General features: G+C 39.0%; 61 protein-coding genes and 1 riboswitch (2 of these 62 cut by a window edge). Of the genes, 27 read left to right on the top strand and 34 right to left on the bottom strand.

Annotated elements, in window-relative coordinates; translation table 11 throughout:
* Together ACOKFG_RS13330 and ACOKFG_RS13335 are read left to right on the top strand one after the other, a co-directional pair.
* Positions 1-72, top strand: the 3' portion of a protein-coding gene (locus ACOKFG_RS13330) for a M42 family metallopeptidase (RefSeq protein ID WP_298790351.1). It extends 1017 nt beyond the left edge of the window; the window shows 72 of its 1089 coding nt (coding positions 1018-1089); its start codon lies beyond the left edge, outside the window; the stop codon is at positions 70-72.
* Positions 73-84: 12 nt separating this feature from the next.
* Positions 85-636 carry an NUDIX domain-containing protein gene (locus tag ACOKFG_RS13335; protein WP_299173937.1) on the top strand — a complete coding sequence of 184 codons (552 nt, stop codon included), beginning with the start codon at positions 85-87 and terminating at the stop codon, positions 634-636.
* Here ACOKFG_RS13335 and hisS read toward each other — a convergent pair.
* The 6 genes from hisS to rpsF all read right to left on the bottom strand — a co-directional run bounded on the left by hisS (position 625) and on the right by rpsF (position 6962).
* The gene (hisS, locus tag ACOKFG_RS13340; RefSeq protein WP_299173938.1) at positions 625-2001 is read right to left on the bottom strand and encodes a histidine--tRNA ligase; all 1377 of its coding nucleotides are present in this window, start codon (positions 1999-2001) and stop codon (positions 625-627) included. The genes ACOKFG_RS13335 and hisS overlap by 12 nt on opposite strands.
* 70 nt (positions 2002-2071) lie before the next feature.
* Entirely contained in the window at positions 2072-2542 is a 471-nt protein-coding gene (locus ACOKFG_RS13345; RefSeq protein ID WP_422861434.1) for a DUF6495 family protein, read from the bottom strand.
* Positions 2543-2622: 80 nt separating this feature from the next.
* Complete coding sequence (locus ACOKFG_RS13350) at positions 2623-5760, bottom strand: TonB-dependent receptor (RefSeq protein WP_422861435.1); 3138 nt, start codon at positions 5758-5760, stop codon at positions 2623-2625.
* A 96-nt stretch (positions 5761-5856) separates the two neighbouring features.
* Positions 5857-6309, bottom strand: coding sequence for a 50S ribosomal protein L9 (gene rplI / locus ACOKFG_RS13355; protein WP_298790361.1), 453 nt, complete (start codon positions 6307-6309; stop codon positions 5857-5859).
* A 13-nt stretch (positions 6310-6322) separates the two neighbouring features.
* A complete protein-coding gene (rpsR, locus tag ACOKFG_RS13360; protein ID WP_054557866.1) occupies positions 6323-6619 on the bottom strand; it encodes a 30S ribosomal protein S18 in 297 nt (98 codons plus the stop codon).
* A gap of 4 nt (positions 6620-6623) precedes the next feature.
* Positions 6624-6962 (bottom strand): 30S ribosomal protein S6, encoded by a 339-nt coding sequence (rpsF, locus tag ACOKFG_RS13365; RefSeq protein WP_422861436.1) that lies wholly within the window; start codon positions 6960-6962, stop codon positions 6624-6626.
* Positions 6963-7197: 235 nt separating this feature from the next.
* On the opposite strand from rpsF, the gene ACOKFG_RS13370 reads away from it, so the two are divergent.
* Positions 7198-7890, top strand: a complete 693-nt coding sequence (locus ACOKFG_RS13370) for a LytR/AlgR family response regulator transcription factor (protein WP_298790372.1) — start codon at positions 7198-7200, stop codon at positions 7888-7890.
* A 7-nt stretch (positions 7891-7897) separates the two neighbouring features.
* Here ACOKFG_RS13370 and priA read toward each other — a convergent pair whose 3' ends face one another.
* From priA to nadC, 4 genes are read right to left on the bottom strand one after another with little or no spacing between them, the layout of a single operon-like run.
* The gene (priA, locus tag ACOKFG_RS13375) at positions 7898-10351 is read right to left on the bottom strand and encodes a replication restart helicase PriA (RefSeq protein ID WP_422861437.1); all 2454 of its coding nucleotides are present in this window, start codon (positions 10349-10351) and stop codon (positions 7898-7900) included.
* 1 nt (position 10352) lies between these two features.
* Positions 10353-10805: a DUF2147 domain-containing protein gene (locus tag ACOKFG_RS13380; protein WP_422861438.1), complete on the bottom strand. Its 453-nt coding sequence runs from the start codon at positions 10803-10805 to the stop codon at positions 10353-10355.
* Positions 10780-11760, bottom strand: coding sequence for a YihY/virulence factor BrkB family protein (locus tag ACOKFG_RS13385; RefSeq protein WP_298790375.1), 981 nt, complete (start codon positions 11758-11760; stop codon positions 10780-10782). Before ACOKFG_RS13385 ends, ACOKFG_RS13380 begins: the two co-directional genes overlap by 26 nt.
* Positions 11760-12617 carry a carboxylating nicotinate-nucleotide diphosphorylase gene (gene nadC / locus ACOKFG_RS13390; RefSeq protein ID WP_422861439.1) on the bottom strand — a complete coding sequence of 286 codons (858 nt, stop codon included), beginning with the start codon at positions 12615-12617 and terminating at the stop codon, positions 11760-11762. The genes ACOKFG_RS13385 and nadC overlap by 1 nt, the downstream gene beginning before the upstream one ends.
* Positions 12618-12707: 90 nt before the next feature.
* Between nadC and rlmH the strand changes: the two genes are divergently transcribed.
* Positions 12708-13181, top strand: a complete 474-nt coding sequence (gene rlmH, locus ACOKFG_RS13395) for a 23S rRNA (pseudouridine(1915)-N(3))-methyltransferase RlmH (protein ID WP_422862192.1) — start codon at positions 12708-12710, stop codon at positions 13179-13181.
* Here the strand turns inward: rlmH and ACOKFG_RS13400 are convergent.
* The 4 genes from ACOKFG_RS13400 to ACOKFG_RS13415 all read right to left on the bottom strand — a co-directional run bounded on the left by ACOKFG_RS13400 (position 13153) and on the right by ACOKFG_RS13415 (position 17465).
* On the bottom strand, positions 13153-14076 hold the full coding sequence (locus ACOKFG_RS13400) for a type IV pili methyl-accepting chemotaxis transducer N-terminal domain-containing protein (protein ID WP_422861440.1): 924 nt from the start codon (positions 14074-14076) through the stop codon (positions 13153-13155). The two genes, rlmH and ACOKFG_RS13400, sit on opposite strands and share 29 nt — an antisense overlap.
* Before the next feature lie 128 nt (positions 14077-14204).
* Positions 14205-16097 (bottom strand): phosphoglycerate dehydrogenase, encoded by a 1893-nt coding sequence (gene serA, locus ACOKFG_RS13405; protein ID WP_422861441.1) that lies wholly within the window; start codon positions 16095-16097, stop codon positions 14205-14207.
* A 129-nt stretch (positions 16098-16226) separates the two neighbouring features.
* Positions 16227-17009 (bottom strand): alpha/beta fold hydrolase, encoded by a 783-nt coding sequence (locus ACOKFG_RS13410; RefSeq protein WP_422861442.1) that lies wholly within the window; start codon positions 17007-17009, stop codon positions 16227-16229.
* Positions 17010-17018: 9 nt separating this feature from the next.
* Positions 17019-17465, bottom strand: a complete 447-nt coding sequence (locus ACOKFG_RS13415; protein ID WP_313885119.1) for an isoprenylcysteine carboxylmethyltransferase family protein — start codon at positions 17463-17465, stop codon at positions 17019-17021.
* Positions 17466-17527: 62 nt separating this feature from the next.
* On the opposite strand from ACOKFG_RS13415, the gene ACOKFG_RS13420 reads away from it, so the two are divergent.
* The 4 genes from ACOKFG_RS13420 (at position 17528) to ACOKFG_RS13435 (ending at position 22668) form a co-directional block, all read left to right on the top strand.
* Positions 17528-18109, top strand: coding sequence for a non-canonical purine NTP diphosphatase (locus tag ACOKFG_RS13420; protein ID WP_422861443.1), 582 nt, complete (start codon positions 17528-17530; stop codon positions 18107-18109).
* A gap of 139 nt (positions 18110-18248) precedes the next feature.
* Entirely contained in the window at positions 18249-20033 is a 1785-nt protein-coding gene (locus ACOKFG_RS13425) for a DEAD/DEAH box helicase (RefSeq protein ID WP_422861444.1), read from the top strand.
* Between the two features lie 75 nt (positions 20034-20108).
* Positions 20109-20885, top strand: coding sequence for a carboxypeptidase-like regulatory domain-containing protein (locus ACOKFG_RS13430; protein WP_422861445.1), 777 nt, complete (start codon positions 20109-20111; stop codon positions 20883-20885).
* Between the two features lie 97 nt (positions 20886-20982).
* Positions 20983-22668: an alpha-amylase family glycosyl hydrolase gene (locus ACOKFG_RS13435; protein WP_422861446.1), complete on the top strand. Its 1686-nt coding sequence runs from the start codon at positions 20983-20985 to the stop codon at positions 22666-22668.
* Here ACOKFG_RS13435 and ACOKFG_RS13440 read toward each other — a convergent pair whose 3' ends face one another.
* The 3 genes from ACOKFG_RS13440 to ACOKFG_RS13450 are packed head-to-tail and all read right to left on the bottom strand — an operon-like array spanning position 22669 to position 24270.
* Positions 22669-23046 (bottom strand): VOC family protein, encoded by a 378-nt coding sequence (locus ACOKFG_RS13440; protein ID WP_422861447.1) that lies wholly within the window; start codon positions 23044-23046, stop codon positions 22669-22671.
* 2 nt (positions 23047-23048) lie between these two features.
* Positions 23049-23576, bottom strand: a complete 528-nt coding sequence (locus ACOKFG_RS13445) for an SRPBCC family protein (protein WP_298790391.1) — start codon at positions 23574-23576, stop codon at positions 23049-23051.
* Between the two features lie 40 nt (positions 23577-23616).
* On the bottom strand, positions 23617-24270 hold the full coding sequence (locus ACOKFG_RS13450; protein ID WP_422861448.1) for a TrmH family RNA methyltransferase: 654 nt from the start codon (positions 24268-24270) through the stop codon (positions 23617-23619).
* Between the two features lie 43 nt (positions 24271-24313).
* On the opposite strand from ACOKFG_RS13450, the gene ACOKFG_RS13455 reads away from it, so the two are divergent.
* The 3 genes from ACOKFG_RS13455 to purB are packed head-to-tail and all read left to right on the top strand — an operon-like array spanning position 24314 to position 26968.
* Positions 24314-25009 carry an SIR2 family NAD-dependent protein deacylase gene (locus tag ACOKFG_RS13455; protein ID WP_422861449.1) on the top strand — a complete coding sequence of 232 codons (696 nt, stop codon included), beginning with the start codon at positions 24314-24316 and terminating at the stop codon, positions 25007-25009.
* Complete coding sequence (locus ACOKFG_RS13460) at positions 25006-25578, top strand: adenylosuccinate lyase (protein ID WP_298790396.1); 573 nt, start codon at positions 25006-25008, stop codon at positions 25576-25578. The genes ACOKFG_RS13455 and ACOKFG_RS13460 overlap by 4 nt, the downstream gene beginning before the upstream one ends.
* 46 nt (positions 25579-25624) lie before the next feature.
* Entirely contained in the window at positions 25625-26968 is a 1344-nt protein-coding gene (purB, locus tag ACOKFG_RS13465) for an adenylosuccinate lyase (protein ID WP_299485752.1), read from the top strand.
* Between the two features lie 43 nt (positions 26969-27011).
* Here purB and ACOKFG_RS13470 read toward each other — a convergent pair whose 3' ends face one another.
* From ACOKFG_RS13470 to ACOKFG_RS13515, 10 genes are all read right to left on the bottom strand, one after another.
* Positions 27012-27767 carry a DJ-1/PfpI family protein gene (locus ACOKFG_RS13470; RefSeq protein ID WP_422861450.1) on the bottom strand — a complete coding sequence of 252 codons (756 nt, stop codon included), beginning with the start codon at positions 27765-27767 and terminating at the stop codon, positions 27012-27014.
* A 105-nt stretch (positions 27768-27872) separates the two neighbouring features.
* Positions 27873-28451 (bottom strand): Crp/Fnr family transcriptional regulator, encoded by a 579-nt coding sequence (locus ACOKFG_RS13475; protein ID WP_422861451.1) that lies wholly within the window; start codon positions 28449-28451, stop codon positions 27873-27875.
* Positions 28452-28669: 218 nt separating this feature from the next.
* Positions 28670-29158, bottom strand: a complete 489-nt coding sequence (locus tag ACOKFG_RS13480) for a hypothetical protein (protein WP_422861452.1) — start codon at positions 29156-29158, stop codon at positions 28670-28672.
* Positions 29159-29361: 203 nt separating this feature from the next.
* A complete protein-coding gene (locus tag ACOKFG_RS13485; protein ID WP_422861453.1) occupies positions 29362-29958 on the bottom strand; it encodes a hypothetical protein in 597 nt (198 codons plus the stop codon).
* A gap of 403 nt (positions 29959-30361) precedes the next feature.
* On the bottom strand, positions 30362-31177 hold the full coding sequence (locus tag ACOKFG_RS13490; protein ID WP_298790407.1) for a mechanosensitive ion channel domain-containing protein: 816 nt from the start codon (positions 31175-31177) through the stop codon (positions 30362-30364).
* Positions 31178-31327: 150 nt separating this feature from the next.
* Entirely contained in the window at positions 31328-31867 is a 540-nt protein-coding gene (locus ACOKFG_RS13495; protein ID WP_299173992.1) for a DUF4252 domain-containing protein, read from the bottom strand.
* A 20-nt stretch (positions 31868-31887) separates the two neighbouring features.
* Positions 31888-32430, bottom strand: coding sequence for a DUF4252 domain-containing protein (locus ACOKFG_RS13500; protein ID WP_298790411.1), 543 nt, complete (start codon positions 32428-32430; stop codon positions 31888-31890).
* Between the two features lie 75 nt (positions 32431-32505).
* On the bottom strand, positions 32506-33045 hold the full coding sequence (locus ACOKFG_RS13505; RefSeq protein WP_298790412.1) for a DUF4252 domain-containing protein: 540 nt from the start codon (positions 33043-33045) through the stop codon (positions 32506-32508).
* Positions 33046-33055: 10 nt separating this feature from the next.
* Complete coding sequence (locus ACOKFG_RS13510; RefSeq protein ID WP_298790414.1) at positions 33056-33475, bottom strand: hypothetical protein; 420 nt, start codon at positions 33473-33475, stop codon at positions 33056-33058.
* A complete protein-coding gene (locus ACOKFG_RS13515) occupies positions 33462-33971 on the bottom strand; it encodes an RNA polymerase sigma factor (RefSeq protein ID WP_298790416.1) in 510 nt (169 codons plus the stop codon). The genes ACOKFG_RS13510 and ACOKFG_RS13515 overlap by 14 nt, the downstream gene beginning before the upstream one ends.
* A gap of 211 nt (positions 33972-34182) precedes the next feature.
* Between ACOKFG_RS13515 and ACOKFG_RS13520 the strand changes: the two genes are divergently transcribed.
* Positions 34183-35649 carry a S41 family peptidase gene (locus ACOKFG_RS13520; RefSeq protein ID WP_298790418.1) on the top strand — a complete coding sequence of 489 codons (1467 nt, stop codon included), beginning with the start codon at positions 34183-34185 and terminating at the stop codon, positions 35647-35649.
* 67 nt (positions 35650-35716) lie between these two features.
* Here ACOKFG_RS13520 and ACOKFG_RS13525 read toward each other — a convergent pair whose 3' ends face one another.
* Together ACOKFG_RS13525 and ACOKFG_RS13530 are read right to left on the bottom strand one after the other, a co-directional pair.
* Entirely contained in the window at positions 35717-36658 is a 942-nt protein-coding gene (locus ACOKFG_RS13525; RefSeq protein ID WP_298790420.1) for an ABC transporter substrate-binding protein, read from the bottom strand.
* Positions 36659-36675: 17 nt separating this feature from the next.
* Entirely contained in the window at positions 36676-38538 is a 1863-nt protein-coding gene (locus ACOKFG_RS13530) for a TonB-dependent receptor plug domain-containing protein (protein WP_298790422.1), read from the bottom strand.
* Positions 38539-38608: 70 nt separating this feature from the next.
* Positions 38609-38841, bottom strand: a riboswitch (cobalamin riboswitch).
* A gap of 54 nt (positions 38842-38895) precedes the next feature.
* Between ACOKFG_RS13530 and ACOKFG_RS13535 the strand changes: the two genes are divergently transcribed.
* From ACOKFG_RS13535 to ACOKFG_RS13555, 5 genes are all read left to right on the top strand, one after another.
* Positions 38896-40053, top strand: a complete 1158-nt coding sequence (locus ACOKFG_RS13535; RefSeq protein WP_422861454.1) for an ABC transporter substrate-binding protein — start codon at positions 38896-38898, stop codon at positions 40051-40053.
* Positions 40054-41085 carry a FecCD family ABC transporter permease gene (locus ACOKFG_RS13540; protein ID WP_422861455.1) on the top strand — a complete coding sequence of 344 codons (1032 nt, stop codon included), beginning with the start codon at positions 40054-40056 and terminating at the stop codon, positions 41083-41085. It begins immediately after the preceding gene.
* Positions 41085-41864: an ABC transporter ATP-binding protein gene (locus tag ACOKFG_RS13545; RefSeq protein WP_422861456.1), complete on the top strand. Its 780-nt coding sequence runs from the start codon at positions 41085-41087 to the stop codon at positions 41862-41864. The genes ACOKFG_RS13540 and ACOKFG_RS13545 overlap by 1 nt, the downstream gene beginning before the upstream one ends.
* A gap of 61 nt (positions 41865-41925) precedes the next feature.
* Positions 41926-43269 (top strand): DNA recombination protein RmuC, encoded by a 1344-nt coding sequence (gene rmuC, locus ACOKFG_RS13550; RefSeq protein ID WP_422861457.1) that lies wholly within the window; start codon positions 41926-41928, stop codon positions 43267-43269.
* On the top strand, positions 43270-43815 hold the full coding sequence (locus ACOKFG_RS13555; RefSeq protein ID WP_298790432.1) for an acyl-CoA thioesterase: 546 nt from the start codon (positions 43270-43272) through the stop codon (positions 43813-43815).
* Here ACOKFG_RS13555 and pgl read toward each other — a convergent pair.
* Entirely contained in the window at positions 43812-44525 is a 714-nt protein-coding gene (pgl, locus tag ACOKFG_RS13560; RefSeq protein ID WP_299485773.1) for a 6-phosphogluconolactonase, read from the bottom strand. The genes ACOKFG_RS13555 and pgl overlap by 4 nt on opposite strands.
* Positions 44526-44612: 87 nt before the next feature.
* Positions 44613-46145 carry a glucose-6-phosphate dehydrogenase gene (gene zwf, locus ACOKFG_RS13565; RefSeq protein ID WP_299485775.1) on the bottom strand — a complete coding sequence of 511 codons (1533 nt, stop codon included), beginning with the start codon at positions 46143-46145 and terminating at the stop codon, positions 44613-44615.
* Between the two features lie 174 nt (positions 46146-46319).
* On the opposite strand from zwf, the gene gndA reads away from it, so the two are divergent.
* The 9 genes from gndA (at position 46320) to ACOKFG_RS13610 (ending at position 53743) form a co-directional block, all read left to right on the top strand.
* Positions 46320-47729 carry an NADP-dependent phosphogluconate dehydrogenase gene (gndA, locus tag ACOKFG_RS13570; RefSeq protein ID WP_422861458.1) on the top strand — a complete coding sequence of 470 codons (1410 nt, stop codon included), beginning with the start codon at positions 46320-46322 and terminating at the stop codon, positions 47727-47729.
* A gap of 160 nt (positions 47730-47889) precedes the next feature.
* A complete protein-coding gene (locus ACOKFG_RS13575; RefSeq protein WP_299485779.1) occupies positions 47890-48741 on the top strand; it encodes an ABC transporter ATP-binding protein in 852 nt (283 codons plus the stop codon).
* Positions 48728-49477, top strand: a complete 750-nt coding sequence (locus ACOKFG_RS13580) for an ABC transporter permease (RefSeq protein WP_422861459.1) — start codon at positions 48728-48730, stop codon at positions 49475-49477. The genes ACOKFG_RS13575 and ACOKFG_RS13580 overlap by 14 nt, the downstream gene beginning before the upstream one ends.
* Position 49478: 1 nt before the next feature.
* Positions 49479-49847, top strand: coding sequence for a GntR family transcriptional regulator (locus ACOKFG_RS13585; protein ID WP_299174032.1), 369 nt, complete (start codon positions 49479-49481; stop codon positions 49845-49847).
* Positions 49834-50391 (top strand): GIN domain-containing protein, encoded by a 558-nt coding sequence (locus ACOKFG_RS13590; RefSeq protein WP_299485783.1) that lies wholly within the window; start codon positions 49834-49836, stop codon positions 50389-50391. Before ACOKFG_RS13585 ends, ACOKFG_RS13590 begins: the two co-directional genes overlap by 14 nt.
* Positions 50392-50458: 67 nt before the next feature.
* A complete protein-coding gene (locus ACOKFG_RS13595; protein WP_298790448.1) occupies positions 50459-50908 on the top strand; it encodes a hypothetical protein in 450 nt (149 codons plus the stop codon).
* A 313-nt stretch (positions 50909-51221) separates the two neighbouring features.
* Positions 51222-51914 carry a DUF4386 domain-containing protein gene (locus tag ACOKFG_RS13600; protein ID WP_422861460.1) on the top strand — a complete coding sequence of 231 codons (693 nt, stop codon included), beginning with the start codon at positions 51222-51224 and terminating at the stop codon, positions 51912-51914.
* Between the two features lie 32 nt (positions 51915-51946).
* Entirely contained in the window at positions 51947-52780 is an 834-nt protein-coding gene (locus ACOKFG_RS13605) for a DUF2306 domain-containing protein (protein ID WP_422861461.1), read from the top strand.
* Positions 52781-52912: 132 nt separating this feature from the next.
* A complete protein-coding gene (locus ACOKFG_RS13610) occupies positions 52913-53743 on the top strand; it encodes a hypothetical protein (RefSeq protein WP_299174049.1) in 831 nt (276 codons plus the stop codon).
* A gap of 8 nt (positions 53744-53751) precedes the next feature.
* On the opposite strand, the gene carB is transcribed toward ACOKFG_RS13610, so the two are convergent.
* A complete protein-coding gene (carB, locus tag ACOKFG_RS13615; RefSeq protein WP_298790460.1) occupies positions 53752-56604 on the bottom strand; it encodes a carbamoyl-phosphate synthase large subunit in 2853 nt (950 codons plus the stop codon).
* A 102-nt stretch (positions 56605-56706) separates the two neighbouring features.
* Positions 56707-56865 (bottom strand): 50S ribosomal protein L34, encoded by a 159-nt coding sequence (rpmH, locus tag ACOKFG_RS13620; protein WP_082433296.1) that lies wholly within the window; start codon positions 56863-56865, stop codon positions 56707-56709.
* A gap of 156 nt (positions 56866-57021) precedes the next feature.
* Here rpmH and ACOKFG_RS13625 point away from each other — a divergent pair, with 156 nt between their 5' ends.
* Positions 57022-57537 (top strand): DUF2892 domain-containing protein, encoded by a 516-nt coding sequence (locus ACOKFG_RS13625; protein ID WP_298790471.1) that lies wholly within the window; start codon positions 57022-57024, stop codon positions 57535-57537.
* A 29-nt stretch (positions 57538-57566) separates the two neighbouring features.
* Here ACOKFG_RS13625 and ACOKFG_RS13630 read toward each other — a convergent pair whose 3' ends face one another.
* Positions 57567-57671: the 3' end of a glycoside hydrolase family 3 N-terminal domain-containing protein gene (locus tag ACOKFG_RS13630; RefSeq protein ID WP_422861462.1), read on the bottom strand. It continues 2319 nt past the right edge of the window; 105 of the gene's 2424 nt are visible here — the last part of the coding sequence; its start codon lies beyond the right edge, outside the window — the gene reads right to left on this strand; the stop codon is at positions 57567-57569.

Consider the following 57671-nt stretch of genomic DNA (forward strand, 5'->3'; position numbering starts at 1 on the left):
AACGTTATTCGATTGATTTACGAAACATTACTTACAATAAAAGCTGGGGAAACCTTCAGTTATTTTGATTAAGGTATAACTTTTATGGATGAGCTAGTCGACATTTTGGATGCATCCGGAAATCCAACAGGTCGTACTTGTTTAAAATCAGAAGCGCATTTCAAAGGACTATTCCATTCAACGGTTCATGTTTGGTTTTACACAGATAAAGAACAGCTTTTGTTTCAGCAGCGGTCAAAGGATAAGGATACTTTTCCATCACTATGGGATGTCTCCGTAGCCGGACATATTGGTGCTGGAGAAGAAATTACCCTAGCAGCGGTTCGAGAAGTTGAAGAAGAAATAGGCCTTTCCGTTAAACCACCCTCTCTGGAAAAAATTGGAATTTTTAAGTCCGTTCACCAGCATTCATCCATCTTAAAGGATTGCGAATTCCATCATACCTATATCTGCGAGTTAAAAACATCAATAGATGGCTTAATTCTTCAAGAAAGCGAAGTCGATAATTTGAAGTTGGTTTCTATAAAGGATTTTAAAGAAAGGGTTGCACAAAACCGAATGGACGGATTTGTTCCACATAAGAAATCCTATTATTTGGAGGTATTGGACGCTATTTCCAAAAAACTAAAGACTTGATACAAACTCTTCAGGCTTATCCAACAAATAGGTTTGCTGTGTTCCGCTAGCCATATTTTTAACCACAAACTCACCTTTTGAAAGTTCTTGGTCACCAATCATTACCACGTAGGGCACCTGGCGATTGTTGGCATATTTCATTTGCTTTTGCATTTTGGAAGCAGAAGGATATACCTCAGCTTTTATACCGTTTTCTCGAAGGTTGCCAACCAATCTGAGGGAAGCTAAGCTTTCTTCCTTCCCAAAGTTGATGCATAGCACATCTATCGATTTATCCAAGGTCTCTGGGAACAATCCAAGCTCCTCTAAAACCAGGTAGATACGGTCCAGTCCAAATGAAATACCCACACCGCTTACATTTGGCAATCCAAAAATACCTGTAAGGTCATCATAGCGACCGCCACCACCAATGGAGCCCATGCTCACTCCCTCTGGAGCACTTACTTCATAAATGGCACCAGTATAATAGTTGAGCCCCCGAGCCAAGGTCACATCTAATTGAAGTGAAGCAGATTTTAAACCCATTGCACCAACTGTCTCGACAATTTCTTGCAATTCGGTTATTCCTTGTATCCCGATTTCAGATTGGGATAAAAGGGATTTTAGTTGTTCAAGTTGATCAGCGGCTGAACCTGACATCGAAAACAAAGGTTCAGCCTTTTTTACAGCTTGTTCGGAAATGCCTTTGGCCATCATCTCTTCTTTTACCTTTTCTGCTCCAATTTTGTCAAGTTTATCGAGCGCTACAGTGAAATCAACCAATAAATGCTTTGCTCCAATCACCTCAGCAATTCCGGATAATACTTTTCTGTTATTCAGTTTTATCGTGGTTCCTTTCAATCCTAAATCGGTAAAAACGGCATCATACAATTGCACAAACTCCACTTCTTGTAACAGTGCGTTCGCCCCCACTACATCCGCATCACATTGGTAGAACTCTCTAAAACGACCTTTTTGCGGACGATCCGCCCTCCAAACAGGTTGTATTTGGTACCGCTTAAAGGGAAAGTCAATCTCATTTTGGTGCATTACCACATAACGAGCAAAAGGAACTGTGAGATCATATCTGAGTGCCTTTTCGGATATTTTTGGAGTTAAGGACGAAGATCTCTTTGAACTATAGGTCACATCATCAACCTTGGAAATAAAATCTCCTGAATTGAGAATCTTAAAAATTAAACGGTCTCCTTCCTCTCCATATTTACCCAATAAAGTGTCCGAATTTTCAAAAGACGGTGTCTCTATCGGTTGAAAACCATAAACCTCAAAATGCTTTTTTATGGTTTGTATGATATAGTTGCGTTTAGCAACTTCAGTTGGTGAAAAATCACGCGTCCCCTTGGGAATGGATGGTTTTTGTGGCATCTAATTCTATTCTGCTGCAAATATAAACTGTTTGGACAGACATCAGATATCGGACTTCTGAATACTGATACTATTCCATTATTTTATCAAACCATTGGTAGAGTTCACCTTTGGTGATGACAGCTCCTTGTTTGATCAAATCGAATTTATCCTTGTTCCTATCGTCAGAATAAGCCTTGGAAGCGGCCAAGTATTCCACAAAATCTGATTGAAAGTTTCGCTTGAACCAACCAAAGCCTTCTTCGGTACGCAAATCGATTTTTGGATTCATAACCTTAACGGAAAATAGTTTCATCTCCTTTTCGGTCAAATGGAACAAGTGCATGTGCAGTTCAGAAATGTTTTCCAAATACTCCACCTTGGAAAGTACCCCTTCCCAAACCAAATCGCTGAACACGTCAATTTCTTCTTCAGCAACTTGTGGCTTCTCTTCTTTAATGGTTGCCCATTCATCTGCTGTTATGGACTGGGTGGCCAAAAAGTTGATAAACTCCGGATGTAGCTCTTCCAACTGCTGTTGTGTCAACCTTGCGTACTTCATTGGGTCATATTCATTTAATCCGGCAAAAATAAAAAAGGCCACGCATAAGCGTGGCCTTTTTTCATATAAATTATGTACTCTTAGTTGAAAATATAGCGAACTCCAAATTGGGCTTGCCATCTAGACAACAGACTTGTATCCGAGCTAAAGGTTTCAGTCAAACTTTCATCAAAACTAAATGTTGGATTGTTGTTGTCATCAATACTAACCCCTAAAACTTGTTGGTTGGTCGGAATTTCAACAATTCCCCAATCCGAACTGATTAGGTTACCCACATTCAATACATCCAAACTTAATTGAATGGTGTTTTTATTAGCGATTTTAATGTCTTGCAACACTTTAAGGTCCCAACGACCTCTCCAAGGGGCCAAGGCTCCATATCGTTCGGCATAAGACCCTCGGTTATCACTCAAATAATCATCTTGCTGAATAAAGGCTTCAAACGCTGCAGCATCTCCTGGCTCAGCAAAATTCATTTGGCCTACCTCCGCAGCAGTTGGGATATACAATAAATCGTTGATGCTAGAACCATCTCTATTGATATCTCCTCCATAAATGTAATTGAATCGTCCTCCTTGAGCATACTCAAAGAATGTAGAAACCGTTGTTCCGGTTTTAAAGACTTTGGAAATCACACCTATAAATCGATGTGTATCCCCATATCGTGAATAAGACAGTACATCGGCGTTGGCATCATTGACAATGGCATTAGCCGCGAATGCATCACTAGTGATTTCTGCCTCGATGGAATTTACATCTTTTGAATTTAAATAGCTATAGGCCAAACTTGCATATAATCCATTATCCCAAGTTTTTTGTCCCTTGAATACAGCATTCCAGATTCTTCCTTCATCTGAATTCGAGAATACATATGCGTTGTTGATTAAATCAGAAGCTGCGTAAACAGGTCTATTATCAACACCCTGTAATGTTTGCGAAGGAGGTAATAAACCCCAGTTTTGTACATGGGGACCATTTATATCCTTAGAATAGGAAAAATCAGCAGTCAAAATCAGCCCGTTTTCCAAACGCTTATCAGCACCCAAACTTGTTCTCCATACTTGTGGCCATTGGAAGTCTGGATCTACGGCGGTAAGGAAAAATACATTTGGGTTGGCTATTTGGTTGCCTAACCATACAAATGGGAAACGGCCCGTAAAAATACCGGAACCACCTCGAATCTGTAGGTCGTTTGCTTCAGCAACATCCCAATTAAAACCAACACGGGGGGAAATCAACCAATCGTTTGTTGGCAACTGGGTATTATCAATTAATACGGTTTCTCCATTGTTAGGGTTTACATAAGGAATATCTGCAACTACGGCAGGTGCTCTCTCGATTACGTCCTGCGCTTTTGCAGCGGAATCAAAATATAGAGGGCGGTCTACACGAATACCATAGGTCAACTTAAAGTTTTCGGTTGCATTCCATTCATCCTGAGCATAAAACGCCATCTGGCCCACATTGGTTTCTGCCAATGCCCATCCACCTAGGTTTCCTTGTCCAGCAGCATTTAAAGCATTGTTAGCAGCAATGGCAGCATTAAACTGACCTTGATAAACACCTACGAGGGCAGCTTCACCAGCTGCATCCAGATTTCTAAAGTCAGCAATGGAACCTGATGGGAAGAAAACACCTTGTGCTCCATAAACCCCAAGATTAAAGGAGTTATCAAACTGGAATTTCTCAAAAGAGAATCCTATAGTAAAGGTGTGGTCACCTTTAAAGAAATTAAGATTGTTTGTCAATTGAAAAACCTTCTGATCTAGATTATTATTAATGGAAAAAGGCTCGTGCCCTGCAATTATATAGTTGGATGCTCCATTTTCATCCAACAGGGTAATCGTCGGTGCAGGAGTAGAAAGTGGACTCCTAAAATCATCAAAATGGGTGTAGCCTACTTGTAATTTGTTTGTGGCTTCATCAGAAAGCGTAGAGTTTAATTCAATTTGTACTGACCGAATCTGATTGTTGATTTCGTATCCGGCATTTTCGAACTGTAAGGTAGATAAATTAGGCCCTCTAAAGCCCAATGCCGTAGGGTGAGCTGGCAGTTCTTTGGAGGCATTTAAGAAATTGTATATAACAGCCAGTCTGTTGTTGTCATTAATGTTCCAATCTAATTTGAAGATTCCTTTGGTAGATTCTTGGTCATAATTGAAACCTTCGAACCTTCCAGGGTTGTAAAACTCTCCATTTCCGATGGAAACTTGACTTAAGATGTCCGATACCAATTGAAAATCGGAAGCGAGCACTCGTGATTCGTTGATCCCGCCTCCCCCTCTATTGGGGACGAAGCCATTGGACCCCAAATCGGTACGATCATCTTTTTCAAAGTTCGCGAAGAAGAAAAGTTTATTCTTGATTATGGGACCTCCTATACTTACCCCATATTGAGATTGGCTCAGGTCGGCTTTAAACACGTCTTCACCTTTTACTTTACCTCCGGTGAGGCTTTCATTTCTGAAAAACCCATAAACTGAAGCATAAAACTCGTTGGTACCACTTTTGGTCACCGCATTTACCGAAGCTCCGGTAAATCCAGATTGAGTAACATCATAAGGTGCTGTTGTTACTTGAATTTGATCAATTGCATCGATTGAAATCGGATTTGAATTGGTCTGCCCTCCTGGTTGAGCGGCATCCAACCCAAAGGGATTGTTGAAAATGGCTCCATCCAATGAAAAGTTATTGAATTGATCATTTCTTCCACCAAAAGATCCAGCGCTGGCTGTGGGTTCCAATCGGGTAAAATCGTTTGTAGACCTGGAAATTGTTGGAAGTCTTGTTAATTCCCTCCTCCCAACACTGGTTTCAGCTCCTGTTCTATCGCTACCGAAAGTTCCAGTCTGGTCTGATACCACGACAACCTCATCCAGAGCCTGACTATCTGAAAGTAGACCTACATTATGGTTAAATGTTTTTCCTAGCGAGAGAAAAATGTCGTTTTTGACATTATTTTTAAAACCTACGTAAGAAATAGTAACCTCGTAAGGTCCCCCTACTCTTAAATTTAGCAGGTTATACCGTCCTTCTTCATTTGTAATTGCTCCATATCTCGTGCCCGTAGGGGTATGTACCGCTACAACATTAGCTCCCAAAAGTGGGACCTGTTGGTCATCAACAACCGCTCCTCTAATATTGGATGTGGTTACTTGCGCAAAAGTAGATGTGAATACCATCAAGAAAAGTATTCCCAGGGGTAAAAGTTTCTTCATAATGAGTGAGTTAATTTTGTGAGTATCTACAAACATAAACAAAAAAAAGAGCTATGCGTGCATAGCTCTTTACAAGTTATTAACCGATTTTTCCTACTATTTGGACTCGGCAGTTACCTCAAAAGGAAACTCAACAATTACTTCTCTATGAAGTCTGATTGAAGCGTTGTATGGACCAACTCTTTTTATGGTCCCTCCTTTAATATTGATGAATTTTCTTTCGATTTGATGACCAGCTTTATCCAAAGCCGCAGCCAAATCGATGCTGCTCACAGAACCGAACAATTTGTCACCAGTACCAACTTTAGCTGGGATACGGATCTCCAATTGCTTTAACGCTTCAGCCAATTTATTGGCCTCGTCAACAATCTTTTTCTCTTTATGGGCTCTTTGCTTTAAGTTCTCGGCCAACACTTTTTTTGCAGAAGGTGTCGCCAAATCAGCCAATCCTTTAGGAATAAGGTAATTTCTTCCATAACCGTTCTTCACTGTTACGATATCGTCCTTAAATCCTAAATCCTGTATATCTTCTTTTAAAATAAGTTCCATTCTTCAGTATTTTTTATTTCAACATATCGCCAACGTACGGCATTAAGGCTAAGTGACGAGCTCGTTTAACGGCTTGGGCCACTTTTCTTTGATACTTTAATGAGGTTCCGGTAAGTCTTCTTGGAAGCAACTTACCTTGCTCGTTTACCAATTTCATCAAAAAGTCTGGGTCTTTGTAATCAATATACTTGATTCCGGATTTTTTGAACCTGCAATATTTCTTTTGCTTGTTGGTCTCAATGTTCAATGGGGTCAAATACCTGATTTCCCCATCTTTTTTTGATTTTGCTTGTTGCTCTATTGATGACATAGCCCTATGCGTTTGCTTTTAATTTAGTTCTTCTTTTCTCTGCCCAAGCAATTGCATGCTTGTCCAATTTAACGGTCAAAAAACGCATAACACGTTCATCTCTTCTAAATTCCACTTCATAAGGTTCAATAACCTCACCTGGGGTGGTAAATTCAAACAAGTGGTAAAAGCCACTTTTTTTGTGCTGAATGGGATAGGCCAATTTTTTAAGTCCCCAGTTTTCCTTGGAGACCATTTTGCCACCATTCTTAATCAAGAAATCTTCAAACTTCTTGACTGTTTCCTCTATCTGGGCCTCAGATAGAACGGGATTCAAAATGAAAACAGTTTCGTAATGGTTCATACATTATTATTTTAAAGGAGCGCAAAATTAGTGATAAATGTTAACCTCCGCAAGAAAAGACAAAAATCTTCGTTTAAAGCTATGAGTTATTAACATTAGTGAACCTTTTAAACCTACGTATCGTATATGGTAATATACACAACAAAATAGACCATGTTTACATCTTTTGTTGCAGTTAAACGTCATTTTTGTGTAATTTGCCGATGATTTAAAACCCTACAAATCACCCCTTTCTATGAAATTAAAAAGTATAATTGTAGACGACTCCTCAATGCAGCGCATGGCCGTTGCCAAGTTGGTCAACAATCACCCTCATCTTGCCTTGGTAGCAGAGTACAGTAATGCTATTGAAGCCAAAAACGGACTTAAGAACCATGAAATCGATTTGATTTTCTTGGATGTTGAAATGCCAATCATCAGTGGATTTGATCTTTTGGAGGCCCTTGACAACCCTCCACAGGTAATTTTAATCACTGGTAAACCGGATTATGCCCTTAAGGCATTCGATTACGATGTAACAGATTACCTACACAAACCCATTACTTTGGCCCGATTTGAGGCCTCTGTTAAAAGGGCAGTTGCAAAATATGAGCAAATCAATAGGGTTGATGAAGATGAGGAGCACATTTTTGTAAAGAGTAACCTTAAAAAACGTAAGGTTATATTAAACGACATTAAATGGATTGAGGCTTTAGGAGACTATATCAAATTGGTTACTGACGAAGCCAATATTGTTATTCTTTCTACAATGAAAGCTTTTGAAAAGCAACTTCCTGCAGAGAAGTTCTTGCGAATCCATAAATCTTATATTGTGAATCTTGAGAAAATCGAAAAGTTCAACAGTAAAAATGTTGAGGTCAGCGGTAGACAGATTCCATTGAGTAGAAACAAAAAGACTGAGCTGGCCGAAGCGCTAGCAAATGTATAGATAGCATTTATATGTGGTCCACATTGTAGACCAGTCTTACACTTTTATACTTGGAAATAGCATTAAAAGATTTTTCAATTCTTTTAATGCTATTTTTTGTTTGGGCCATAGATTGGTTTCTGGGAATCTTTACTACGATATTCTTCAAATAATCTCTGCGTATTCTCGCCACCGGGGGATACTCCGGCCCCAAAACTTGTTGTTTCAAAACATTTTGAAGTGAACCAGCAAACCATTGGGCTGCTTCATTCAGTTTATTGAAATCTTTATCCTTTAGGGTCAGTTTTATAATTCGAACTACCGGCGGGTACTTGAACTGCTCCCGTTCATACAATTGCTCGTTAAACATTTTATCGTATTCGTTGGTGGTGACCTGCTGTAATATTTGATGATATGGATTGTATGTCTGTATCAGCACCTTACCTCTTTTCTTAGTCCGGCCTGCCCTACCGGCAACCTGAGTCAACATTTGAAAGCTCCGCTCGTGTGCTCGATAGTCAGGAAAATTTAACAAGGAATCGGCATTCATAATACCTACCAGGCTTACATTTCTGAAATCTAATCCTTTGGTGACCATCTGTGTACCCACCAAGATATCCATCTCTTGTTGCTCAAAAGCAGTAATAATCTTTTCATAGGCATATTTTCCGCGTGTTGTATCTAAGTCCATACGGCCTACTTTGGCTTCAGGGAACAATTCCTTCAGTTCTTCCTGAATCTGTTCTGTTCCAAATCCTTTCTTATCCAAAGTAAAGCTTCCGCAAGCACCACAACTGTTTTGTAATGCCATATGATATCCGCAATAATGACACCGCAACTGATTGTTATGTTGATGATAGGTAAGACTCACATCACAATTTGGACATTGGGTAACATTTCCGCATGTGGTACATTCTACAATGGGTGAAAAACCTCTTCGATTTTGAAAAAGAATAACCTGTTCACCCTCTTCCAAAGTTTCTTCGATAGCTTTGAATAGAGTTTCAGAGAAATGCCCTTTCATTCTTTTTTTTCGGGTTGCCTCTTTAATATCCACCAAGTTGATATCAGGCAAAAGCACATTTCCATACCTACTATTGATACTGGCATAGCCATATTTTCCTTTTCTCACATTGCCCATACTTTCAATGCTAGGAGTGGCAGAACCCAAAATGCAGTTTGCTTTATGGTATGAAGCAAGTACTATGGCCGCGTCCCGAGCATGGTATCGCGGTGCTGGGTCAAATTGTTTGAATGAGCTTTCATGTTCCTCATCCACAACAATCAACCCTAAATTGGCAAAAGGTAAAAACAGGGAAGATCTCGCTCCAATTACGATTTGCGCCTTTTCCTTTTGATTCAAAACATTGTTCCAAACCTCAACCCGCTCATGAATACTGTATTTGGAATGATAGACGGAGACTTTATTCCCAAAATATTGTCGAAGTCTGCTTATAAGCTGCGAAGTAAGTGCTATTTCAGGCAGTAGATACAATGCTTGTTTTTTCTGACCTAGACATTTCTCAATTTGCTTGATGTACACTTCGGTCTTTCCTGAGGAGGTAACCCCATGCAACAAGGCAGTTTTATTGTCTGCAAATGTTGTAATGATGGATTCGAAAGCTTCTTGTTGAAGCGGATTCAATTGAATATTCTTTTCTACTTGATTTTCATTATGTTCAACACGGTCCTTACGAATGTGGTATTCTTCCAGGATTGACTTATCAATCAAAGTCTTAATAACTGCTTTTGAACTGCCACTTTCTTTCTCTAAATCGGTAATCGCAATTGGTTTTTTCGAGGAAGCCTGTATTTGAAATAGGGCCAAAACCACCTGACTTTGCTTTGGTGCACGAGATAGGTCGTTCAACAATGCTTCCAGTTTGGCCTCATTGTCAAACTCATTTGATAGTTTGACATATCTGACCATTTTAGGTTTATATTGTTCGTAGAGCTCCTCCTTCTGAAGAATTACACCTTTTTGAACCAATCTACTGACTAATGGAAGTACATTTTTCCTGTCTACAATACCGCTGATTTCGGCAATTTTCAATGCAGATTGGTGCTGTAAGGCCTCATACACCAAAAACTCATCATCTTTTAGTTCAAGGTCGTTTACCTCTTTATTTTTATTGAGTAAAATCAAGGTTTCACTTTCTAACAAAAAGGCACTCGGCAGGGCACTACGGACTACTTCTCCGAGCGTGCACATATAATATTGTGCAATCCACTCCCAATGCTTAAACTGAAAAGGATTCACCAAAGGTTTTTCGTCTAGAACTTGATATATTTCTTTGGCCTCGTATGCTTCAGGAGCATTTTGGTGGACATCATATGCGAGTGCAGTATATATTTTCGATTTACCAAAGGGTACCGCCACCCGCATACCTTTTTGAATAAATTCTGCTTCTTGTGGACTAATTCTGTAAGTAAAAAGTCTTTCAAGAGGAATAGGAAGTACAATGTCTAAAAAATAGCTCATATCATAACTCCTCTTGCACTCTATGCCAGGTTTGGGTTCTGTAAAGAAAAGCCAAGTAACCTCTAACTTTTAACTTGTTTGGGTCTTCAGGATCCAGCCAAACCTTACCTCTAAAAGTCATTGCCTGTTCGGGATCAAAAAGTCTATTTCCCTTATATTCTCCTTTATTGTTCATTTTGAAGTCATCCATAATCTTCATCCCATTCACTGGTTTATCCTTGAGGTCTCCCTTACACTTGACGCATAGGGCATTTTCCTTCCCTTTTTCGACAACTTTGAGAACTTTGGCTTGCAATAGTCCGTTTTCTTCATACACTTCAACAATGGCTTTGGTGATTCCGTTTCGGTCATCTATTGTTTTCCATTTTCCAAACACTGATTGCGACCAAGTAATTTGGGACAACAGCAAGAAAACAATGAGTAGGTATTTATTGATTTTCTCGCTTTTTTTCATGTTTCTTCTTTAAAGAGTTAAGTGTTGCATTAAGTTCAAATCCGAGCAACAGTATATTTGAATTCAACCAAATAAAAACCATTAGGATCAATAAACCTCCCAAAGCTCCGTATAATTCATTATAACGGGCAAACTTTTCGACGTATACCCCAAAAAGATACGAGGTTAAAATGAACAGTAAGGTGGTCATCAGGGCTCCTGCAGAAAAGAATCTAGCCTTTCTTCCTTCGGCAGTTCCAAAATAATAAAGAATGGCAGTCGTAAGATATGAAAGAAGGGTGAAGAATATGATTTTAGTAACCTGGATTCCAACGCTATCGCTCTTTTCCACATCATACCCCAAGGTTTTTCCAAAATACTCGCTGGTATATTCAACAATATAGAATTCAAAATACACAAAGACCACAGCTCCCAAAATCAACAGAATTGACAAAATCAGCCCGACCATTAAAGCATAGGCGTATTGTCTGAAAAAATTTCTGGTGAGTTCTACATGATACGAGTGTTCAAAACCTCCAAAAATGGCATTTACCCCATTGGCAACAAGAAATATGGAAACCATAAATGCTGATGATAAGATTCCACCACTTTTCTGATCCTTGATTTGTTGGTATATCTCAGTAAAATAATCGCCAGTAGCCGTGGGTAGAAAAGACTCCAAAAACAGCAGGAATTGGGCATCAAAATTCTCATTTCCCACACTTGCGAAGGGAATAATCCAAGGAACCAGAGTTACCAAGAATATCATTAGAGGAAATAATGCCATAAAAAGACTGAAAGCAATGGCACTTGCCCTTGTGGAAACGGCACCTTTTACAATACCGAGAACATACATTTCCAACAGGTCATAAAAGGATAGTCCTTCGAAAGCCTTTAACTTAATATTTTTAAGTAAGCGGACTAACCAATTGACCACTGGGATTTTTTCCAATTTTTCCTCTATCGCTACGGACATTATACTGCTTTTAGACTTAGATCCATGTTGTGGACAGAATGGGTCAAAGCACCTGAAGAAATGTAATCAACCCCGCATTCCGCATAGGCTCGAATTGTATTTTCATTGATTCCTCCAGACGATTCGGTAAGACATTGATTACCTATCATTTTTACAGCTTGTTTCGTGTCATCATAATCAAAGTTATCCAAAAGAATTCGGTACACATTTTCCGATTCCAATATTTCATCAACCTCCACCAAATTCCTTGCTTCAACAATAATCTTTAAATCTCGGTCTGTTTCAACCAAATATTGCTGGGTTTTTTGAATGGCTTTTGTAATTCCACCGGCAAAATCAATATGGTTGTCTTTGAGCATGATCATGTCGTAGAGTGCGAACCTATGGTTCTCCCCTCCTCCAATGGTAACAGCCCATTTCTCCAAAGCTCGAATCCCTGGGGTCGTCTTGCGCGTATCCAAAATTTTGGTGTTTGTGCCCTCAAGTAAATCCACATAGCTTTTTGTCTTTGTTGCTATAGCACTCATTCGTTGCATAGCATTCAGCACCAGTCGTTCTGCCTTTAAAATACTCTGTGAACTACCCTCAAGATAAAAGACAATATCTCCATACTTTACTTGGGAACCATCTTGTATTAGCACCTCGACCTCTAGTTTAGGATCAACATAATCAAAAACTTGCTTAGCGAAGACTATTCCAGCAATAATACCTTCATCTTTGACCAATAATTTCGCTTTTCCGGTTGCTGAACTGGGAATACAGGCCAAAGAACTATGGTCACCATCACCAACATCTTCCCGAATGGCGTTGGCAATAATCAAATCTATTTCTTTCTGGAATTGATCTTGGGTAATCATCAAATTGGGGTTTTGACGAAAATAATAAAAACATTGCTCTCGATACATGGTCATATACCTTTGTTTGATTGGAAAAAATTACTTTTGGATATGCAGATTACCATAATAGCCATTGGAAAGACAGATAGTAAGGAACTAACCCAACTTATTTCCATGTATGAAAAACGATTGGCACATTATGTAAAGTTCGAATTTGAGGTGATTCCCGACCTTAAAAACAGCAAAAATCTTTCAGAAAAACTTCAAAAAGAAAAGGAAGGGGAGCTTATCCTGAAGCAGTTACATTCTTCAGATATTCTAATAGTGATGGATGAAAAGGGGAAGCAATTAACCTCTTTGGGTTTTTCACAGTTTCTTCAAAAGAAAATGAACAGTGGAATCAAAAATCTTATTTTGGTTATTGGAGGGCCTTATGGCTTTAGTGAGGCCGTTTACAACAGAGCCAATGGACAGCTAAGTCTTTCCAAAATGACATTTTCACATCAAATGGTGCGATTATTTTTGATAGAACAATTATATAGAGGGTTTACGATTCTCAGGAATGAACCTTACCATCATCAATAGTGGTCTTTTGATTGGAAACAAGACCGTACTTTTCCAAAAAATCTTCAACTTTCTTGATAACGACATGATGTGGCTTGGGTTCATCAATGGTTTCTTCAAGAGATTTTTCCATATTGCGGGACACACTTTTTAAATTATCTAATTCTTCCGTTATAAAACCGTAAATCTCTCGCTGTCTTTCCGGGTCTTTTTCTACTTTTAAAACGTATTGGAGGTCCGTAATATTCTTCATATGTGAGCTAAACACATGGGATTGATGCCAAGCGATTTCTGTAAGCTTCTTCTTTTGGTCAAGAATTTTGCCGATAATGGGATTTACAATAAAGAATATTTCAAAGATTATAATAACAATTGAGAATATGGCCAATTCAAGCTCTATCACCATCATGGTTTTTAGGTCTTTCTCTGCCTTTTTTTGGAATTTTGTCACAATACCATCCATTATTACCAGAAAACGATCTACCCTAAACCGAACATCATTGAACGAAACAGTTTTGTACTTTTTATAGTTGTTTAACTCACTACGTAACCATAACACATAAGGTTCCAGTCGAGCAAACTCTTTCAAAATCTCCTCATCTTCCAAAGGTTCAATTTTTAGACTTTCATTTCCATGTTGCAGGAAATTGTTCATCTGATATAGTTTGGTCAGTACCAGTTTTAATTCTGCATAATCGCAATTGTGATACCTACAAGAATACAGCTCATTCAAAATACGCTGACTCAACATACGCTGTTTACCGGCCAAGTTTACAATCATGGCTGCATTTCGTTGTTTTCTTAACGAATATTGCGTCATGGACTGAATAGTAATGGTAAGTACAACAATGGAAATGACCAATAAGTAATAGGCCCTGAATCCTTTTTGAAATGGCTTGAACTTTCTAATTTTCATTATAGGCTACAAATGGTAAGAATTAGCCTACAATTTAGTTCAAAAAAATACTAAGGCGTGTAGAAATGTTGTGAAACAAAGTTTTGGAACGGTGAAATGTCAATTTGTATTCACTCGGATCTGAAGTTTTAATACAATACCCTGAACTTGATAGTGTTTTCGACATTCTTAAGGGCCTTGACCACTTCCTTGTTGTATTCCTTATCCAAATCGGTGATCACATAGCCCACCTCACTGTCGGTGGATAGGTATTGCCCGGTAATATTCATTTCATATTTTGCCAAAACCTTGTTGATTTCAGCCATAATCCCAGGAACATTTTTATGGATATGCAAGAATCTATGTGCATTATTTTGTTTTGGAAGTCGGATGTTCGGAAAGTTAACAGCATCCACCGTGTTTCCAGAGTTGATATAGTCCATTATTTTATTAGGAACAAAATCGGCTATGTCACGCTGCGCTTCTTCCGTGCTCCCACCTACATGGGGAGTTAAAATTACATTTGGAATTCCTTGCAAAGAAGTTTCAAAATTTCCGTTACTTCTTGGCTCTGAAGGGTAAACATCTACGGCAGCACCTCCTAATTTCCCGCTTTTCAGTGCATTGGTGAGCGATTCAATATCCACTACAAATCCACGGGAAAGGTTGATCATTATAGCACCGTCCCTCATTTGATTGATTTCACGCTCGCCAATAAAATTTCTATTGGCCTTATTGTCATCTACATGAAGTGTAACCACATCAGAAACTGAAAGTAAATCCTCGAGACTGGAACATTTAATGGCATTTCCTAAAGCCAATTTATCAGAAACATCGTAATAATAAACCCGCATGCCCATGGCTTCGGCCAACACAGAAAGTTGTTTTCCGATATTTCCATAGCCAACAATACCCAGGTTTTTACCTCGGACCTCTTTAGAATTAATGGCTGTTTTGTTCCATTCTCCCTTATGGATTTCTGTACTTCGAGTGAACACATTACGCATAAGCATAATAATCTGTCCTATAGCCAACTCAACTACCGAACGAGTATTGCTATAAGGTGCATTGAACACCACAACACCCTTCTTTTTGGCTGCTTCGAGATCTATTTGGGTAGTTCCAATACAAAAAGCTCCCACGACCAGTAGTTTATTGGCCGCATCCAACACTTTTTGTGTCACTTGGGTCTTGGAGCGAATTCCGAGTACATGGACGCCTTTTATTTTTTCAATGAGCTCTTCTTCTGGTAAACTGTGCTTTACCAATTCCACGGAAAAACCATCTTCAGACAAATTGTCGAACGCTGCGGGATGCACATTCTCCAACAACAGAATCTTGATTCTATTTTTTGGGTAAGATATATTTCGAGGTAAATCGTTCACAAATAAAAATTCATCTAAGTTCGGAGTCACATGATCCGCATTGTTGGTGGCTTTTTCACGGTGTACATTTTCAGTATAGGCGAAAAACTTATCGGCGATTCCAGCTTCGCGCATTACATAATCACTGTACCCATCCCCTATGACCTGCACTTCACCGTCTAAATCAAGGTTTTTAAGACATTCTATCTTCCCGTTGTGCGAAGCCAAAACATTTGCCTCATCGAATCCGACAATATTGCCGTCGCCATCAAACTTGAAGGTATTGGCATAAACCCTATCGGATGGAATGTTATATTCTTCAACTATGGGGTCAATAAACTCTTTGAAACCACATGAAATTACATAAATATCGTCAGAAAATTTCTGAAAGAACTCCTTATTGGATGCTATTGATTTTGAAATCTTTTGACGCAATTCACTTACCAAGCCATCCAAATCATTCCGATGAGCATTCAGAAGTCGTATTCTTCTTTCCAAAGATTCTGTAAATGAAATGTCTCCATCGATACCAAGATTCGTAATATCCTGGATTTCTTGAATAATCTCCTCTTTGTTGGATTTCCCTTGAAGGGTCATTTCTGCTAAAACATCCAATGCTTCGACCCTAGTCAGGGTACTGTCAAAATCAAAAACGTATTTGCGTCCCACCTCTATCATGAATTGCTTCAAAAATTAAGGCGTAAAATTAAACATAAAATTCATCCAGAGAATTCGATGCACCTAAAATGCACCTATAAATGCGGATATATCAAAAATCGCGTCCAAAATGTTTCAAAATGTTGATTTTTATTCCAAAAACTGCAGAATGGCCTCTGAAAATGGTGCCGTTTTGTACGTCTCGTTATGGTTGCCCGGTACTATTTTCAATGCACTTTTAGGAATCTCATTTTTCAGCTCTTCAGGGTTTCCATTATCTAAATCCTCATCGCCGGCAATCACCAACACCTGAGCAGTAATCTTTTTCAACTGGGACAAACTGGTGACCGGCTGATACTTTTGCAGCAAATGCAATATCCAAAGATTTGCATCTATCGAACTTGCATAATCCACAGCTCCTTTGGTCTCCTCTGTGATTTTGCCATTAAAAGCATTCATGAACATTATCCTTCTATCCCATTGCGAATCAGTGAAGTCAACCCCCATTCCTCCCAAAACTGCTTTTTTAATGCGGTTATTTTGTGACAGAAGTTTGGCGAGAACAATACTACCACGCGAATACCCCACAGCATGCAATTCCTGAATCTTCAAGTGTTTAATCAATAGGATTAGATCTTGTACTTCTGCATCATTTTGATAGGCCGCTTCAGTTTCTGGTTTATCAGATTTTCCATTTCCCCTTAAATCAGGAACAATTACCCTGTAGCCCTGGTTCAACAGCTGTTGTTTTAACAAAGATCTTTCCCACATGCTGCCATCGTTGATAAAACCATGCACCAATAAAACCGGAAAACCACTGCCCTCATCAGTAAAGGCAATCTGATTTTCATCAAAAGAAGTCATATAATCAACTTGACCCTGCACTTCGATAAAGGCCAATAACATTAACAAAAAAGAGAAATACTTCATCATGATCTAAATTTAAAACCAGCGTCTTGTGGCCTTGCAATAAACGCTATATTCTTTTCCGAAGAGGATATTCAATGCCTTTTCTTCATGTTTTATCTGAAAATGGTTCATGTAATACACAAAGCCTGCCGCCAGTAGCGTGTTAAAGGCGTTTCCCAATCTCAGTCCAAAGCCCAACAGAATAAGAAGCATTCCCAAATACATCGGATTTCGAGAATATTTGAAAATACCATTGGTCACTAATTTTTTGGTTTTTGTTAAATCAATGGGATTTGTCGTTGTTTTGGCCCTGCGAAACTGGAATATGCCCAAAAAAACTATTGCAACAGCCATTGCAAAGAGTACGGTCGACAGCTCTCTCCTCCCGAAAAAATCGAAAGCTCCAACAGGTAAAAATTTAGCAAGTAAATACATCAAACATCCAAAAACAAGCATGACCAAGGGTGGTAAAATCTTCATGTAAATACAATATGTTGAGATTCGAAATTACTACTTTTAGCGCTGTATCTAAAAAGCCCATCTTGAAAATCGTTTTTGCCACACACAACCAAAATAAATTGAATGAAGTCAGAAATCTGTTGTCTGAAAATTTCCAGATTCTCTCTCTAGAAGATATTGGTTGTGTGGAAGAAATCCCGGAAACGGGGAAGACTCTAGAAGAAAACGCCAAAATAAAAGCTGATCACGTTACCAAAAACTTTGGTTTTGATTGTTTTTCAGATGACACAGGGCTTCTGGTTGATGCTCTTGGTGGTGCCCCAGGCGTATACTCCGCCAGATACGCAGGAAATCAGAAAAATGCCAAAGATAATATGGCAAAGCTATTGAACGATCTCAAAGGCAAAAGTCAAAGAGATGCCCACTTTAAAACCGTGATTCATTTTAATTTCAATGGCCAAAGTCATGTTTTTGAGGGTGTCGTAAATGGTTCCATATTGGAAAAAGAATTCGGCACAGACGGTTTTGGTTATGACCCTATATTTAAGCCTGAAGGGTTTGACCAAACATTTGGAGAACTACCGCTTGAAGTCAAAAATTCAGTTAGTCATCGCGCAAAAGCAGTACAAAAACTTGTCGAATTTCTTAAAGGTCAAATCATTTAATTACAGATCATTAAATAAGTGTACCTTTGCGCCTTTATTAACGCCGCCGGTATGGGCATGGTGTTGCGAGGGGCTCAAAAGGGTATTATACAATCGCTCTATGCAACACAACATATTTGCGATTTAGGTATATACCAAAATGACAAAATTTGAAACCCTGGGGTTAGACAAACCCCTATTGGATGCTATATCCGATCTTGGATTTGAAACTCCATCTGAAGTACAAGAAAAATCAATCCCAATTTTATTGGAAAAGGAAACCGATTTGGTCGCCTTGGCACAAACAGGAACTGGAAAAACAGCAGCTTTCGGTTTTCCAATGATCCAGAAAATACAGTCAGAAAGCAGAACCACCCAAGGACTAATCCTTTCTCCTACTCGTGAACTTTGTTTACAAATTACCAATGAGCTAAAACTGTATTCCAAATACATCAAAGGTCTAAACACGGTCGCCATTTATGGAGGTGCAAGTATCACGGAGCAAGCCAGACAAATTAAGCGTGGTGCACAAATCGTGGTCGCAACTCCTGGAAGGATGAAGGATATGATCGGACGCGGTATGGTCGACATTTCCAAAATCGATTACTGTGTGCTAGATGAAGCTGATGAAATGCTGAACATGGGCTTTTTTGAGGATATCAAGGATATTCTTTCCAATACGCCAGATGAAAAATTTACGTGGTTATTCTCTGCAACCATGCCGAAGGAAGTAGCTTCGATTGCTAAAAAATTCATGCATAAACCTGTTGAAATAACAGTTGGAGCAAAAAATGCCGGAGCTTCAACCGTACAACATGAATATTATCAAGTAGGCGGTCGTGACCGATATCCTGCCCTAAAAAGATTGGCAGATGCAAATCCTGGGATTTTCTCCGTTGTTTTCTGCAGAACAAAACGAGATACACAGAGAGTAGCTGAAAAACTTATTGAGGACGGCTACAATGCCGGAGCATTACATGGTGATTTGAGTCAGAACCAACGTGATTTGGTAATGAATGCTTTCCGAAAAAAGCAAGTTCAGATGCTTGTGGCGACGGATGTTGCTGCACGTGGAATTGACGTGGATGATATTACACACGTTATTAATTATCAGCTACCTGATGAAATTGAAACCTATACCCACAGAAGTGGACGAACTGGTAGAGCGGGTAAATCTGGTATTTCAATGGTTATTGTTACACGTTCCGAAACACGGAAAATAAAAGCCATTGAAAAGAAGATACAACAGAATTTTATATCCAAAAAGATTCCTACCGGAATTGAGATTTGTGAAATTCAACTGTATCATTTGGCAAACAGAATCAAAGAAACCGAAGTCAATACGGAGATTGACAATTATCTACCTGCCATCAATGATGTGCTCGATGGTTTGGACAGAGAAGAACTAATCAAAAAAATTGTTTCGGTTGAATTTACCCGATTCTATAATTATTATAGTAAAACCAGGGATTTAAATTCATCTGAGGGAGATGGGGATAGAGGTGAAAGAAGTGAAAGAGGTTCAAAAGGTGGTGATGCACCATCAAATGGATCAGTTCGCTACTTTATCAATGTAGGTGAACGTGATGGTTATGACTGGATGTCTTTAAAAGATTTCCTTCGTGACACACTAAACTTGGAAAAAGAAGACATTTTTAATGTCGATACCAAGGATAGCTTTTCATTCTTCAACTCAGACGCTCAACATACCGAGTTCATTCTGCAAACCTTTACTGAATTTAAAGTAAAGGGTCGTTTTATCAATGTAGAAGTTTCCAAAGACCCTGGAGGAGCTAGAAAAGGTAAAAAACGTGATAGAAAGAGAGGACACCGCAAAGGTGGAGATGGCGGATACAGAAATGGAGGCGATAGTAAATCCTTTAGAGGTGGTAAAAAAGGTGGTTCAGGCCGCAGAGGTGGTAAAAAAAGACCCGGTTTTTATTAGTTAATTCTATATTAAATAGGGGTACATCCATGATTATTTTTGTTTGTTTAGTACTTTTATACCTACAAAGATTGCATGAGAAGAAAGTTACTTATACTATTTGCCCTAGTTTCCACCATTGGTTTTTCCCAGGACGACAATGAAACTCTTGTAGAAGGTGAACTGAAGGCAACGGTTGTCAATGCTCAAACCAGTTTTCCTTTGGAAAGTGTGCACATCATCAACCTAAACAAGGTTGTGGGTACGATTACCAACCAAGATGGAAAGTTTAGCATCAATGCAGCTGTAAACGATACCCTATATCTTTCTTATTTAGGTTTTAAATCGCAGAAAGTCCGAGTCACCAATGACATGTTTAAGTTTGAGGGCACCGAAATAGCATTGACAGAACTGGCCTATGCCTTGGAAGAAGTCATTGTAAGACCCTACCAGTTAACCGGTTACCTTGAAATTGATGTAAAAAATCTTCCGATAAACAATGCTTATCAATACAGCATATCTGGACTTTCCAAGAGTTATGAAGCAGGTAATAAAAATCCTAGCGCTGTTACAAAGGTTTTGGGCGCAATACTGAATCCAGCAGATCTATTGCGTAATCTCTTCGGTAAAAAACCAAGGCAGATGCGAAAATTGCGACAGATGAAGGAAGATGACGATATTAGAAACCTCTTGGCTTCCAAATTCGATAGAGAAACCCTTACTGAGCTATTGCAATTGGAAAAAGTGGATATTCAAGATATCCTTAACAACTGTAACTACTCTAAATCCTTTATCAATACGGCCAATGACCTTCAAATTCTTGATGCAATTTCCAGTTGTTATGAAGAATACAAAGTATTGAACAGGGGTTAAAATCGGGGCTTCCCGATTAGTATTCCAATATTTTGAAAGGGTAAATAAATTTTATATTTCCGTATTCATTTTATAGCTTTAGGCAAAATCCCAATAAATGAAAAAACTACTTGCTATAATGTCCCTATTGTCTTTTGTTTTGGGTTGTAAAGAAGTTCAAAAAAAGCCGGAAGTAGATGTTCAAGTTGCTGAAAATAAAATAGAAACCAAAGAGGTCCCTTTTGTTTGGGAAGGTGCAAACATTTATTTTCTTTTAACCGACCGCTTCAACAAGGGAACTTCAGAGTCCAATATCTATTTTGATAGAAACGAAGAAACTGCTGTCCTACGAGGGTTTGAAGGTGGGGATTTGTCAGGTATCACACAAAAACTGGAAGAAGGATACTTCACGGACCTTGGGATCAACGCTATATGGTTTACCCCAATTGTTGAACAAGTGCATGGAGCAACCGATGAAGGCACCGGAAACACCTATGGTTATCATGGATATTGGGCGAAAGATTGGACAGCCATTGATCCTAATTTTGGCACCCGGAAAGATTTGGAAAAATTGGTTAAAACCGCACATTCCAAAGGAATCCGAATTTTATTGGATGTCGTTTTAAACCATACCGGACCTGTTACGGAACAAGACCCAGTATGGCCTGAAGAATGGGTAAGAACTGGACCTAAATGTGAATTTACCACATACGAAAACACTACTGCCTGCACATTGGTAGAGAACCTTCCTGATATTTTAACTGAATCCGATGAACCGGTTGAGCTTCCGGACGCTCTTTTGGCCAAATGGAAAGAAGAAGGCAGATTAAGTCAAGAGCTGGATGAACTTCAATTATTCTTTGAAAGAACAGGGTATCCAAGGGCTCCTCGTTTTTATATCATCAAATGGCTTACCGATTACATCAATGATTTTGGTGTGGATGGTTTTCGTGTGGATACGGTAAAACACGTGAATGAAAATGCATGGACAGATTTATACGCTGAGGCTACATACGCTTTTGATACCTGGAAGAAAAAAAATCCAGAACATGTATTGGATGACAATGCTTTTTATATGGTAGGTGAAGTTTATAATTATGGGATTTCAGGAGGGCGTGAGTTCGACTTTGGAGATAAAAAGGTAGATTTTTTTGATTACGGCTTTAAAAGTCTGATCAATTTCGATTTAAAAACCGATGCCCATAAGAACTATGAGACCATATTCAAAAAATACAACAAATTACTCAACACCAAACTAAAAGGAAAGAGTGTACTGAATTACCTTACATCACATGATGATGGAAGTCCATTTGACAAAGAACGCAAAAGACCCTTTTATACCGCGAATGTATTATTGTTAACCCCTGGAGCTTCACAAGTGTATTATGGAGATGAAACTGCCAGAAGCCTAATCATTGAAGGAACAGAAGGAGATGCCACCTTACGCTCTTATATGAACTGGGAGGAGTTGGATAGTCTGCCTCAAACCCAAAAAATACATAAGCACTGGCAAAAATTAGGGCAATTTAGAAGAGACCACCCGGCCGTTGGAGCTGGACGACACAAGAGATTGGGTAAATCACCCTATGTGTTTTCAAGAACTTACATGGATGGAGATTATAAAGATAAGGTTGTAATCGGACTGGACTTACCTAAAGGTAAAAAATCCCTTTGGGTAAAGGGATTCTTTGGTGACGGCACTAAATTGTACGACACTTATTCTGAAACTGAGGTAATGGTAAATAAAGGAAAAGTCATTCTCGAAAATGACTTTGATATCGCCTTATTGGAATTGGTAGAATAATCATTCTCTCGAATGCAACGCAATCCTGTTGCCTTCGGAATCTGAAAACACACCCATATAACCAACCTCAGGGCTAATTTGAGTTTTAGGTCTTAGAATTTTACCTCCGGCACTTTCAACGCGGTCCAATTCATTTTGTACATCGGTACTCGCAAAATATATGAGTACACCGTCTGTGACACTAGGTTTGTAGCTCTCTTGTTGGATAAGAGAACCATTAGCACCCGGCTTTTCTTCTGCCCAAGGGAACCACCCCATTAAAGTACCTCCAAAATCTTGTACTTGAACTTCTATCTGAAAAACCTCATCATAAAAGGTTTTGGCCCGGTCCATATCCGTCACTGGAATCTCAAACCAGCCTACCATATTTTGTTCCATAGCTATTGCTCTAATACCGCTTTTAAGCTGGCCAATCCTTCTTCAAAATCGCCTCCAACAGCCTTATCCATGTTCATGAACAACATGAAAATACTTGTTGGAAACTTATTTTTTCCTGAGAATCCCCATGTAACTTTTGTATTTCCTGATCCCGTATCTTCGGTTACCAGATAAGCATCCGAAGTAGATTTCCAGGGCTTTAAGAATCGAAGTTCAGATTCAATACGCTCACCATCTACAATTTTAGTGAGCTCTTGTTCTCCTTCTCCAACATCTTTGTTTCCGTTCCAATAACTTGTTGCTCCGACTTCACCATCGGTTCCGGTAAATTTCTTTTCCATATTTGGGTCCTTTTTATTCCAAGGGGACCATGCATCCTGATTTTTCAAAAAACGTAGATTTTCAAAAACCTCATTCTTTGGTTTTGCTATTTCTATAGAACGGGATACGTTGTAACTTTTTGGCGCTATCATGGCCAAAATCAGAATCAATAAAACAATTCCTGCTAAAATGTAAAGTAGTGTCATCATTTGATCTAAAAATTGGTTGTCTTCTAATGTACAAAAAACTTCATTTTGAAAGGTATCTCTCGATAATACCTTCCACATTTTTGATGGATTTTTTAGTCCAATCCAGTCGTTTTTCAAGAATCTCAGCCTCAGAAAGTTGCCAGAAGATATTTGATTGTCGAAGTCGTTCCATCAATTGCTGAATAATGATTGCCGCGGAAACAGAAATATTCAAACTTTCAGAAAACCCTATCATAGGTATTTTCAAAAAGCCATCAGCCTGGGCCATAACCTCATCACTTAATCCCTCCTTTTCTGTTCCAAAAAAAAATGCAGTTTTTGATTCTAAATTGAAATCACCCAAGTATTTTGAATCATTATGGGGTGTTGTGGCAATGATTTGGTAGCCTTTAGCTTTTAGATGATTCAGGCACTCTGCGGTAGTCTGATATCGATTTACATCCACCCATTGCTCAGCTCCCATCGCAATGTTCTTGTCTAAACGTTGGCCAAACCGGTCTTCGATTACATGCGCTTCCTGAATGCCAAAAGCGTCACAACTTCGAATTACCGCGCTCGTGTTGTGTAATTGGAATACGTCTTCGATGGCAACCGTAAGAAATTTGGTCCTATTTTGAAGCACTTCCAAAAAACGCTGTTTCCGTTCTTCGGTAAGAAATCCTTCAAGATATGTGAACAATTCATGGTCAAACATACATACCAAAATAACGAAAATTGAATTTCTTATTTTAGCTTTTATGAGCAAACAAAAAGTTGTTGTACTTACAGGCGCAGGAATGAGCGCCGAAAGTGGACTGAAAACCTTTAGGGATGCCCATGGTCTTTGGGAGGGTCATGATGTTATGGAAGTGGCCTCTCCCCAAGGTTTTGCCAAAAATCCGGAGTTGGTATTGGAATTTTACAATCAGCGAAGAAGACAGTTGCTCGAAGTTTCCCCTAACGAAGGTCATAAGGCTTTAGTTCTTTTGGAGGAACATTTTGATGTAAACATCATTACCCAAAATGTGGATAACTTGCATGAACAAGCAGGAAGCTCACAGGTGGTTCATTTGCATGGTGAATTGTTTAAAGTTCGAAGTATGGCGAACGAAAATCATGTCCTGGAATGGAAAAAAGACCTGTTACTAGGAGATTTCGACGAGAATGGACATCAACTACGACCGCATATTGTTTGGTTTGGCGAGATGGTTCCTCTGTTAGAAACTGCTGCTTACATCACGCAACAAGCCGATATCGTAATTATCATAGGCACTTCAATGCAAGTATATCCCGCAGCAAGTTTAATTCATTATGCACCCCAGGAAACTCCTATTTATTTTATAGACCCCAAACCGAATATAAATCCTTCCGATTACAGCAATATCGAAGTTATTGCTAAAACGGCTTCAGAAGGTGTACCTGCTTTGGTGAATCAACTATTGAGGTTATTTTGACAGCAAAAGAATTACATATCGCCCTAAATTCAGGTCGACTTTCCAAGCCAAAAATCAATCAATTGGTTGATCAATTGAAAGAACTTCCAGAATTGACCGAACGATTACTTCAAGAAGTCTTTGACCAAGACAACACCGATTCTTTTAATGCAAGTTGGGTCTTTGACCATTTGATGCGGAAAAAACTCGAATACCTTCTACCACATTTCGAAAAATTCACTCAAGGTCTTTCCCAGTTAAAATCAGAATCCATTATTCGGCCCATGGCCCATACTTGCGAAATGTGCATGGAAGCCTATTTCAAAACCAAAGACCCTGCTTTTGTCCAAAACATTACTCCAGAACAATTGGAACGCATACTGACAGTCTGTTTTGACTGGCTTATAGGATCTCACAAGGTAGCTTCAAAAGTTTTCGCCATGACCAGTTTGTATTATCTAGGCATGTATTTCGATTGGGTTCATCCAGAACTTAAAATGGTCTTGGAACAGCAGCATCACCGAGACAGCGCCGGATACAAATCCCGCGCATCCAAAACCCTAGCAAAGTTGCGCAAGCTTGGCTTTTAAACTCCTTAACTAATAAGTATCTTTGCGCTTTCATAAAAACCGGTCAATGTCTTTAAACCAATTGAATGCCATCTCGCCCATCGATGGTAGATATAGAAACAAAACTGAAGCCTTAGGAAACTATTTTTCGGAAGAAGCTCTGATCAAGTATCGCGTTCAGGTCGAAATAGAATACTTTATCGCACTTTGTGAGGTTCCGTTACCACAATTGGCAGACTTTGACAACGCCCTATTTTCTGAGCTTCAGAAAATCTATCAGGATTTTTCGGCCGAAGATGCTACAGTCATCAAGGACATTGAGAAAACTACCAATCACGATGTAAAAGCTGTTGAGTACTTTATCAAACAAAAATTTGATGCGCTTGGTTTGGAAAAATACAAGGAGTTTATCCATTTTGGATTGACTTCTCAAGACATTAACAATACCGCCATTCCATTGTCCATCAAAGAGGCCATGAACGATGTTTATGTACCGCTTTACTTTGAGGTTTTTGAAAAACTAAAAACCCTGGCATCCGAATGGGCAGATATTCCTATGTTGGCGCGTACCCACGGCCAACCCGCATCCCCTACTCGATTGGGTAAAGAAATTGATGTTTTCGTGGAACGATTGAAAGAACAGTTCAACTTACTGAATGATATTCCGAGTGCTGCAAAATTTGGTGGAGCAACCGGAAATTACAACGCCCACAAGGTGGCTTATCCATCCATTGATTGGAAAGCCTTTGGGCAGCAATTCGTGCAGGAGAAGTTAGGACTATACCATTCTTTCCCTACCACGCAAATTGAGCATTACGACCACATGGCAGCCTTGTTCGATTGCTTGAAACGCATCAATACCATCTATATCGATTTAAACAGGGATATCTGGACCTATATATCGATGGATTATTTCAAGCAGAAAATCAAAAAAGGTGAAGTTGGGTCTTCAGCCATGCCCCATAAAGTGAATCCTATTGATTTTGAGAATTCCGAAGGGAATTTAGGCTTGGCCAATGCTATTTTCGAACATCTATCAGCGAAACTTCCCGTTTCCAGATTGCAACGAGACCTTACAGATAGTACCGTTCTTAGGAACGTAGGCGTTCCTTTTGGGCATACACAAGTAGCCTTTCTATCAACCCTTAAAGGATTGAATAAATTGGTACTGAATGCGGAAAAGTTTGAACAGGATCTTGAGAATAACTGGGCGGTTGTGGCTGAAGCAATTCAGACAATACTAAGACGCGAAGGCTATCCCAATCCTTATGAAGCCCTAAAGGGTTTGACCCGAACCAACGAAAAGATTACACAAAATTCCATTTCAGACTTTATTGATACCCTTGAGGTTGCAGAAGTCATAAAAGAGGAGCTTAAGAAAATAACTCCAGCAAATTATACTGGAGTTTAACCATTCAATCGAATAGCAGTAATCTGTCTTGTTTGATAGAGTCTTACCTTTCCCAATTTTTAAGGCGGTCAATGTATAGATAGCTTTCCACAAATTCTCTGTGTTCAACACTGGTCATTTTTTCCAACAAATTCAATGCGGAAATATAGCTTGTGAGGTTACCATTGGATGAACTAAACTTCCCATCCTCAACAAAGGTTACCAGACTATCGTTTTGAACTTTTAGATTGGGATAATCTTTCTGCAATTGTTTTCCACCCCCTATATACGTGACGATTTTATGTCCATCTGCAATACCAGATGCCCCAATGAGCTGAGCACCAGCACAATTACTAACAATGTATTTGGTCTCTTCATTTTTCTTTCTGACAAAGTCGACCATTTTTTTATTATGAATTTGTGCGTACATATCGTAACCACTGGGAACAAACAAAGCCGTTAGTTTTGGGCAATTCTCGAAGGTGAAATCGGGAACAAAATGCATTCCCTCTTCTGTAGTGATGGGGTTTAAGGTCTCTGCTATGGTGATGACATTAAAAAGCTGTTCCATGTTTTGGTTTGGCTTCCCAAAAACATCTGACGTTGCCACAACCTCGCCTTGTAAAACACCGCTGAACATTAAAAGTCCTATTGTCGGCAATTCCGGATTAAACGGTTTTAAATGTTTTGTCATCGTATCAGACGCTTTACCAATCTCGTTGACATTCTCCGCCTTAGGTTCGTTTTTTGATTTCTCTGAGTTACAACTTGCGATAAGTGTTGTAAAAAGTATTGCTGCGATTATTTTGACACCATTCATGCTTTTCTCCTATTTATTATTTTACTCCGTTGAGGTGTAATTTCACACCTTTTATTTACCAAAAACAAAGGTAGAAAGCGTCCTTATCAAAAAAATTAAGCTGGTTTAAGAAAACTGTTTTTTCTTGATTTCGCTTAAATATTCGGGAGTTAAACCAAGAAAACTTGCCAAAAGATATTGTGGCACACGCTGCACAAATTCAGGAAAACTATTTTGAAACATGCAAAACATTTCCTCTTTGGAAAGACTGTTCATGAATTTTATACGCATTAGGGCTGCCCCATATGCGGTTTCGTAAATAGTTCGAAAGTATTTTTCCATTTTGGGGTGTTTATCCAAGAGTTCCTGATGTTTGGAAAAGGAAATGGACAAAACCTTAGATTTCTCAACCGTTTCAATATAAAAATTTGATGGTATTTGTTTTTGGAATGCTAAAAAATCAGTCAACCACCAATTCTCCATTGCAAATTGTGTGGTCTTGTGGTTCCCCAAACTATCTGTAAAATACAATTGCAGGCATCCTTTTTCTACAAAAAATAGTTTGTCGCATAGTTTGTCTGCAGGAAGTAAGGTTTCTTTTTTTCTATAGGTGTGAGAATCGAAAAAAACTAGGATTTCAGATGCCTCTTCTTCGGAAAGGGTAATGTTTGTTTTTATATGAGCTATTAAAGTACTTTTTCGCATTTAGTTTGCTAGCCTGCAATTATGACCATTTATGGGATAAAAAGAAATTGTAAATAAGTGAAGTTCGGAAGATTTGGTTTAAAAACCTAAGCTAAAATGGTCGTGCATTTTTGGGATTGCACTTATCGGTCTGGTGTACGAACAGGGGCATGTCTTTTAGTACTGCCCTTTGGCGGCCATTGTTTGTACACGTTGTTGTAGGATGTAAACGGTTTATATTAACTTTTTTTCCAACTAATGAATACTAGAAAGTTACTAATTCCAATATACAGCTGTTGTAAGATCCCAATAACAAGCAATAGTTTGAGCCATGGAATGTAACCTAGTGCAGCTACAAAATGTAATATTATCAGAGCTGGACCAATTATTGTATCCAAAATATCTTTGAATCCTCTATATTCTGGTTTAATTTTATGTTTGACAGCAGTGTAAATAATTGAACCAAAGTTTGCAATATGCATTAATCCAATACCTAAGTTTGCTAGCCTCCAGATTTGAAAATTGTCCTCAGTAGCTATACTAATTATCTGTGGTAATAAAGAACCCACTAGAGCTGTCAAAGTAGTAGTAACTAAAGCTTGAAAACGTATTTTTTCATAATTATCCCAATCATCTGCACTATGTTTTAAGGCAACAACAACTCCTGTAAAACCTAGAGTTCCTAAAGATATTTGCGCAAGAGTATTTAGTAAATCAGAATATTCCATTACATAATTTAGTTTATGACCTACAACTAAAAGGATATGAATCGTTTTAATGATTTATATCTAACGATAAGTGAAGTTCGGGAAATTTAGTTTAAGATTCAAGCGCAAATTGATGGGAATCGGCCACGGATTTAAGGAAGCTGTTTCTTAGTTTAAGAATTTTAAAGGTTGATGTTTGTTATATTCGGTACATTTCCGTCATCTTACTTTCCCTCAGTCGTTCGTTTTTTTGCCTTACAAGTCATGGTCAGATTAAACTCGGTTATTGGCATATCGGAAAAGTTAGCAATGTTCCTTTTTTCAAACGCTGTATAGTCTTCATTAAATTGGTAGGTTTCCACCATTTTCTCAATCATTCCATCTTGAACCCCCAGTTCTCCTTCGTAATAGAACGTTCTTTTTAGAGGATCAAAAATAAATGTTCCAGTTCCTGTTGCAGGCCAATTGCTAAAAACACCGGTTTTTTCGAATGCGTTGGAGAATTTACTCCATTGAATAACCTCCAGCGTTTCTCTATATCTTCCTTTAAGTCTGCCTTTGTCGGTATGAAGGCTAAATTTGCAAAAAATAAATTTCTTGGTGCCCCGATAGTCTAAGTCATAATAACAAACCATTGTTCCTTTTTCCGAAAACTCTGATTCGGATCCCGGATTATGAGTATTATACCAATCAAATTCAACTTCCCATGTTCCAATAAGAAAGTCTAAATCTTGGACAACAGGATTCTTTTTAATGTTATCCTGAGATTGGATATTATTTACCATTAATACGGCGAACAGGATTAAAATAAGTTTTTTCATGTCTTTTCTATAAAAGTTAGTTATTGCTTTTTACTCACTGGAGGACCGAGCATTTTCTATACGCAACTTCCATTTACCCAGTCCAACTAGAATAAATTGTGGTTTAGAGCATCTCCATTGCCGATGCATAGGGTAATTTGATGAATACTTAAATCACCTATTGAATCTTTTATAAAAAACTATGATTGATTTATAAATTAGAAAGCTTTCGCAAGAAGGTTACGAAAGCTTAATGTTGGTGAATCCTTTTTCAAAAGTCTACTTTGTTCTTCTACTATTCTTGTAAGGCTTTTTTAAACCTGTAGTATTGTGGATTGATCGTGATGGTACTATCTGATACAATTCGAGCGCAGCCAAGTAAATTTATACCTCGACCGCGCTCGATGTGACATCTTATTCTAAATTATCCTTCTTTGTGGATTTCGACCTGGTGTGGGTATGGAATTTCAATTCCGGCGTTATCCAATGCCAGCTTACAATTTTCATAGGTTGCAAAATAGACATCCCAATAATCTTCAGGTTTGCAGAATGGACGCACTGCAAAGTTTACCGAGCTATCCGCCAACTCCATCACATTTACTGAAGGTGCTGGATCCGCCAGCACTTGTGGATTGGAGGTAAGTACATTCATTAACACATCTTTGGTCTTCTTAATATCCTCACCATAACCTACGCCAATAACGGTATCCACACGAATCTTACCCTCTGCAGTATAGTTTACAATATTTCCATTGGCCATGGCTCCATTGGGGATAATTGCCAGTTTGTTTTCTGGAGTGGTCAGCTTGGTGGTGAAAATCTCAATTTCTTTAACAACACCCAAAACACCTTGGGCTTCTATAAGGTCCCCGATGCGATAGGGCTTAAAAATCATCAATAACACACCTCCAGCAAAATTTGAAAGGGATCCTTGTAAGGCCAATCCAATAGCTAAACCAGCTGCAGCAATTACGGCGGCAAAAGTGGTAACGTCAACTCCGAGTCTTGATATTACGATGATGATCAAGAATACTTTAAGAGCCCAGGTGATCAAGTTAAGTAAAAACCTCTGTAGCGATTCGTCATACTTGCTTTTGGACATCACATTTCTTGTGGCCTTTGCGATTTTTTTAATAACCCATGAACCGATAATGTAAATGAGTATTGCGGTGAGTAATTTTGGACCAAATTCTTTGGCTAGATCTAGTCCGTAATTCATCCATTCTTGTGCTTTCTCCATAGTTGTATGCTTGTTTTGTTAGTGTTCTTTCTGTGAGTGAGACACTAAGATAAAAAGAAGGTCACATAAAATCCATGGGCGGAAAGTTTTATACACAAAAAAAGGGTAACTAAAAGTTACCCCGATTCCGTTTTTTGATTTTAATGTTGGTTATCCTTTCAAAAACTCTCCGATTTCTCCAAGTCCCTCACCCTTGTAGTCCGATTTTTGAATGGCCTGCATAAGTTGAACGATATGTGCTGGGTTCATATCCTTACCCAAAACCCGAACCAAGGCAAAGCCTTTATCCTTGCTGTCGCCATAGATAATGACCTCATCAATGGCATTCTCATCACCCAGGTACTTAATGACGCCCTTTCCGTAGGAAGAGTTGATTTTCATCAGTTCCACAAACTCGTCATCCTTTAGAATCTCCTTTACCTTTTCCTTTTCAATTTTGTATTCTGCAGCATTGTCGGCATTCTTTTTGAACGCCAAAAGATTGAACTTTCGCAAGGACTCTATAGCCTCTTGCTGTGTGTCTGTCAAATCCGCCCCATCCATTTTTAAGATGCTAGCAGGAACATCTACAACAATAAAATTGGGATTTTCCGAATTGTCCACATAATACTCTTGTAGACTTTGCTGTGATGAGCAGGAGGCCAAAAGTATGGCCCCTGCTATCGTTAACGTTTTAAATATATTTTTCATCTGTGATTTTTTGATTGCTGTTATTCTTTATCCAAGTGATCTAAACCTTTGTGAAGCTTCATCTTTTTGGTCAACGAACCTACTTTGGTCAAGTCAATGTCCCCTGTCATGGTCAACAGAACGGTTTCAAACTTGTGATGTTTGCTCCCATGTTCTTTATCATCAATTCCGGTTACGAACATTAATAACTCTTCTACCCTATCCCCATTTTTCCCATTCTTGATATAAAACTTAAGGTTGGTATCTCCGTCCTTCACTTTCATCAACTCTTCCAATCTTGATGATCTTACATACTGCTTCATGGTTGCGGCCATGTCAGCCGATGCTCCATCATCTTCAGACATAAAAACTTTGATGTTATTGATTCCTCTTGCAATTTCGGCAAACTCCCGACTATCCTCGTCATCATCATACTCCATCATTTTAGCAACCAGATTCAACATTCCCTTATTTATGGTAACCGTCCCAATTCTATCGGAGTCCTCAAACTTATCGAATATTGACTGGGAACTTCCTATGAAGGGAAGCATTCCCATCAATACCATTATAACTACTTTTTTCATTTTGATGTTTTTTGATTGATTGATTTAGTTATCAGTTGACAGAACATTTAAGCTCTGCCAACTAACAACCCTTTTTTATTGTTTTTTACCTGCCTTGTTCAACTCTTGAGGCAAGTTCATCTTATTGGTCAACGAATTGATCTTGTTCAAATCAATGTCACCAGTAAGTGAAAGCAATACCGTCTCGAATTTTCTACCATCAGCTTCTACTTCTTTCAATCCTGTAACGAACATCAACAACTCGCTAACATGGTCATCGTCCTTACCTTGCTTGATGTAAAACTTCACATTTGCGTCTTTATCCTTTACACGCATTAGCTCTTCCATTGTAGAAGATTTTAGATATCTGTTCACGGATGATTTCATATCATCGCCAATCGCTTTGTTGTCGGTGGTAAATACCTTCAAACTTTTAAGACTGCTGGCAATATCCATAAAGTCCTGTGCCTCTTGGTCATCAACCTCAACATCTATCTTCGCCAACAGGTTGAACATGCTTTTGTTCACCACAACTGAGGTCACGTCATCCAAATCTTCGAACTTATCGAATAGCGATTGTGAAAACCCTGAAAGAGGCAGTACGGCTATTAAAATGATTAAAATATTCCTTTTCATTATTTACGATTTAATTATTGTTATAAATTTTCTGTTTTGCAACTTCGAACTCCTGCAAATAGGCTACTTTTCCTGTGCCCTTCCCAAAATTCTCGGCTAAAAGTTCAAAAGCCTTTTTGGTTTCTTGATAGGCATACTCTGCCTGTCTTTTTTCTTGGTATTCATTACCAAAATAGATGCCAAAGGATAAAACTGCTACGGCCGCAACGGAAATCCACTTGTAATAGTTTTTTCTAGGTTTTAATGGTACCTGCTTGGTATACCGTTCTTCCTTGGCGTTGGAAAAGAAGTTGAACATGGGCTTATATTGCTCTAGATGTGTTGCCACACTTTCTTGGGAAAAATAAGCTTGCAATGTTTTTTCTTCGGCCACCGTAGTGGTTGCCTCAAAATACTTTTCCAATAATTTTTCTATGTTATCCAATTCCATAGCTATGTTTTTTTACTAATTCTTGTCGTACTGTTTTTCTTGCTCTTGACAGTGCTACTCTAACTGCCGTTGGTTTCATATCTAAAAGATCACATATTTCTTCGAACTCATATTGTTCTACATCTCTTAATTGTAAAACCATTTTTTGTTGTTCTGGAAGCTCCTCCATAATCCGTTCCATCCACCGAACACTATCTTCTGCTTCGAGCTGTCCTTGTAATGAAGTGCTTTCATCGCTATAATTGCTGTGCACCAATTTTAGGTTACCCGCCTGCTTGGATTTTAATCGGTCCAAACAGAAATTCTTGGTCATCGTCATCGCAAAGGCCTCAACATTTTTATATTCCTCCATGCTTTCGTTCTTTGACCAGAGTTTTAGCAAAATTTCTTGCGTGGCATCTTCTGCTTCTTCCCTCGAGACCAATAACCGCTTAGCAAGTCGGTATAGCTTGTCCTTAAAGGGCATAACCACATTTAAAAATTCAGCCTGTTTCATTTGGTTGTCTTAGTTGTTATAAGCCTAAATTTCTCCGCTTATATTATCACGACGACACATATCGAATTTTGTTACAAAAAGTTTGTATTCTCCTGATATGTATCTATTTTGTGAGTTCAATTTGTAAGAATTTAGAAAATTATACCACATAAATACTATGTTTTCCTGTTTATATGGAATGATAATTGATGGTTCTTATTAAAATTTAGCTATGAAAAAATTACTTTTCCCCCTTGCTGCCTTGTTATTTATTGCTTGTTCCAGTGATGATGACAATGGCATCCAAAATCCTAATCCAGACCCGCCTACTACCACACTAGAGGAGCTCCAAGCACAAAACTTTATGTGGGGCGCCATGAATCTATGGTATTTTTGGCAGGCTGAGGTTCCGGATTTGGCCGACGACCGATTTGCCAATGATGAAGAATACACCGCTTTTTTGGCCGCAACGGAAAACCCTTCGGACTTCTTTTTTGATGTGCTTTTGTTCAATGAAGATCGTTTTAGTTTTCTAAACGATGACTATACCGAACTGGTCAGCAATTTATCCGGAGTTTCAAAAAGCAACGGCCTCGAATTTGGGCTTGTACAATTTTCTGGAAGCAATGATTTGTTTGGATATGTTCAATATATAGTTCCTAATTCCGATGCATCTACCAAATCTATACAACGTGGAGATATTTTCACCCGGGTAGATGGACAACAATTGACTATTAGCAATTATAGAGATTTATTGTTTGGCAGTAATGATACATATACATTGGGACTGGCTGACATAGCTGGTGGCACCATTACGGATAATAGTACGGAAGTTAGTTTGACAAAGATTGAAAATCAGGTAGAAGATCCAATTCTTGTAGCCGAAACTTTGGAAGTCAACGGGACCAAGATAGCTTACTTGATGTACAACCGCTTTTTAAGAAATTTTGATGAGCAGCTTAACGCCGCTTTCGGTCAATTTGTAGCTGATGGAGCCACAGAATTAGTACTCGACATGAGATACAATCCTGGAGGTTCTGTAAATACTTCTCGCCTTTTGGCAAGTATGGTTCATAGCACTGACACGGATAAGCTTTACATCCGTCAACGTTGGAACAGTAAAATACAGGCTCAGTTGAGCACGGCGCAATTGGAAGACTATTTTGCAAATACCACCGGTACAAGTGCGGTTAATTCTTTGAACTTGAACAAGGTCTACATTCTGGCCACGAATGGTTCGGCTTCTGCCAGCGAATTGGTCATGAATGGTTTAGCTCCTTATGTCGATGTAGTGCACATTGGAGAGACCACACGTGGAAAAAATGAGTTCTCCATCACCTTGGTTGATGATCGAGACAATGGATTTATTTATGATAGTGATCGCGAGGATCAAATCAATCCCAATAACAGTTGGGGAATTCAACCTTTGGTAGGAAGAAATGAAAATGCAGATGGATTTTTTGATTATACAGATGGTTTAGCACCGGATATTGTCCTAGAGGAAGATTTGGAAAATTTAGGTATACTTGGTGATGTGAATGAGCCTTTGCTCGCAAGAGCTATTCAAGAAATTACGGGTGTTACCACCAAACAAAGCTTTGCTGTGCAAATGCCCGCTAAAATGTTCACAAGTTCTAGAATTGAGACTTCTACAAAGGATATGATGTATTTGGATAAACCCTTGCGTTTGAACCAATAAAAACAATCCTAAAACAACTATAAAAGCGGCCCAAAAGGTCGCTTTCTTTTTTTGTATTTCTTATGGTTTATCCTTTTACCACTTTGGCCATGTCGACATGTCTATATTTTTTAGATAGCTTTTCCGGAACCTGGAAAACTTCCGGGTGAAAAAGACCTGCTAGCACCTCAATTCCGTTGACTAACGTATTGGCCGAGGATTGTGTAAACATATCAAAGTCAGCTATAAAAACAGCATTATCTTGAACGGCTTTAAGACTGTTCCAACCGACCTTTTCTGTAAGTATATCTAATTCCTCCAAGGTTCGCTCTACGGTAAACCCACAGGGAGCAATCACCAAAACTTCTGGATTGTATTTCACAATTTTTTCCCATTGGGTCACAATACTATCCCCTGAAGGATTGGAAAGCATATCTACACCACCTGCATATGCAATCTGATGGGGAATCCAGTGTCCACAATTAAAAATAGGATCCAGCCATTCCATTAGCATAATACGTTTAGGTAATGCTTTGGCCACTCTTAACTTATCCACAACCGCATCAATCCGTTTATGCAATCTAGTCAAATAAGCATAGGCAACCTCTTCCCTACCCAAAGCTTTGGCAATGGTTACTGCAGATTGAAAAACATCTTCCAAAGATTCAGGACTAATGGAAATCAATTCTGGTTGTTTTTCCAAATTGGCTACTGCAGCGGCAGTGCATGCGGTGTCTATTTGGCAGATATCACACATATCCTGCGTAAAGATGATATCGGGAGCTATTTCTTCCAAAAGCTGTTCATCCACATAGTACAAATCCTTCCCCTGATGTTTACTCGCTGAAAAAAGGGCATCTATCTCAATACTAGATAAGTTTTTACCCTCCAGTACGCAGCGTACTACTGGCTTTTTCTCCCTTAAAGCTTGTTCTGGACATTCAAAAGTGATGCCATGCAAATGCTCTTCGAATCCCATATCGTAGAGCATTTGGGTCACAGCCGGTAAAAATGAACACACCCTTAGCATGGCATCAAGTTATTGAATTATAAGGTCAAACTAAACCCTGCGTTTACATTTCTTCCTTGGGTTGTGAAGCCAATTACTTCAACATATTCTTCATTCAACAGGTTATTGGCATTTAAGAAAACCTTCAACTTGTTAGGTTTCAATTCGTGTTCCACATAGAAATTCACCAATGAAAAGGTATCCAAAGCTACATCGGTAAAGGTGCTAAAATCAGTATCAAATCGTTCACCCGTATAGGCGTAGCTTATTGAAACACCAGTAGTTTCACAGACTTGATAGTTCAATGCTAAATTCATCTTATGTTTTGGGATTCGGATGGCGTTATCGCCTTTACGTTCAGTGAACGTATAATTAGCGTCAACCGTAAAATCTTGTGAAGGTTTCCATGATGCCTCAACTTCCACTCCATTGGCATCTATTTCGTTGGCTACATTTATACTGGTGAAGTTTTGATCAAAACCGATGGTGTTTTTCTCATTTCGGTCAAAGTACAGCGCACTTAAACGGACCTTATCATTCACGAAGTATTCAACACCACCTTCGATAGTTCTGTTTTCCTCAGGTTCCAAATCAGGATTAGCCCCAAAATCACCAAACAATTGAATCAAATTTGGAGTGATATAAGATGTGGCATAAGACCCCAACAACTTTATATACCCATTGTCAGTTGTCAAAGCATAAGACGGGTTAACATTATACACCAAATGATTCCCATATTCTGAATGGGTATTGAATCGAACCCCGGTATTCAAATTGAATCCGAAATCGGATACATACACCACATTGGCGTAAGGATCTAGAATGGTAAAATCAGCTTCACTGCTAAAAACAGCCTCGTCTTTAATATAGTTTACCCCTAAAATGGTGTGCCATTTACCATCAAATACATATTTATTGTAAAAATCAAGAACTAGATTCTTTCCATCGGAAATACTCTCACCAAACGTGCTCTCAGAATCGGTTTCGTAATCGGTATAGGCCGAATTTATATGAATAGAACCCTTGTTATATTTGAAGGATGACGAAATTCCTACTCTATCCTGGCGTACTTTAGCGCGATTGGGAGCTTCTGCCAACGAAGCATCAAATTCAGTGTCATATTTGGTTTGATTCCCAAAAATCGATACTTCAAAATTGTCCGAGAACTGATATCCAAGCTTTAGATTTGTGCTAAAATGTGAAAATGTATCTTCCTCATTTTCTGGTGTAACCGCTGCCGAAAGTCCACTTGAATATCTATTGGAAAAAGCTGCGTTGTACGAGAATTTGTTAAGCGTACCATTTACCGAAACTGCATTGCCGAAACTCGCCAAGTTATAATTTTGGTCATCCGCAGTTTGATTAGTCCCGATTGTTGATTGCACATTCGCCGCGATCTTCTCCCTTGAACTCTTCTTTGTTGTAATGTTGATTACAGCCGTAGCTGCATTGGTTCCGTAAAGTGTACTGGCCGCCCCTTTAATAATTTCAATGGATTCGACATCAGCTGCGGAGAGTAATCTTAAATCATATTCTTGAGAAAATGAAGATGGGTCCGAAACTCGAACCCCGTCAATGATGACCAACGCTTGTCGGCCTCTTCCTCCTCGAACAAAAACACCGAATACTGAGCCATCGCGCCCACGACTACCGGTAATTTCAATACCACTTTTCGTATTGATGATTTCAGTGATAGTCTTTCCTTGATTCCTTTCCAGTTCGTCAGTAGAAATCTTTATAACCGTTTTACCTGAATTTTCCCGTTTCAACTGAAACCGGGAGTCACTCACAACCACTTCTTGCAGTTGCTGCACTTTGACAGAGTCTTGTTGCGATTCCTGCGCAAATAGGCCCTGACCCGCTGCAAGAGCGGCACATAACAATAGATAATTTTTTTTCATTTCGTTTAAGTGAATAAACGGGAGAATAGTATGCTGTCCCATACGTAAACCTTTATCCCGAAAGTTTAACAATGTTTGTTTGAATTTGGCAGGTCTCCTGACTTGCGTCTTGCACACTACCTTCCCGTCCAAAGGACAGTGGTTTTGAAGTTGCGGCAAGCACCTCCTCGTTATCGATATTCCAAAAACATCAACGCCAATTTGGCTCAGCTTACAGTTGCGGGAACAGTTCCGGATTCGCACCGGATTCCCTTTTAATCATGCGAAAAAAGCTTCGCACAAACCAAAATTCGGAACGAAAGTAATCATTCTGTTTAATCTTTTTTTGAAAAAGTTAAATAATCTTACATTTGATGCATGTCAAAAAAAATCCTATCCACCCTTATTTTTGGGGCTTTGTTCCTCGCTTTGCTTTCGTCTTGTGCAGAAAAAAAGAAATCACTCCCGGTTGAACAATCTTCGACACAATCCCACCTAAGCCATGCGACTGGCTTTACTATTGAGCAGAATGGAGCTATTACAGTTATCCAAGTTACCTCTCCGTGGCCAGGAGCGAAAACCGACTTTACTTATGCTCTGATTCCAAGAAATAAGTTAGCCTCCATTACTATTCCCAGAGATGCTTATGATGCTATTATAGCGACTCCGGTGCAAAATATGGTAATCACTTCGACTACACATATTCCTGCATTGGAATCATTGGGTGTTCTACATGTTGTTTCTGGCTTTCCCAATACGGATTTAATTTCATCTCCAGCCACCAGAAAACGTATTCAAGATGGACAAATCAAAGAGTTGGGCACCAATGAGAGCATAAATACTGAAGTAGTTTTGGAATTGAATCCAGAAGTCATCATGGGTTTTGGCATCAACGATACCAATAAGGCCTATGAAACTATAGAACGTTCTGGGATTCCTATTGTTTATAATGGGGATTGGACAGAACAGACTCCTTTGGGTAAAGCAGAATGGATTAAATTTTTTGCCCCTTTCTTTCATAAAGAAGCGGAAGCCGACAGTATTTTCAGGAATATTGAAACTTCCTATAAAGAAGCCAAGCTTTTAACCAAAAAAGTAACCCAAAAACCGACGGTACTTACCGGTGGGTTATATAAAGATGTTTGGTATGTGACCGGTGGAAACAGTTGGATGGCTCAATTTCTAAAAGATGCCAATGCCAATTACTTATGGGCTGATACAGACAATACAGGAAGTATAGGATTGAGTCTGGAAGCCGTTTTAGAAAAAGGTAAGCAAGCCGATTTTTGGTTCAATCCGTCATTGCATTCCAGCTATGAGGAACTGCAACAGGCCAACGCTCATTACGAACAGTTTGAAGCTTTTGCAGCCAAAAAGGTATTCTCCAATGCGGTTAAAAAAGGGGCTACTGGCGGACTGTTGTTTTATGAATTGGCACCACAGCGTCCAGATCTTGTTTTAAAAGACTTGATTTCGATTCTGCATCCAGAGCTTTTGACCGACTACCAACCCCATTTTTACATGCCGCTGCACTAAATGCATTCACTGAAGTCATATCGTATTTCCTTTGTGCTAATTTCATTAGCCTTATGTTTCGCATGGTTACTGAATATTAGTTCTGGATCTGTTCAAATCCCATTTGATGCCTTGCTCTCTGTTCTACTTGGGTCTACCACGGAAATAGATTCTTGGAACTACATTATCTGGAATTATCGAATTCCAAAAGCTTTTACGGCTGTTTTGGTCGGAGGCGGACTGTCCATCAGCGGTTTGCTAATGCAAACCTTATTTCGAAACCCTTTGGCAGGACCTTTTGTATTGGGAATCAGTTCAGGAGCTAGTTTAGGTGCCGCTTTGGTTTTAATGGGAGCTACACTAATTGCAGGAGTTTCATCCTTTACCTTTATCAACGATATCTCCATGGCTGTTGCAGCAAGTTTAGGTAGCTTTTTAGTGCTGATGGTGGTTATGCTTGTTGCAAATAGAGTTAAAGATACCATGGCGTTACTTATTATCGGTTTGATGTTCGGTAGCATCACCGCAGCTCTGGTGAGTGTATTGGCGTATTTTTCCAGTGCGGAGGATTTGCAACGCTATATTTTTTGGTCATTTGGAAGCGTTGGAAATCTCTCAGGTCAGCAAGTGACGCTGTTAGGGGGAGTTGTTTTACTTGGATTGTTTTTGAGTGTCCTATCCATTAAAAAATTGAACGCCTTTTTATTAGGAGAAAACTACGCCCAAAGCTTGGGGGTATCTTTAAAAAAATCAAGATTGATTATTATTATCGCAACAGGAATACTCGCTGGAGGGATAACTGCATTTGCAGGACCCATTGCTTTTATCGGCTTAGCGGTACCGCATCTTACCCGACAGATTTTTGACACTATGGAACATCGCATATTGATTCCTGCTGTATTCCTCTATGGCTCCATCTTAATGTTGTTGTGTGATACTATAGCCCAATTGCCTAATTCAGCCAATGTGTTGCCAATAAATGCTATTACCTCTTTAGTAGGAGCACCCGTGGTCATTTGGTTGTTGGTCAGAAAACGTAAAATGCTGTTTTAATGTCCGAACTGAAGAAACATAACATCACTGTTAAAAACCTAACCGTAGGTTATAAAAATAAAACTGTTGCGGACAACATCAACTTCGCTATAGAACCCGGTCAACTATGTGGCATTGTAGGTGTAAATGGAATTGGAAAATCAACACTGCTCCGTACACTTGGTAAACTTCAACCTAAATTGTCGGGTGAAATTGCAATTGAAGGAAAGGCGTTGGAACTAAATTCTTCTTTTGAATTGGCCAAAATCCTGAGTTTTGTGCTCACTGAACAGCCAGCTTCCAAAAATTTGACCGTGCAGGAATTGATTGCACTAGGTAGACAGCCATATACGAACTGGATTGGTACTTTAACCAAAGAAGACAAACAACAGGTCGAAGAAAGTTTGTCATCATTTCTATTGAAAGATTTACGAAACAACAAATGCCACGAGTTGAGCGACGGACAATTACAACGGGTATTGATTGCGCGTGCCATGGCCCAGGACACTCCTTTGATTCTTTTGGACGAACCTACAACCCATTTAGACCTTTATCATAAGGTGCAGATTTTGAAATTGCTGCAACAGTTGGCGCATACCAAAAGGAAAACTATCCTTTTCACTACGCATGAAATTGATTTGGCCATTCAACTCTGTGATAAAATTTTAATGCTTGATGGCAAGGCAAATCCTATTGGAACACCCAAAGAGTTGATTGAGCAAAATCATTTTGACCAACTATTCCCTTCTGAAATGGTTCAATTTGATGCCAAAACAGGTTCTTTTAAAGTGAATAAGTAACTTAAAATGTCATTTCTGCGAAAGCAGGAATCCACTATCTTTATCCGAATATTTGAATTTTATGAGTAGCGAATTGACAATTTTGCTTGTTGGGGTTATTACCACATTAATCGGCTTGTTTTTGGGCATGTATATCCAAAAATTAAAGACGAAATCCAACGAGAGTGTTTGGGAAGAAAGAGAACAACAACTAAATAGCACTGTCAAATCTCTCAATGATAAATTGCTTTCAAATGATGAAGAGAAAAAACAATTGCATGTCGAAAAGGAACAGCAAAGCAATCAATTAGTGCGCTATCAAGCCGATTTGGAAAACCTGCAACGCATCAATACCGAACAGAAAGAAGAAGTTGAAAAGCTTCAAGAAAAATTCACGAAAGAATTTGAAAATCTGGCCAATAAAATCCTTGATGAGAAGAGCACCAAGTTCACAGAACAGAATCAGAAGAACATCAAACAAATTTTAACTCCGCTACAGGAGAAGATTCAACTGTTTGAGAAAAAAGTAGAGGCTACGCAAAAAGAAAACATCAGTATACATTCCGCCTTAAAAGAGCAATTACTCAACCTGCAAAACCAAAACTTAAAGATTACCCAAGAGGCCGAAAATCTTACAAAAGCTTTGAAAGGCGATAGTAAAATGCAAGGGAATTGGGGAGAATTGGTCTTAGAACGTGTCCTTGAAAAGTCGGGGTTGGAAAAAGATCGTGAGTATAGTGTACAGCAAAGTTTTACCCTGGAAGATGGGGCTAGGGTGATGCCCGATGTCATCATTCACCTTCCAGACGGTAAAAAGATGGTGGTGGATTCAAAGGTTTCACTAACCGACTATGAGCGATATACGAATGCGGATGAAGAACAAAGGGAAAAGCATCTGAAAGACCATATCAATTCGCTTAAAAAACATGTGGAGCAGCTTTCGGCCAAAAAGTATGAGGATTTGTACGAAATGGAAAGCCCTGACTTTGTACTGTTGTTCGTTCCTATAGAACCAGCATTTGCAGTAGCTATAAATAATGACAATTCACTTTACAATAAGGCCTTTGAGCAAAATATCGTAATTGTTACCCCTTCCACCCTATTGGCAACGCTCCGCACCATTGATACCATGTGGAGCAATGAGAAGCAGCAAAAAAACGCCATCGAAATTGCCCGTCAAGCTGGGGCTTTATACGACAAGTTTGAAGGGTTTGTCACTGATTTGACCAAAGTGGGCAAAAAAATGGACGAAGCAAAAACTGAATATCGTGGTGCTATGAACAAATTGGTAGAAGGTCGTGGCAACATTGTTACAAGTATAGAAAAGCTCAAAAAAATGGGGGCCAAAGCCAAAAAATCAATTCCAGAACCAGTTTTAAAACGAGCACAGGAAGACGATTTTGAAGAACCTAAACTTGAGCTCTAGATGAAAAAGTTCAAAACCTCACGGGAATCCCGCGTTTCGATAACTGAATTGATGCTTCCCTCTCATTCTAATTTCGGAGGTAAGGTACATGGCGGACATATATTGAGTTTGATGGACCAGATTGCATTCGCTTGTGCTTCAAAACACTCGCAAGCATATTGCGTGACCGCTTCGGTGAATCGGGTAGATTTTCTTAATCCTATAGAAGTTGGTGAACTGGTTACGCTAAAAGCATCCATCAATTATACCGGACGTACCTCGATGGTAGTTGGAGTTCGGGTTGAATCTCAAAATGTCACTTCTGGACAAAAAAAACACTGTAATTCTTCTTATTTCACTATGGTTGCCAAAGGCGAAAATGGTAAAAACCTTCCAGTACCTGGTTTGATTTTAAATGACAAGCAGGCGGTCAGGCGTTTTGCACGTAGCGTGGAACGCAAGGCGTCAGCAAGCTCACGTGATACTAAATTTGAAGCTGCGAAATTTAAAGTGGAGGATTATTTGGAAGCTATACAGAATGAAAATGCAAAGCTAGATTTAGGTTAATCTAGGGTTTTCGAGGCTTCTTTATCCATAAACCAAATTAAGTTTCCCGAACTTGGATTTACTAAAGATGCGGGGTAAGCCTTATAACCTTCTGTCTTTTCCTGAATTGTCTTTACTTTTTCTGCTTTACTTTCTCCAGTCACTAATAAAGCTACTTCTTTGGCTGTATTAATGACCTTTCCATTAATCGAAACCCTTTTTTGACCTGATTCAGGATGTGTTGCCACCACGCAATGGTCTTGAGTATCCCAAAGTTCAATTTCATGAGGAAAAATAGAAGCCGTATGTCCATCATCACCCATACCCAAAATGACCAAATCGAATTGCGGAATCCCCTCTACTCTATCCAAATTAATTTCGAGCAGGTTAGCATATCGCATAGCTTCCCTATCAGGTTCCGCTTCACCCAAAACCCGATGAATATTCTCTTCGGGAACGGTTATTTTTGAGAATAGATGCGCTGCGGTCATTTTGTAGTTGCTCTGGTCATCCGTTGGAGGCACACAACGTTCGTCCCCCCAATAAAAATGAATCTTGCCCCAATCAATTTTATTTCCGAAATCTGCAGCCAATACATCAAACACAATTTTAGGGGTGCTTCCACCTGACAAGGCCACATGAAACTCAGATTTGTCTTTGGCGATTTCAGCAAAATAGGCAGAAAACTGCTCGGCTACTTCCTTTTTGTCTTTATATATTCTTAATTCCATATTCTATCTCAAATCTCAGGTTTTCAAATTCCAAGCTTTTACTTTTAGTTTACAATCACTTTCAACCCTTAACCTTTCATCCAACGTTTAACATATCACACAATACCCTGGGTCATCTGCTAAATTCTCCCCTGGATTTCTCCAATATCCCAAATCATCTATGAGTTCATCTGAATTTTCCGGGCCCCAAACTCCTGCTGCGTAACCATACATACGTACATCTTTTCCATTTTTCCAATAATCCAAAATAGGGTCTACAAACTCCCAAGCCGCTTCAACCTCATCCGCTCTTGCATACAAAGTAGCATCACCCTGCATCGCATCGAGCAACAGCCTTTCGTAAGCTTCCATCACATAAGTTTGTGCCAAACTGGAATAGTAAAAATCTAAATTGGCCCGTTCCACCTTAAATCCTTGACCTGGCACTTTTACTCCAAACTTGACGAGGACTCCCTCATCAGGTTGAATACGAATAATCAGTTTGTTGTCTTTGCTATTCACCCCTGAATCCTTAAAAATTTGATGGTGGGGTGTTTTAAAATGTATGATGACCTCGGTAACCTTGGTAGGCATACGCTTAGCAGTTCTCACATAAAATGGTACACCATGCCAGCGCCAATTGTCCACAAAAAATTTCACCGCTGCATAAGTTTCTGTAGTTGAATTTGGGTTAACCCCGTCCTCTTCGCGATATCCTTTCACTTTTTCACCATGGATTTCGGAAGCTACATACTGTGCTCGAATAGTATTGTCAAAAAGAGTTTTGTCATCACGCATAATGCGCAAAGATTTCAATGCTTTTACCTTTTCATTTCGAATCTCTTCGGGCTGGTCACCAATTGGCGGCTCCATAACAACCAAAGAGACGATTTGCATTAAATGATTTTGGAACATATCCCGCAAGGCGCCAGATTTATCGTAATATCCCCCGCGTTTTTCCACTCCAACACTTTCCGCATTGGTAATCTCCACATGATGGATGTAATTCCGGTTCCATAGGGGTTCAAAAATACTGTTTGAAAAACGGGTCACTAACAGATTTTGTACGGTTTCTTTTCCTAAATAGTGATCTATTCGGTATATCTGTGGTTCTTTAAAGTATTGTTGAAGTCCATTGTTAAGAGATTTTGCACTATTCAAGCTATAGCCAAAGGGCTTTTCCACAATCAATCTTTTCCAACCTTTATCTTGGCTGTTTAATCCAACATCGGCCAAATTTTTTGCAATTGGTTCGTATAGACTGGGTGGCGTAGAAAAATAGAACATATAATTATTCTCTGTTCCATTTTCTTGGTTCAAGGTTTCAATGCGTTTAGCTAAACCTGAATATTCAGCTGTATAATCACTTCCCAAATCCTCATAAAAAATGCGATCTGTAAAACCCTTGATATAGTTTTCCTTTAAATCCTCCAGTTTTTTCTCCAAATACGGACTTTGGCCCACTACTTTATTCCGAAATTCCTCGTCGGTCATATCGCTCCGACTTGCCCCCAAAACCACAAAATTTTTGGGCAATTGTCTCGCTACATACAAATTGAACAAAGCTGGAATCAGTTTTCTGGCAGTCAGGTCCCCTGAAGCTCCAAAAATAATGAGCATTTGATTATCGGTCTTTTTCATAGTGTTTCGGTAAAACCAGTTTGGATTATTCAGAAAAAAGTCGCCCAAATGTCATTTTTGTGAAAAACCTTTTAGAGCTTCCATTTAGTTTTGAGCATAACGAATATAACGCTATTTTAGGTTCGAAAATGAACATATGGCTTACATTGAACGCAAGCCATAAAAATAAAGAGCATGGCAGATACGTATGATTTTGGTCTTGTGGGACTTGGAGTAATGGGACGTAATTTTATCCTGAACGTTGCAGATAATGGCTTTACCGCCTTTGGTAATGATTTGGATAAGGAAAAAGTAAACGCACTTATTACAGAAGGTGGTGATACCAATCGTGTGAATGCCTCAACCGAAGCAGTTACTTTTGTGAATTCCTTAAGCACACCCCGTAAGATTATGTTGCTTGTTCCAGCCGGAAAGATTGTAGATGCCGTTATTGAAGGTCTGCTTCCTCATTTGGATGAAGGTGACATCATAATAGATGGGGGAAATTCATTCTTTACGGATACCGACCGACGTGAAGCCTATTTAAAGGAGAAGGGCATCAATTTCTTTGGAGCTGGAGTATCAGGAGGTGCCAAAGGTGCCCGAAAAGGTCCGAGTATAATGCCAGGAGGTTCAAGGGATGCGTATCAACATGTTAAACCAGTATTTGAGGCAGTTGCCGCCAAATATAAAGGAGAACCTTGTGTGGCCTACTTAGGCCCAAAATCGGCAGGAAACTACGTGAAAATGGTCCATAATGGCATTGAATATGGGTTAATGCAATTGACTTCGGAAATCTATGACCTTCTGAAAAAGGCCGGTGGACTTACCAATGAAGAACTTCATAACACCTACGCTGAATGGAATGCCGGCCGATTACAGTCTTTCTTGGTTGAAATTACTTCAGAAATCTTTGCCCAAAAAGACAATTTGGGCGATGGGCATTTGGTAGATAAAATTTTAGACAAGGCCAAGCAAAAAGGAACCGGTAAGTGGACCTCCCAAAATGCAATGGATTTGGGAATTCCCGTACCTACCATTGATATTGCTGTTAGCATGCGTGAAATTTCTGCTTTAAAAGAAGAACGTGTAAAGGCTGATGAGATCTATGACAGACCTACCCCTGAATCTGTGGTGAAAGATTCTTTGGTAAGCAAAGCAGAACAAGCACTTTATTTTTCATTTATCATCACCTACGCACAGGGAATGCACCAACTTGCAGATGCATCTAAGGAATATGGGTATGAACTGGAACTGGGGGAAATTGCCAAAATCTGGCGTGCTGGTTGTATCATACGCGCCGCTCTGTTGGCAGACATCACCGAAGCTTTTAATGCGGATAGTACACTTCAAAATCTACTGCTATCGCCTTCTTTTGTTGAAAAAGTTAAGGAGACTGTCGATTCCACCAGAGAGTTGGTAGCTTATGGCGCCACAAATGGCATTCCATTGCCAGGACTTTCCAATGCCCTAACTTATTTTGATGCTTATACGAGCAGCAGATTACCTTTGAATGTAATTCAGGCTCAGCGGGATTATTTCGGTTCGCATACCTACGAACGTTTGGATCGCGAAGGGGTTTTTCATACGGAGTGGGAAGATTAATAAGTCATTAATCCTGAACTTCGAACTAAAACCCTAAGACAAAATTCTTTCCAGTTAAGCAACCTGTGAAGCTCGCAGGATGCTATCGTTTTCTTAAAAATTTGGAGGTTAAAAATATTTTTTTACATTTGTAGTGTTCTAGTTATCTAATACACTATAAATGTTAACTGTTAAACATTTGAATTTTAATTATCCCAAAAGCCGTTCTGTGCTTCAATCCATAAATCTGGATTTTACCGCAGGAAACATCTACGGACTCTTTGGAAAGAACGGGGAAGGCAAAAGCACTCTACTGAAAATCATGAGCGGATTGTTATTTCCTAAGCATGGTAGTTGTTCGCTTGACGGATATGAGATGAGAAAAAGAGACGTACAGTCACTTCAACATATATTTTTAGTTCCTGAGGATTTTGAGCTTCCTGCTTTATCCATTCGGTCATTTGAAAAAGTGCAATCCTGTTTTTATCCCCTATTTTCCAAAACACAATTTTATCAACTTATAGAGGAGTTTCAGCTTTCTCCCAACAATATCATCTCAAAATTGTCCTTTGGGCAAAAGAAAAAAGTGCTCATTGCCTTTGGAATAGCAACCAATACAAAACTTCTGCTTATGGATGAGCCTACTAATGGCCTGGATATTCCCTCCAAAAGCCAGTTTAGAAAGGTCATGGCCTCAGTAGTTGATGAAAATAAGTGTATTGTAATTTCCACACATCAAGTAAGAGACTTGCACAGTTTAATCAATCATGTTGTGGTTTTGGACAATGGGCGGATTGCTTTTGACCAATCCCTGGACAAAGTCTCTGATGGACTGTGGTTTGGAAAACAACCATCCAACGACACCATGGAGCCTATTTATTCCGAATCTTCTTTTGGAGGAAAGGCAATTGTTCCTCGTTTGGACAAAAATGAAACAGAGGTAGACCTTGAATTGCTGTTTAACGGAATCTTGGGTGCACCCGACAAAATAAAGGAAGTTATGAACCAAACGCAGCAGAATGAAAGAGTTTAGTTTATTAAGAGTTGGACAGTTCATTCGTCGTGACATTACGATATATAAAAGTACGTTCGTGGTTGGACTGCTTGTTGGTGTTGTGTTGGTTTTTCTTTTCTGTGCTTTAAACATGATGTGGGACCAGCAATTGTCAATGGATGAGTTTTTTGGCGTATTCGGGTTAATTTACATTCCCATGGGGGTATTGTTCACCTTTGTAATTTTTAAGGAATTCAACAATACTTCTGCTAACCAATTGTACCTGACGATACCAATATCAATTCCTGAAAGACTAATTGCTAAGTGGCTTACCGTTACAGTCATCTATACAGTAGTATATTCTGTTCTTGCTGTTATGACCGGAATTTTAGCTTTGTTGTTTGGAGTTGTGATTCGGGGCGTGGATTTTGATGTTCCTTCCCTTTTTTCTATTCAATATTGGAATGTATTAAAAGTTTACTTTTTGGTTCAGCCACTTTTTCTGGTAGGTGCTATCGCTTTTAGAAAAAATAGAATTGGAAAAACATTGTTATCCTTAGGCATTTTGGTTTTGGGATTCATGCTTTTCAATTTCTTCCTATTTGGAATATTCAATCATGATTACGGTCTGTTCTCCGGTGACCCAATAGTGTCAGAAGCATTTGATGCCACCTCATTGGATTTTTCAAGTTTAGGAAGATGGTTTTATGGTATACTCCTTGGCCCATTACTATTGATAGTTGCATATTTTAAAATGAAGGAAAAGGAGGTTTAGGATGGAATTTGACAACAGCAAGCCCATTTATTTGCAAATCGTGGACTTTTTCTACGAAAACATCCTAAAAAAACGCTGGGAAGAAGAAGAACGCATTCCCTCTGTACGTGAAGTTGCTGTTATGGTAGAAGTAAATCCGAATACCGCCATCAGGGCTTTTAACCATTTACAGGATCTTGGGGTAATCCATAATAAAAGGGGCATAGGATATTTTGTTTCGAGCGATGGTTATACCAAAGTGCTCAGCATAAAACGAAAAGAATTTATGGAGCAGATGTTGCCCGATGTTTTTAAGAAACTGAGCTTATTGAATATCTCATTTGATGAATTAAAGAACGTATACAACCAACAAAAAAATGAAGAAGAGTAATCTAATACTGCTAGGTGCGTTGGGCATAGCCCTCTTTTTTTCGCTGGTCTTCCAAATAGTCGTCCACAGCAATATAAAAAAAGCTAAGGCCAATGAAATTCCGGTTGAAGTTATTACAGAAACTAGAGTGGTTGCCCCATTTGATGCAATAAACGCTTCAAATCGAATAAGGATAATTTTTCTTCAAAGTGATGAATCAAAAGTAATCGTAAATGCCCCCAACTATATCATCGATTCAATCGGTACAACAGTAGTCAATAGGAAACTGATTATCGAAGCCTCAAAAAAATTAAAGAAGAAAGACAGCATTGTCATCCAAATAAATGCTCCATTACTAACAAGTCTTGAACTAAACAACAAAGTGCATTTTGAAGCCAACACTCCAATAACAGGTGAAAATCTGCATCTGGAATTTAATGACGAAAGTTCGGGGACCTTGAATCTGTCCTATGATTTTGTCAGTTATATCAATAATACGGATGGAGCTGTAACCCTAAAAGGAGAAATTGAAAAAATTGACCATATCTCAAATACAAAACAATGATCAAAAAACGAACTTATGTAGTTAATCAATAACCAATCATCAATCATCAATCAAAAAACGAACAATTATGAAATCTACCGCAATCGATAGTACGCCTCAAAAACCACAAAGACCTCCTAAATTTAGGTTGATACTTATGCGAGCGCTCTATTTGTTAACCTTTGTTGGACTCGCTTTTGAAGCCTGGGAGTATCTTTTATATCCTGAAGAGCCCATCGATTACATTACAGGTGTAACATTTAGCTTTTGGGCCACTTACGCCACCTTAATGGGATTGGGAGTGCGCTATCCCATTAAAATGTTACCCCTTCTTTTTTTGCAGCTCGCATATAAAGCTACTTGGGCCCTAGCTGTATATCTTCCTATGGAAGCAGCAGGAAATGTGACACCGGAAGCCGAATCGTTTTATCAAATCTGCATCATAGCTGTCATTATTGATATTATCGTCATTCCATGGGGATATGTCTTCAACAACTATATCAGAACTTTCTTTCGGTTTAAGACCTCGCCAATCTGACCATTTCATCAATCATCATCAATTAAAAACGAATCATCATGAAATTTAATTTAATCCAGGGTCAAAACGGCTCCATGACCTGGCTGGTCCCAATTATTGGGCTCTTCCTGTTCATATTATTTCTCAATTACAGTCGCAGGCAGCATGAAGAAAAGCAGGCCATACTAGCTTACTATAAAACAAAAAACGCATTGCAACTATTGACAATTAATCTGGATAAAGGAAAATCTGAAATAGCTCACTTATCCCTCTTCGAGGACAGTGTAAGAAAAATATACAATCACTAAAACAGTCATCAATCAAAACAAACAAAATGGAAACAAATCAAAAAACCGGAAGAACCATTGGTTTCTTACTTTTTCTAACGATCTCAGCTGGAATACCTTCTGTAATTCTTAGAGGTTTATCAATCTCTTTGACCAACTCCCCAGATTTCTTATCTCAAATTTTTGAAAATGCTTTGGAAATGCGCGTAGCAATATTATTAGATATTCTAACCAGTGCACTATGGGTGGTTATTGCCACAATAATATTCAAACAAATAAAAAAATTCAATCGCAGGTTGGCCATAGGTTTCTTTGGAATTTGGATTATCTATTCTGCAATTATAATCTTCAGTAACATTAGCCACCTCTCGCTATTATCGCTAAGTCAAGAATTTGTGAATGCTCAGGTTGTCAATGCGGAGTATTTCATGATAGCAGGCAGGCTTAAAGTTGAAGATTATTTTTGGGCGCATTTTTTTGGTATCATGCTCTATGCCACCGCCGCTTTTATCTTCTATTATTTTTTGTTTAAAAATAGACTTGTACCCAGATTCTTATCTGGGTGGGGCATGATTGCAATCTCAATTGTATTTATAGCCTGCTGGCTCAACATCTTTGATTTGAACGTCAGTTTTCACTTTTTCAGTCAGAACGGGATTCATATGATTGTATTAACTGGATGGTTAATTGCCAAAGGTTTTGCCAAAAATCCCATCAATCCTAATCACAGTATCAAGTAAAAGCATCTTTCATTAATCAAAAAACAAACGTTATGACTTCTAGTTTAAAAACAACTGGGCCTAATCTCTCTAATAAGAACTGGCCCGCCTCGCTTTTAAATTTCTCCGCACAATTCTGGTTTATAATTGCAGTGCTAGGCATGTGGATTTTTGCCTTTTACGTAGCTGCTTTTTACGGTGGAGCGGCAATGGATGGCGATTTTATGAGATGGAACAGGGTATTGCCCCATGGGTATATTGAGGGAGATTCCATGGGAAACCTAGCCGTTGCCATTCATTTGATTTTTGCCATAATTGTAATGGTCGGCGGACCAATTCAATTTATTCCACAATTACGAAAGTATGCACCGAAATTTCACCGCTGGAATGGTAGGTTTTATCTGGGAGCAGCCGTATTAATAAGCATGAGCGGAATTTATATGGTTGTAACCAAGGGAACCATTTCCGGCCTTGTTGGGGATATTAGTGTGAGCGTAAATGGGATTTTCATTTTGTTATTTGCATATTTAGCCCTCCAGAATGCCGTTAACCGCAAGTTTGGTGAACATCGGAAATGGGCCCTACGGCTATTCCTGGTCATGGCAGGCGTATGGTTTTTTAGGGTAGGACTTATGTGTTGGCTCTTTATTCATAAAAGTCCGGTAGGTTTTGATCCTGAAACATTCCGTGGTCCTTTTTTGGTTTTTCTAGGGTTTGGTCAATATTTGATTCCCCTTGCTGTTGTTGAATTATATTTCATCGCCCAACGTAAAAAAAAGAGTGTGATAAAAATACTCACAGCCGTAACCATATTTGCATTCACAGTAATTACAGCTTTAGGTACTTTTGCTGCCACTATGGGAATGTGGTTACCTAGAATTACTTAAAATCTGGCAAAGAACTCATAATTGAATAGCATCTAAAAAAGTCGGTATGTCTTCATATCGACTTTTTGGTTTTCGATAAACGGTATACTTCAGCACCTCCTATTTCGTTATATATCAGAAATTTACCTACTTATGAAAACACTTTTACAACTTATATTCGGTTTGTTGCTCTTTTCCTTTATCGCTTGCTCTACAGATGCAGTAGAACCTTTTTTAGATGACGAAGGTGCTGGAGAACAGCCCCAAGAAGATACTGGTTCAGGTGGTGAGGACGCTCCAAGTGATTCCTTTGTCACGGATAGTTTTGACGGTACAGGTCCTTTGGTAGATTTTGTTACCAATAATGAAACTGCGTTGCCTGAAGTTGAGCGTGAAGGTGGAAGATATAGAGCCGAACTCACCGACAATACCGATAACAAAACTTTACATTTTAACGATGACCAGGGAAGATTAGATGCAAAATTGCTGACATTCCCTTTTGAGTTTATAGCCAGAAATATTGGAATTGGTACGTTGACAGATTCTCAAACTCCACCAACACCTGAAAATTCACTCTATATATTTTCTGGGGTCCAAATACATGTTGAAAACTTGAACTCCATTAATTCAGCCCACGTTGTTGTTGGTCACAGAGGCAACACCTACTTCACTATAGAAGGTAAAAACACCGTTAATGGTGATTCTTCTGTCAACGATATTGGTGCCAATGTGGTACCCGACGGTCGTGCGGATATCCGCGTAGTTGGAAATCAAGACGAAACAATAACCATATATTGGCAAAATCCCAATTCGGAATATGGGGCAATCGCAGATGAATGGATCTTATACAATGAAACCGGTAATTTGCCAGGTACAGCTCCTGTCTTTGGTTCAAATGTATATGTTGGGCTAATTACCTACGCCTTTGGCACCAATGGTATTCCTTTTGTGGGTACCTGTGATGCCATCCAAATTGCAGATTGAGCAAGGTACTACTTACTCAAATACATTTTTCTACGGGAGTATAGGTTATAAAAGTCATCGTCTTTTAGACTATCGATAAACAGGATACTTTCACCTGTACTCTTCATTTCTGGTCCAAGGTTTTTATTGACATTTGGAAATTTATTGAATGAGAATACTGGTTGTTTTATCGCATATCCGTCCAGATGTGGCTTAAAGTCAAAATCCTTGATTTTCTTTTCACCCAACATAACCTTTGTGGCATAATTCACATAGGGTTCCCCATAAGCTTTCGCTATAAACGGAACTGTACGTGAGGCCCTTGGATTGGCTTCTATGATGTATACCGTGTCGTCCTTGATAGCAAACTGTATATTGATCAATCCAACAGTATTTAAGGCCAATGCTATTTTTTTAGTATGATCCTTAATCTGCTGCATTACAAATTCTCCTAAATTGAAGGGTGGTAATGTTGAATTGGAATCCCCGGAATGTATACCACAAGGTTCAATGTGCTCCATGATACCAATGATGTAAATGTCTTCTCCATCACAAATAGCATCTGCTTCTGCTTCAATAGCGCCGTCGAGGTAATTATCCAGCAATAATTTGTTGTTTGGAATACTTCTTAGCAAATCCACTACATGAGATTCTAGTTCTTCCTTATTGATTACAATTTTCATTCCTTGCCCTCCTAGCACATATGACGGTCTTACTAAAAGGGGGAAGTTAAGCTCATCTGCAAGGGTCAAAGCCTCATCTGCAGTTTCGGCAACGCCAAATCTTGGATAGGGAATGTTATTTTCTTTCAATAATGTTGAGAAACTACCTCGGTCTTCAGCCAAATCCAAGGATTCAAAGCTGGTCCCGATGATGTTGATGCCATATTTATCCAATTTTTCTGCCAGCTTCAATGCCGTTTGTCCTCCTAACTGAACAATCACCCCTTCTGGCTTTTCATGAAGAATTATATCATAGATATGTTCCCAAAAAACAGGTTCAAAGTAGAGCTTGTCAGCCGTGTCAAAATCCGTGGACACCGTTTCTGGATTACAATTGATCATAATAGTTTCATAGCCACATTCTGCAGCTGCTAAAACTCCATGTACGCAGCAATAATCAAATTCTATCCCCTGTCCTATTCTGTTTGGGCCAGATCCTAATACCACGATTTTCTTCCTATCCGTAACCTCACTATCATTGGCCACAAAGCGTTTTCCATCAGCAGTTTCTATTTCTTCCTCGAAAGTGGAATAATAATATGGTGTCATCGCCTTGAACTCGGCAGCGCATGTATCAACAAGTTTATAGACTCGGTTTATTCCAAGTTCGGTACGTTTGGTATGCACTTCGCTCTCATAGCAATCCAACATATGCGCAATCTGTCTGTCCGCAAACCCTTTCTGTTTAGCTTCAAGCAAGAGTGATTTTGAAAGATTTTCTACCGTATGTTTTGAAATTTCCTGTTCCAAGAAATGCAATTCTTCGTATTGCTTTAAGAACCACATGTCAATTTTGGTAATATCATGAATCGTAGACAATGGGATGCCCAATTGAATGGCATCATAAAGCACAAAAACTCTGTCCCAACTGGGCACTTTTAGTTTTTGTATTATGGTATCATAATCTTTGTATCCTTTTCCATCCGCTCCTAATCCGTTACGTTTGATTTCCAAAGATTGTGTGGCTTTATGAAGTGCTTCTTGGAACGATCGTCCAATTCCCATCACCTCACCTACAGATTTCATTTGAAGTCCTAGCGTTCTATCCGAACCTTCAAACTTGTCAAAATTCCATCTTGGGATTTTTACGATTACGTAATCCAAGGTGGGCTCAAATAGCGCCGAAGTGGATTTTGTAATTTGATTTTCCAATTCATCCAACGAATAACCAATTGCCAGTTTTGCCGCAATTTTTGCAATAGGATACCCAGTTGCTTTTGAAGCTAATGCGGATGAACGCGAAACCCTTGGGTTTATTTCGATGGCAATAATCTCCTCTTCTTCATCTGGACTTACCGCAAATTGAACGTTACAACCTCCAGCAAAATCACCAATACTGCGCATCATATGGATGGCCATGTTCCGCATGCGTTGGTATGTACGATCTGAAAGTGTCATTGCTGGTGCAACCGTTATGGAATCTCCGGTATGAATACCCATTGGGTCCATATTCTCAATAGCACAAATGATAACAACGTTGTCATTTTTATCGCGAAGCAATTCCAGTTCATATTCTTTCCATCCCATGAGTGCCTTATCAATCATCACTTCATGTATGGGGGATACTTCAAGACCATGACTCAATAACCCATCAAAATCCTTTGGATCATAAACAATCGAAGCCCCTGCTCCACCAAGTGTGAATGAAGCTCTAATCACTAACGGAAATCCAAATTCTTGGGCAATTTCCTTTCCTTTTAAAAATGAGGTGGCTGTTGCCTGAGGCGCCATTCCCACACCAATTTTAAGCATCAATTCCCTAAACTTCTCCCTATCCTCGGTAATATTGATAGCATCGATATCAACTCCAATGATTTCCACATCAAAATCTTCCCAAATTCCTTTTTCATCAGCCTCAATACAAAGATTCAAAGCAGTTTGTCCTCCCATTGTTGGTAAAACAGCATCTATATTGGGGTGTTTTTTTAAAATCTCGATGATGGATTTCGTTGTGAGTGGTTTAAGATAGACATGGTCTGCCATAACGGGATCTGTCATAATTGTGGCAGGGTTACTATTGATTAGAATAGTTTCAATTCCATCCTCACGCAGGGAACGAAGTGCCTGGGAACCAGAATAGTCAAACTCACATGCCTGGCCAATAATAATAGGGCCAGAACCAATAATCAAAATGGATTTAAGATCGTCTCTTTTTGGCATTCTAAATAGGGTTACTCGTTTTCAAATTTTTCAAAATTAGGTCAAAAAAAAGGTGCTAAACTTGAAAAAGTAGCACCTTTATTAAAAAGTTATTTACAGTCATTATTTTTTATGACGTGGTTCTGATGAAACTGTTAGTTTTTTTCTTCCCTTTGCTCTCCTTCTCGCAAGAACCTTTCTGCCATTGGCAGTCGCCATGCGCTCTCTAAAACCATGTTTGTTCCTTCTTTTCCTTTTGGACGGCTGATATGTTCTTTTCATTTCTAACGGATTATAAAAAAGTCATGAGGACCTTCTGAAATTCTGGGCGCAAATATACGAAGAGTTTTTACTTTGGCAAATGCAAGGAGAAAATATTTCAAATTGTTTTTAGTACTTTAGCCTCCTCTTAAAATCGACTCAAAATCTTAATGAAATATGTTTCATAAAAATATAAAAATTGTAATCGCTGCCTTAATTCTTGGCTACTCCGGATATCAGTTTGCAGAAGGTTATATAGGTAACGGCATAGCTCTGATTTTACTTTCCCTTGTGTTTATTTTTCTCTATTTCAGAAATGAATTGATTCTAATGGCTTTCCTGCGCATGCGAAAACAAGATATGGAGGGCACCCAAAAGTGGTTGGGTAAAATAAAAAATCCTGAAGCTGCCCTAATCAAAAAGCAACAAGGGTATTACAACTATTTGCATGGTATCATTTATTCGCAAAAAAACCTCACCCAGGCTGAAAAATACTTTAAAAAAGCACTGAAACTAGGCCTTACTATGGATTATGATGTGGCCATGGCGAAATTAAGCCTTGCAGGTATTGCTATGCAGAAACGCAGAAAGCGCGAAGCCACTACCTTGTTACAAGAGGCAAAAAAGTTGGATAAGAACAACATGCTAACGGAACAAATCAGGATGATGCAGCAGCAGATGAAGAAAATCTAACTGCATGCATCTTCATTAACTTTTGTAAACTACTCCAAACTTATACTGGTTTCTGCTTTGATATCTCTTGATGATGCTCCAATTTGGATGCTATAGCTCCCTTTTTCCAAGCTCCAGTCGCTCTTTTCTTCATC

This window comes from Flagellimonas rhodophyticola (assembly GCF_049332665.1).
GTDB lineage: Bacteria > Bacteroidota > Bacteroidia > Flavobacteriales > Flavobacteriaceae > Flagellimonas.

Coding starts and splice junctions, on each gene's coding strand:
- ACOKFG_RS13335 (WP_299173937.1), top strand. CDS start 85: ATGGATGAGCTAGTCGACATTTTGGATGCATCCGGAAATCCAACAGGT.
- hisS (WP_299173938.1), bottom strand. CDS start 2,001: ATGCCACAAAAACCATCCATTCCCAAGGGGACGCGTGATTTTTCACCA.
- ACOKFG_RS13345 (WP_422861434.1), bottom strand. CDS start 2,542: ATGAAGTACGCAAGGTTGACACAACAGCAGTTGGAAGAGCTACATCCG.
- ACOKFG_RS13350 (WP_422861435.1), bottom strand. CDS start 5,760: ATGAAGAAACTTTTACCCCTGGGAATACTTTTCTTGATGGTATTCACA.
- rplI (WP_298790361.1), bottom strand. CDS start 6,309: ATGGAACTTATTTTAAAAGAAGATATACAGGATTTAGGATTTAAGGAC.
- rpsR (WP_054557866.1), bottom strand. CDS start 6,619: ATGTCATCAATAGAGCAACAAGCAAAATCAAAAAAAGATGGGGAAATC.
- rpsF (WP_422861436.1), bottom strand. CDS start 6,962: ATGAACCATTACGAAACTGTTTTCATTTTGAATCCCGTTCTATCTGAG.
- ACOKFG_RS13370 (WP_298790372.1), top strand. CDS start 7,198: ATGAAATTAAAAAGTATAATTGTAGACGACTCCTCAATGCAGCGCATG.
- priA (WP_422861437.1), bottom strand. CDS start 10,351: ATGAGCTATTTTTTAGACATTGTACTTCCTATTCCTCTTGAAAGACTT.
- ACOKFG_RS13380 (WP_422861438.1), bottom strand. CDS start 10,805: ATGAAAAAAAGCGAGAAAATCAATAAATACCTACTCATTGTTTTCTTG.
- ACOKFG_RS13385 (WP_298790375.1), bottom strand. CDS start 11,760: ATGTCCGTAGCGATAGAGGAAAAATTGGAAAAAATCCCAGTGGTCAAT.
- nadC (WP_422861439.1), bottom strand. CDS start 12,617: ATGATTACCCAAGATCAATTCCAGAAAGAAATAGATTTGATTATTGCC.
- rlmH (WP_422862192.1), top strand. CDS start 12,708: ATGCAGATTACCATAATAGCCATTGGAAAGACAGATAGTAAGGAACTA.
- ACOKFG_RS13400 (WP_422861440.1), bottom strand. CDS start 14,076: ATGAAAATTAGAAAGTTCAAGCCATTTCAAAAAGGATTCAGGGCCTAT.
- serA (WP_422861441.1), bottom strand. CDS start 16,097: ATGATAGAGGTGGGACGCAAATACGTTTTTGATTTTGACAGTACCCTG.
- ACOKFG_RS13410 (WP_422861442.1), bottom strand. CDS start 17,009: ATGATGAAGTATTTCTCTTTTTTGTTAATGTTATTGGCCTTTATCGAA.
- ACOKFG_RS13415 (WP_313885119.1), bottom strand. CDS start 17,465: ATGAAGATTTTACCACCCTTGGTCATGCTTGTTTTTGGATGTTTGATG.
- ACOKFG_RS13425 (WP_422861444.1), top strand. CDS start 18,249: ATGACAAAATTTGAAACCCTGGGGTTAGACAAACCCCTATTGGATGCT.
- ACOKFG_RS13430 (WP_422861445.1), top strand. CDS start 20,109: ATGAGAAGAAAGTTACTTATACTATTTGCCCTAGTTTCCACCATTGGT.
- ACOKFG_RS13435 (WP_422861446.1), top strand. CDS start 20,983: ATGAAAAAACTACTTGCTATAATGTCCCTATTGTCTTTTGTTTTGGGT.
- ACOKFG_RS13440 (WP_422861447.1), bottom strand. CDS start 23,046: ATGGAACAAAATATGGTAGGCTGGTTTGAGATTCCAGTGACGGATATG.
- ACOKFG_RS13445 (WP_298790391.1), bottom strand. CDS start 23,576: ATGATGACACTACTTTACATTTTAGCAGGAATTGTTTTATTGATTCTG.
- ACOKFG_RS13450 (WP_422861448.1), bottom strand. CDS start 24,270: ATGTTTGACCATGAATTGTTCACATATCTTGAAGGATTTCTTACCGAA.
- ACOKFG_RS13455 (WP_422861449.1), top strand. CDS start 24,314: ATGAGCAAACAAAAAGTTGTTGTACTTACAGGCGCAGGAATGAGCGCC.
- purB (WP_299485752.1), top strand. CDS start 25,625: ATGTCTTTAAACCAATTGAATGCCATCTCGCCCATCGATGGTAGATAT.
- ACOKFG_RS13470 (WP_422861450.1), bottom strand. CDS start 27,767: ATGAATGGTGTCAAAATAATCGCAGCAATACTTTTTACAACACTTATC.
- ACOKFG_RS13475 (WP_422861451.1), bottom strand. CDS start 28,451: ATGCGAAAAAGTACTTTAATAGCTCATATAAAAACAAACATTACCCTT.
- ACOKFG_RS13480 (WP_422861452.1), bottom strand. CDS start 29,158: ATGGAATATTCTGATTTACTAAATACTCTTGCGCAAATATCTTTAGGA.
- ACOKFG_RS13485 (WP_422861453.1), bottom strand. CDS start 29,958: ATGAAAAAACTTATTTTAATCCTGTTCGCCGTATTAATGGTAAATAAT.
- ACOKFG_RS13490 (WP_298790407.1), bottom strand. CDS start 31,177: ATGGAGAAAGCACAAGAATGGATGAATTACGGACTAGATCTAGCCAAA.
- ACOKFG_RS13495 (WP_299173992.1), bottom strand. CDS start 31,867: ATGAAAAATATATTTAAAACGTTAACGATAGCAGGGGCCATACTTTTG.
- ACOKFG_RS13500 (WP_298790411.1), bottom strand. CDS start 32,430: ATGAAAAAAGTAGTTATAATGGTATTGATGGGAATGCTTCCCTTCATA.
- ACOKFG_RS13505 (WP_298790412.1), bottom strand. CDS start 33,045: ATGAAAAGGAATATTTTAATCATTTTAATAGCCGTACTGCCTCTTTCA.
- ACOKFG_RS13510 (WP_298790414.1), bottom strand. CDS start 33,475: ATGGAATTGGATAACATAGAAAAATTATTGGAAAAGTATTTTGAGGCA.
- ACOKFG_RS13515 (WP_298790416.1), bottom strand. CDS start 33,971: ATGAAACAGGCTGAATTTTTAAATGTGGTTATGCCCTTTAAGGACAAG.
- ACOKFG_RS13520 (WP_298790418.1), top strand. CDS start 34,183: ATGAAAAAATTACTTTTCCCCCTTGCTGCCTTGTTATTTATTGCTTGT.
- ACOKFG_RS13525 (WP_298790420.1), bottom strand. CDS start 36,658: ATGCTAAGGGTGTGTTCATTTTTACCGGCTGTGACCCAAATGCTCTAC.
- ACOKFG_RS13530 (WP_298790422.1), bottom strand. CDS start 38,538: ATGAAAAAAAATTATCTATTGTTATGTGCCGCTCTTGCAGCGGGTCAG.
- ACOKFG_RS13535 (WP_422861454.1), top strand. CDS start 38,896: ATGTCAAAAAAAATCCTATCCACCCTTATTTTTGGGGCTTTGTTCCTC.
- ACOKFG_RS13540 (WP_422861455.1), top strand. CDS start 40,054: ATGCATTCACTGAAGTCATATCGTATTTCCTTTGTGCTAATTTCATTA.
- ACOKFG_RS13545 (WP_422861456.1), top strand. CDS start 41,085: ATGTCCGAACTGAAGAAACATAACATCACTGTTAAAAACCTAACCGTA.
- rmuC (WP_422861457.1), top strand. CDS start 41,926: ATGAGTAGCGAATTGACAATTTTGCTTGTTGGGGTTATTACCACATTA.
- ACOKFG_RS13555 (WP_298790432.1), top strand. CDS start 43,270: ATGAAAAAGTTCAAAACCTCACGGGAATCCCGCGTTTCGATAACTGAA.
- pgl (WP_299485773.1), bottom strand. CDS start 44,525: ATGGAATTAAGAATATATAAAGACAAAAAGGAAGTAGCCGAGCAGTTT.
- zwf (WP_299485775.1), bottom strand. CDS start 46,145: ATGAAAAAGACCGATAATCAAATGCTCATTATTTTTGGAGCTTCAGGG.
- gndA (WP_422861458.1), top strand. CDS start 46,320: ATGGCAGATACGTATGATTTTGGTCTTGTGGGACTTGGAGTAATGGGA.
- ACOKFG_RS13575 (WP_299485779.1), top strand. CDS start 47,890: ATGTTAACTGTTAAACATTTGAATTTTAATTATCCCAAAAGCCGTTCT.
- ACOKFG_RS13580 (WP_422861459.1), top strand. CDS start 48,728: ATGAAAGAGTTTAGTTTATTAAGAGTTGGACAGTTCATTCGTCGTGAC.
- ACOKFG_RS13585 (WP_299174032.1), top strand. CDS start 49,479: ATGGAATTTGACAACAGCAAGCCCATTTATTTGCAAATCGTGGACTTT.
- ACOKFG_RS13590 (WP_299485783.1), top strand. CDS start 49,834: ATGAAGAAGAGTAATCTAATACTGCTAGGTGCGTTGGGCATAGCCCTC.
- ACOKFG_RS13595 (WP_298790448.1), top strand. CDS start 50,459: ATGAAATCTACCGCAATCGATAGTACGCCTCAAAAACCACAAAGACCT.
- ACOKFG_RS13600 (WP_422861460.1), top strand. CDS start 51,222: ATGGAAACAAATCAAAAAACCGGAAGAACCATTGGTTTCTTACTTTTT.
- ACOKFG_RS13605 (WP_422861461.1), top strand. CDS start 51,947: ATGACTTCTAGTTTAAAAACAACTGGGCCTAATCTCTCTAATAAGAAC.
- ACOKFG_RS13610 (WP_299174049.1), top strand. CDS start 52,913: ATGAAAACACTTTTACAACTTATATTCGGTTTGTTGCTCTTTTCCTTT.
- carB (WP_298790460.1), bottom strand. CDS start 56,604: ATGCCAAAAAGAGACGATCTTAAATCCATTTTGATTATTGGTTCTGGC.
- rpmH (WP_082433296.1), bottom strand. CDS start 56,865: ATGAAAAGAACATATCAGCCGTCCAAAAGGAAAAGAAGGAACAAACAT.
- ACOKFG_RS13625 (WP_298790471.1), top strand. CDS start 57,022: ATGTTTCATAAAAATATAAAAATTGTAATCGCTGCCTTAATTCTTGGC.